The sequence below is a fragment of the Neiella litorisoli genome, from assembly GCF_014773395.1.
Lineage (GTDB): Bacteria > Pseudomonadota > Gammaproteobacteria > Enterobacterales > Neiellaceae > Neiella > Neiella litorisoli.
This window is the reverse complement of sequence record NZ_JACXAF010000023.1, coordinates 1-57,671: the sequence shown is the minus strand read 5'-3', so window position 1 is coordinate 57,671 and position 57,671 is coordinate 1. Positions and strand designations below refer to the sequence as shown.

Below are 57,671 nucleotides of genomic sequence, written 5' to 3'. Positions count from 1 at the left end.
TTCAGCATTTCTTCCGCCAGTACATCCACCACTACATGCCAACGCACTTATCCAAAGAGGAAGTCGCAGCGGTCGACTGGCAAGGCATGTGCCAGGGTTTATTTAGTATTCAGGACGTCTTTGAAAAGCCATTTGTGACCAAAGCTATGATGGCTCAATTCAATCTCGCTTCGCTTTGCCGCTACCTGAAAAGCGCAGTCATTATTCACTGTCACCGGTCCGTGAAGCACAATATGCAGTCGATTCTGCTGGCCCGCGAGCAATATCATGGCTGCCGAGAGCAATGGTGGTCCGTCAAACCCAAACAATATCAACAGCTAGCCACCATGGATTACTTCCATCAAGTCGCTGGCCAAGTGTTTTACACCAATCGATCGATTCGCGCACAGCTGGGCCAACTCTCTCACGCGCTAGACATTGATTACGATGAATTTTGTCAGGCGCCAGAGTCGCTCTATCAACAATTGCGACAAACTCTAGCCAGCCTCGACTATCAAATTCCCGAACAGTACAGCGGCGTCAAGCAGTTTCATGCCAAACAAAAGCAAGTGCTGAGCGATACCGATATGAGTCGCTTGTTAAACGCCTACCAATTTCACTGCCGAGCCAACGACTGCAACCCAGTCGTTGGCTCCAACGTGCTTTAGAAGGAAAGCAACTGTGTCCGAAATATTTTTAATGTGCTCCGAGCGAAGCGGAAGCAATTTAATCACCAAAATCTTTGATGCTCACCCTGATGTTTGCGGCCCGAGCCCGAGTCACCTTGCTCAGATCATGGTTCCTAATCTATGGAAATACGGCAATCTCAAACAATCATGGCAACAGTTGACCCAAGACACGCTAGAGCTTTTTCAACTCAAAAATTCAGCGTGGCGCTTAACCTTAGATAACAAGATGATCGCGGACTTTGCTGAACCGGGCGACTTTCCAAGTCTGCTCAGTGCGATCTACAAACAAGAGCGTGAACTGCATGGCAAACAGCATATCCTGCTCAAAGAAAATCAAATTTACAGCTATGCCAGCTATATCCGACGTTACTTTCCCGATGCGAAGTACCTCTACATGATGCGCGATCCACGCGACATGGCCTCGTCTTGGAAGCAAGGTTTTGCTATTCGCGGCGGCGTTGTCCGAGCGGCACGAACCTGGAAGCAAGACCAACATGGCTACACCGCCATGCGCCATGAAATCGGCGCCGATAAAGTCCCCTGTTTCAGCTACGAGTCACTATTGCAGCAACCGCAACAAACCTTGCAACACGCCTGCGCGCTGTTGGGCATCGACTTTCATCCGGATATGCTGAATTTTCACCAAAAGCAGGAAACCCAATCCAGCTCTAGTGTTGCCATTGACTGGCGCAATATTGGTAACCCGCTGATGCAAAACAACTTCAATACCTTTGAAAAGCGGCTCACCCAAGATGAAATCAAATTCATCGAATACCTATGCTGGGATGAAATGGCCTCATTGGGTTACAACCCAATATATGACCGTTTAAACGACAGTGACTTTATCGAGTTAGAAGCACAATTGAGCGCCGTTGAACCCTACGAGAAGCCAGAGTTTATGACAATCCCGCAAGCAGAGCGCGAGCGCCGAGGCAAACTGCATCGGAAAATCACCGAGATCAGAAATAAGCCACATTTCATTGAAGACAAAAAGTAACGCTGAAAAAACAGGTTAACGACATCGTGAAAAAAGCACTCGATCGTTTTATTGAGCAATATGACCAATACCCCAATTTTTCCTATACCAAGATCAATCATGGTTATTGGGAAAAGCTGGCTGAATCGTTATCCGGTGTTGATTGGCCCGAAACGATAGAACAAAAGATTCAGGCAGATATCCGATACCAGCAAAGCAACGGCAATAGCCCGCGACGCTACTGGGAAGATGGCTTGGTCGATGAACTCGATGTGCTATTAAAACAAGCGCTGGCGGCGCAAGATCCGAGCTTAAGCTTAAATTTCGGCTTAAGTGCGTGGCCCAATGACAACGCCATTCTCGGTACCCCACATTCGCCAGAAAAATCGGTTCCTTTTCTAGAGTCTATGGTGGGAAAAGAGGCGATCAATAATGACGGTGGCCTCGTACTGAAACTGGCGATCCATGACTTCTCATTTGATCAACTGATTGACCGTCTGCAACAAGAAAACGTATTGCTGGTAGGGCCTGGCTACCTCAAAGAGCTGGGCAGTTTGTTCAAACTACCGCGCTTTGAACACATTCAAATTCACCCATCCAATACCTGCTGTATGCGTCACATGTTTGAAGACGAGATTGTTGCTGCGCTTGAACGGTTTGACAATCATGGGGTGGTTTTGCTGCAAGCCGCAACGATTGGCACCTACTGGATGCTCAAATTACGGCAGCAATTCCCCAACGTCCGCTGGATTGATGGTGGCTTGAGCCTGAGTATCAGCAACATGGACGATTTGTTACGTCGTCCTTGGGGGCAAGTGTATCGTAAAGAGCTTGTTGCCTATTACAACCACTTAGCTGGCAAGCGCGTCTACGACGAGCAATTACTTGAACCTGAACTAGCAACCTTACTCAAGGGCTACCAGAAAAAATCATCGAAGCAGCAATTGCAGCTGCTTTGCCAAGCATATCGTTATCTGGGTCAGATCGACGATGACAATGCCCTGCAACTGTTGCCAAATACAGCATCGTTGCGTCCTTTACTGGGTCAACAATCGGCGCATCAGCGCTGGGCCTGTCCCGATTACTTGATCGATACATTGGCTGCTGCCGAACTTGGCGAGCTTGTTTCCTGTCCGGTAAATGATGCCGGTCAACTGGACTTACAAAGCCCACAAGTCGCAGCTTGCGATGGCCTCATCTGGGTCGATCTTAATCATCAGCCGTTAACGCCCGAAACTGCCGCCGCGCTGAATGCTTGTGGTCAAAAAGTCGTATTGTTTCACTTGGCTGGGATACCAGCTAAACCGTTTGCGGTAGCGGCTTTGTTGCGAATTTACAACTTGTCGGAGCTGACTTTGCTTGGCGCCGACAATCTAATACTGGTTGAGCACCCAAGCAAAGCGAAGCCGCCGAAACAGGATGACCTCAGCGTTGCGCAGCGACAGACCCTAGTCGCTCACCTGCTTGATTTACCACGCCGCCAAATATTAGCGCTGATGCAAAAGCGACGATTGGAAAATCTCCTACAGCGCGCGGCCAAAGTCGTAACCACATCCTCTGATAGTGCCTTGGTCATTGAGCACAGCTCCACGGAGTCGGCTGAGATCCCTGCAATGGCAACATTTACCAGTCAGCAGGCAAGGTCATATACGGTGCTCGCAACGGCGCCAAGCATGGCTAATTATTCCGAGCAACAACTGCTCAATGATTGGCAACAACCAGCGCAACCGAGCAATACCTCAGCACCTGTTGCAACCACCCACATTGCGCCTATCGATTCGCTCGGCGTTGGCAGCCAGTTGCCGACCAAACCTGCAGTGAAAACCCCAAAGCGGCTCAACCAATCTCATCCGCTACTGAATTTTGTCATTATCGGCGCACAAAAGTGCGGCACCACCGCGCTGGACTATTTCCTCCGACAACACGCTGAGGTGTGTATGCCCGCGGACAAAAAAGAACTGCATTACTTTTATGATGAGCAACAAAATCACGACTACAGTTTGCTCGAACAGCAGTTTCAGCCGTCGGAACAAACCCTTGCTTGTGGCGAGGCCACACCGGCTTACCTGCGTTACGAACATGCGATGGCTGCCATTGCCCGTTACAACCCCGACATGAAACTCATTTGTTTACTCAGGGATCCAATCGCTCGGGCCAATTCTCATTGGAATATGTTGTTCCGAAACAATGTGCTTCAAGGCGACGTCGATTTCTTAGATTTTGCGATTGATGATTATCGTAGCTTGCAGCCGGTTAAACCTGGGTTGCTCGAGCGGGGCCTATACGCACAACAACTACAAAATGTGCTGAAGTACTTTTCTGCTGACCAATTGTTATTGCTCAAGCACGACGATCTGCTTTATCGGCACCAAGACACCTTGAATCGCGTATTCGATTTCATCGGCGTCGAGCATCAGCAAATTCCGGGCAAACCGGTCAACAAAAAGCCACATAAAACACAGTTATCAATTGAACAAAGACAGTTCTTACGCGGCTTTTACTTTCAGGACACCGACCAATTAGGGCGGCAGTTTGACATTGATGTCGAAGATTGGCTGCAGGTTTAGAGAGGACAACAACCAAGGCTGCCACCACTGCGGCCTTGGTTGTCATTAAAAGCTGTGACTACTCGCTTCGCTCGTATCCAAATTTGATGAAATCCTCGGCATAGAACACATCGAGCATGGCTTTGACGTTATCATTCAATTCGACATCCGATGACGAAAAGCCGTGCTGTTTCTCTCGCGTCATTTCTCGAACATCTTCATTGCTAAACTGAATGCCATACATGGCCGACAAGTCGGCTTTCATTTTTTCAAACCCTTCTTCCAGTTTATAAACCGATGCGCCAGGCAGATAAAATTCATGTTGGGGGCGGATATGATTATCAAGAATGTGGGGATTAGCAGCGTACACGCTCATTACTTTGCGGGTCCAAGCTTCTACCGCAGCTGCTGACGTATCCAGTTTGTTCTGATTAGCAAAACAATATTCAGAGCGGAAACGCGCGTACGGGTGGCGCACAATCATAAAAATGCCGGAAAACTGATGCAGTACAAACTGCTGCTGCAACATTTCGGCATGCATGTGTTGCGGCGAGCAAGGCCGTAAATGGTTGAGGGTGCCCTGCAAACCATAGTCAACATAACCAACGCCCCAACCACTTTTTTGAAACAGAATTTCCATTGATGTGCCAGCGGTTTTGGGCACATGGATAAATAGTAAATGTTGCTTGCCATTGACGAGCACAGGCATAGTTATTGTTCTCCAGAAAATGATTCAGTAGAGCGCTGCAAAATGCGGTGTAATTTGCCAACTGCGCCAAAAAATGGGTTCGCCGGAGCGGGAGCTGGATTGGCGCCGGATACTGGCTCAATAGGCAGATGATGTTCTTCAACAAACGCATCTGCCACTTGCTGGACCGTCCGCAAGCGCCCACGACAACAGTTAATCACGCCATCATCCTGCCCCACGAGCGTTATCCGTGCAATCATATCGGCCAACATTGAGACCTCGATAAAATCGTGCGACGCATTCGGTGTGCGAAGTATGAATTGTTCATCTCCTCGCTCAGACGCAGTTTTAATGGCGTTAAACAATGTTGGTCTTGCAGTGTTCAAACCATAGACATAAAACGGCCGCAGCCAACACAATGAAAATGCCATTTGCTGTTGTAGTTGTTGCAACGATTGCAGTAATTGCAACTTACCGAGAGGGTAGTTTTGCAACGGCAGGCAAGCATGCTCTTCACCGACTTCGCCGCTAACGTCACCGTATTCAAAACAGGTACCAACGCCAACAACACGCGGCAAACCTTGGCGAACTAAGTTCTCCACCAATGCCTGATGTAACTGCGGCTGTTCGGCCAGATGAGATTGGTGATCATAGTCATCAAGGTGCTGCCAGCCCAAATCCAACAACACATCCGGCTGGTGAAGCCGAGCAAAAGCAAGGGGAGATTGGGCTAATTGCGCCAGTGATAGATTGACAGTTGATAAGCGTGGGTGACCAACCGCAATCGGCCTTTCATGGACAATCGCCACCACTTCATGGCCCTGCTGCAATAGTGTTTGCAAGACATGTTGGCCGATAAATCCTGACGCACCGGTTATTGCTATTTTCATAGATTTAAGCCACGACTCAGCTAATCATGCTCAGCTAACACAATGCCGCCAAATTGGTTATCAATGAATGCTCGTTCGGCATCCTTCTGCGACAAACCAATGACAGGCAACGGCCACTCGATGGCAAGCGTTGGGTCTTGGGGATGCAGCCCGCCTTCGAGCTCTGGGCTGTAGTCGGTGCTGTTCAAATACATCATCAAAACATTATCGGTCAGTGCTTGGAAGCCATGAGCAAAGCCTTTAGGGATAATGAGGCTGGTGTGGGAGTCGGCCGTTAAGCGCTCTCCATACCAGTGTAAAAAGGTGTCAGAATCAGGACGCAAATCGACCAACACATCAAACAGCGCGCCATTGAAGCAATTGACAATTTTTACTTCGGCAGCGGGCGGCAACTGAAAATGCATTCCCCTGACCGTTCCCTGTTGCGGGGTCATCGAACAATTCACCTGACGCGGTTGCGCATCCACGCCAGCCTCAAGTAAGGCTTGATGACAGCCAATACGTTTGAACATCCCACGCGAATCGGCAAACACTTTATGGCGAATACGAAATGCCCCCGCCAACGGCAGGGGTTCAAGCGAAAATTCTTGCTTCACGAGCGTGTTGCATCCTTCATGAATTGTTCAATTTGGCAGTTGGTCAAATCGTTGACATCAAGACCATCAGCCCATAACTGATACCAACGAGTGGTCTGTTCGAGGGCTTGTGACAAGCCCCATACCGGACGCCAGCCCGTTGCTTGAGTAATTGCATCACTATTAAGCAACAAGCTGGGGTTTTCGTGATACTCCATTGCTTCGATTTTCATGCCTTTTGCCCCATTCCATAAGGTTTGCATGTACTCAACGATCTCCGCAACAGGCCACATATCGGTTGCCGCTGGGCCAATATTCCAGGCTCGGTCCAAGCCCTGTTGTTGCCACAAACCATGGGCCAACAACAAGTAGCCATGCAGCGCATCAAGTACATGCTGCCAGGGTCGAATCGCAGCGGGCTGGCGGATCACAACTGGGCGATCCGACGCCCACGCCCGACAAATATCTGGCACTAACCGGTTCTCTGCAAAATCGCCGCCACCTATGACATTTCCAGCGCGAACGGTGGCAATTTGAGCAGCATGATCACTCGCAAAAAAAGACGATCGAAAACTATCCACTAACAATTCGGTGCAGGCTTTGCTGGCACTGTAGGGGTCATGCCCTCCCAAGTGATCGCTCTCGACATGGCGCGCGCCATTCGGCACCGGCCGATACACCTTATCCGTGGTGATGATCACCGCGGCTCGAAGCGCCGGACAGTGGCGAGCTGCGTCGAGCACATGAGCTGTGCCCATGACATTGGTTGCCATCGTCTGCACGGGCTGCTGGTAGCTATCAATCACTAGGGGTTGCGCTGCGAGGTGGAATAATACTTCAGGGTTTGCCGCGGTGAGCGCTTGCTGAACCTTGTCAGCATCACGAATGTCAATCAGCTGATGATCAACCTTGGCAGCCATACTGAGCAAGTCAAACAGTGCCGGACAAGTGTTTGGCGGCAATGAGAGCCCCGTCACCTTGGCCCCCAGCTTGGTCAACCAAGCGACCAGCCAGCTACCTTTGAAACCGGTATGGCCGGTGACAACAACCCGTTTTCCTCGCCAGAAATCTGCCGTTACGGCCAAACTTTCCATGGTGCTTTACCCGATTTCCATAGGCCATCTAGATGGTTTTTGTCGCGCAGGGTATCCATCGCATGCCAGAAGCCGTCATGCCGGTAAGCCTGCAATTGGCCATCAGCTGCCAAGTTGTTTAACGGTGCCTGCTCCCATGACGTCGTATCATCGGCAATGTAATCGACGACTGCCGGATTCAAAATAAAGAAGCCACCGTTGATCATGCCACCATCGCCGCGCGGCTTCTCACGAAAACCGTTGACCTTATCGCCATCGCATTCAAGTGCACCATAACGCCCCGGAGGCAGCACCGCACTCACGGTGGCCAATTTGCCATGGGATTGATGAAATGCCACCAACTGCTCGATATTAATATCGGCAACACCATCACCATAGGTAAATAAAAAAGGTTGATCACCAAGGTAATCGCGAACTCGCCGCAGTCGGCCGCCCGTATCCGAATCATCCCCTGTATCAACTAAAGTGACTTTCCATGGCTCAGCGTGCTTATTGTGGACGTCCATGCTGTTGGATTGAAAGTCGAAGGTGACATCCGAGTTATACAAAAAGTAATTGCTGAAATACTCTTTGATTTTATAGCCCTTGTAACCAAGGCAAATGACGAAATCATTGATGCCATAGTGGGAGCATATTTTCATGATATGCCACAGAATAGGTCTGCCGCCGACATCAATCATGGGTTTTGGCTTCAAGTGCGATTCTTCGCTAATGCGGGTTCCTAGGCCACCGGCCAAGATCACCGCTTTCATTTGCTTATCAATGACTGTCATCAGCGGATTTCTCCTTCAACATAGCCACATAGGCATCTTCTACAGCACGGGCAAAATCTGGCCCATCACATAACTCAGAATCAAGAAATTGCTGCCGCAGGCCGCTGCGAATTTGGTGCAATTGGTCACGATCCGAAGCAAGCTGCGAGACGATTTCAATGTACTGTTCGGCGGTATCGGCAATCCACTCATCTCGGCCGATACCATGGAGCACCATAGCGCCCAAACGACCCACTGACGGTCGGTCTTTGAGCGACACCACGGGCGTCCCACACCAAAGGAATTCAAATAAGGTGGTGCCTGAATTTTGCGGAAAACCATCCAAGGCAATATCAATATCAACAATGGATTGCCAATAATCAGAGGTAAAACCGACCCACAAACGGTCATTGTCAATACCGTGCTCAGCAAAGCGTTGCCGCATCATTTGCTGGCTTTCTTGATCTTTGAAGTTGGGATTGTCGATTTTAATGATGCTATTTGGCACCGCATCTAACACTCGCTTCCACAACTTCAATACCGGCGTATTAAAACGAATAGCTCGGCCCAGATTACCTAATACCAGCGGCTCTTTGTCTGGCCGACGCGAAATTGTCGGGACAAAATCACGAAAACGCACATTGGGTGTAAAACAATACGAAGCGCGCGGCAGGCGATAGGGTTTCTCAGCGAAATAACGATCGCAAGATGGCGGCGTCAATTGCTCATCACCAAGGAAGTAGTCCATTTGCCGCATCCCTGTAGTGTGGGCAAACCCGAGCCAGCTCACTTGCACCGCACAAGGTTTCAACGCAAACAGGCTCAATCGGTTGCCATCGGTATGGCCACTGAGATCCATCAACACATCAATGCCATCTTCAATGATCATTTCGGCCAATTCTTGGTCGGGCGTCTTGCCGATGTATTTCCAATGGTCGACGTGCTTGCGAAGCATATCGGAATAATGATCTTCCATACCGACACCCGAGTAGGCAAAGATCTCAAATCGGCTGCGATCATGATGTTCAAATAGCGCTTCGACAAAAAACGCCACCGGATGCATCTTTAAGTCCGCAGACACATAACCGATCCGAATACGCCGGCCCTGATAATCTTGCACCTTGGGAAAATACTGTTGTCGCGGCATATGACCCGTTACCGCGCGATAAATGTTATAGAGCTGAGCCTCAGATTTATTGGGATCATAGTTGCCGCAAAACAACATATTGGATAACGCATTCTGGCGCACCATATCCGGCGCCGAACTACTCATGAGAACTTTCTGATTAGCGGCGAATGCCTCTGAAATATTGCCGCAAGCCATCTCAATAAGGCTTAAATTGGTCAATGGACCACTGCCGTTTGGCTTTAATTTCAGCGCCTGCTCAATGTAAGTGCGGGAATCTGCAATCTGGCTGAGCTTGAGTGCTGCGGTCGCCAAATGCCCCCATATTTGGGCGTCATCTTCATGCTCGGACAAATAATAGCGAGCCACATCGTAGGCCATTTGCCAGGTGCCAGAGCTGACCAGTAAATGACAGAGCTGCTTCCAACTTGGCCATTGCTGCGGATCAACCGCGATCGCTCGCTTAAAGTAGTCAAATGCCTGGCGATTATCGCCTTCGGCCTGCAATGTCACTGCGAGGTTGTAACAGGTATAAAAGCTTTCTTCTTGCTCATTGTTAATGGCTTTGAAGAAGCACTGAATCGCCTCGGCACTATTGCCGGTGTGGAGCAATGCATCGCCCAAGTCATTGAGAATATTGGCATCATTATTGGCCTTGCCATAGGCCAGCTGAAGCAGCTCTAAGCGAGTGCTCAAATGCTCCCGCTGCCCTTCCAGTGCAGCGGCAAAAAATCGGAGTTCATTGGCTGTCAGATTTTCGGCTTGCTGTAGCCAGGGTTCGAGTTTGTCGGCTTGGCCATTTTGCAACCAATAACTCACCGCATAGCGAAATAGCACGGGTGGCTTGGTCATGGTTTGCATGGCCAAATCCACACACTGGCCAAATTCCTTCCAATCATTGTTGAGAGCTAACAAAACAGCCACTACGTCGACATGACTTGGATGATGACGATCAACGATCGATTGCAGCAACGGCTTGCTGGCTACTAAGCTACTTTGGCGATTGCGGTTCAACATCCACTCAAGGTAAAACCGGATCAGATGCGGGAACTGGCCACAACCGCTCAAAGCCAACACGAACCGCCCCATCCATTGGTCATTGTCAGTTTGCTCGAGACTTTGACATAACTGAATGAGCAACTCTTGCTCTAACGGCAGACGTTTACTCAGCGCGACGGTCACATCAATGATTGCCTGATGATCCTGAAGATTGATCGCCGCCTGCAAAATTGACTGGCCGTGGGTTTCAAAATCTTGATCCGACATCCCTGCGGCAACATCGCTGACTAACACGTCTTTGATCAGTTGACGCAATTCCAGTTGCTGTTGCTGCCGAGAGCGAATATCAGCCTGTTGCTGAGTAAACTCAGGCGCTTGGTGAAATTGCTGTGGAACTTGCTCAAGGGTAGCAAGTGCTTGACTGAACTGGCCTTGCGCAGCTTGAACACTAGCAAGGTGAAGTAAGTAATCGGCTTGTTGCGGAGAACGTTCGATGAGTTTGCCAAGGGCAAATTCGGCAAGTTGAGGACGGCTGGTTTTAAGTCCGGCTTCAGCTAAGTGGATCAGGTGTTGGTCATCACAATGGCCGTGCTTTAATAAACACTCGACCGTTGCGCGTAAGCGAGTGACGCTGCCCTGCTTGTAGGCAGTTTCAGCTAATTCCGACAATAAACGAATACAAGAATCGGCCAGTTGGCCAAACTCCTGTTGCCATCCCGGTTTGAGCATTCAATACTCCAAAATAAAAAGGCAGCCATCCCAGCTGCCTTTTTACCTGATTTAACTTAACCTTGCAGCAAACTCAGTGCCGCTTGTGGCAATTGTTGCGCTTGCGCCAAAATTGAGGTGCCAGCCTGCTGCAAAATTTGATTTTTTGTCAGCTCTGTGGTCTCAGCAGCAAAGTCAGTATCGCGAATTCGACTGCGAGCAGAACTCTGGTTCTCGATAATGTTATCGAGGTTCGAAATCGTCGACGTTAAGCGGTTTTGTACCGCACCGAGCTGCGCTCGCGAGCTGTCAATATAGTTCAACGCGCCGTCGATAACGGCCAAGGCATCTTGCGCCCCTTTTGCTGTTCCGACGTCGATATCAGAAACTTGGGCTAAACCAGATACGTTGGATGCAATCGCCGCGCCATACAAGCCTGTTGCATCTGACGAACCAACCAGCGTATTACCCGTTGCATCGACCGTATATGAAGTTGACGAATCAAGTCTGACGGTACCGGCAATGGTGACACTACCTGCGCCCCCTGCGACAGTCTGTGCGGCCCCGGCAAAGGTGGTGCCATCGTATTCATATGCCTGCACATCGAGATCGGTTGCGTTTTTACTTCGATAATCGACCATGGCAATATCATCGCCGCGTTCACTGGTTAATTCGATATTACCATCGGAGTTAACCCTTGCCGTGACCCCTGTATCACCAGAAACCTTATTGATTTCATTAGCCAAACCACTTAATTCACCGTTTGGTCCGGTAACCGCAATAATGGTTTTAGCGTCGAGAATATCGTCATCGTTGTCGCCAATCAGCTTAAACGAAATGGTGTCGTTAGCGGAGAAGCCACTGAGCAGCACTTTGGTCCGAGCATCGGCCGTTACCCCAGTCTCACCGGCAACATCGTTGATGGAATCTTCAATGTCTTTGGCGGAATCATTGGCCGTAATGGTCGCTGCGACCTGATTACCATTACTGGTGATAGTGACATCACCAACACCAACGCCATTATCAAGCACAGTGTTGGTCGGCGCTGCAGTATTTGATGCAGCTGTCGCAATGACCATACCACCCAAACCAGCGGTAACAACTTGGCCGGCGTTCGAGGCGACACTCAATTGCTGCTGATAAGAGCCCATGTCAGAGGCGCGGAATGCTGCCAGCGCAACTTCGATGGTTTCATTGGCATTGGCACCCACTTGGAAGGATTCAGTACCAAAGGTACCGTCAAGCAGGTTACGGTCACCAAAAGTGGTGGTTTCTGCGATTCGAGTTAGCTCTTTTTGCAGCTGGGCGATCTCTTCTTGAATCGCTTTTCGATCGCTCGCACTATTTGAGCCGTTTGCCGCCTGAATTGCCAGGTCGCGCATCCGTTGCAGTACCGAAGTCGATTCCTGCAATGCGCCTTCTGCAGTTTGCGACATCGAAATACCATCGTTGGCATTTCGGATTGCCACTCCCAGACCATTAATCTGAGAAGTCAGACGGTTTGAAATTTGTAGACCTGCAGCATCATCTCGTGCGCTGTTAATACGAAGACCAGAAGACAGCCGAGTCAAAGACGTGTTCAGATCTTCAGAGGTGCGGTTCAGATTTCTCTGCGAATTCAGAGCCGACACGTTGGTTTGTACGGTAAGAGCCATTTCTAGCCTCCAACTTCAGTGTTTTATGGCCTTAAGCAGAAGGCCGCTAATCGAGTCAATAAATTGCCGTTTTTTTCGGCGACACATTGAATTAAGCATTGACTGTGCCAAGAGTAAAAAACTCTTAATTTACAAACAAATAGATCAAATATAATTAAAAAGTGTCAAACTCTGGACTTGGGCAAAAGACTGTTGTGCCGCCTGAAGGGCAACTGTTTGCCGGCTAAATGTCGTTGACGCTTCCGCTATATCCAGATCTTCAAGGTTGGATTGCGCGGTTTGAACGGTGATCTTGTAGTCTTCATTGATCATGTCTTGTGAGGTGATCACCTGCAGACGTGAACCAACGTTGGAACGGGTCGAAGTGATATGCAGCATCGACTGGTTAAGATCGGAAATGATATGGCCCATCTCCACCTGCCGTAGCGCTTTTTCCTGGTCGGTGTCGCGCGAGCGGCGCATCCAGTCAATCGCATCTTGTACAGATGAGAAAATATCTTTGGTTCGCTGCTCGGTCAGATCAATGGTATCGCCCACATCCGGCTCGCCAGTAATGACAATCTCAAAACCGTTGTAACTAATCGGCTGGCCCGGTTGATAGAGATTTGAATCTGGCGGCCCTGGCAATGGCGGCAGCCGATTGCCGGCACCATCGAACAATTGGTACTCAATAACCTCATCGCCATCGAGATCGACAAAGGTAATTTGGTAATCGCCGAGGGTGGCATCGTAATTGGCCGGATCGACAATGTTTGCCGATTCAACAAATGCTTTGCCGCTATTAGTTCCGCCATAGGCGGGGCGAAAATCACCAACGCTATTAGGCACATCGATAAATACAGCTTGTCCCGGATCGTTGGTTTCTACCGTAACGCTTGAGCCAATAGTTGTTTCGCGAACTCCCATGTCACCGTTGTACTGCACAGTTTTATCTGGCTGCTGGGAGAATGGGATCTGCTCGGTTTGATAGCCACTGAAAATGTAACTTCCAGACTCATCACGGGTGTTGGCAATACTAAGCAATTCTTCGAGACGGTTTTCCATCTCCTGAGCAATCGCTTCCTTGGCATCTTGGCCAAGCGAGCCGTTGTTTCCTTGCAAGGCTAGATCCTTGATCCGCAACATCAGATCTTCGATCGACGCCAGTGCCGTTTCTTCGGTTTTCAGCCGTGCTTCGGCGAATTCGATATTGCGCTGGTATTGATCGGTAACCCGCACTTCTTGTTTGAAGTTCAAAATGGAATTGGCGGCAACAGAGTCATCGGAAGCGGTGATCACCCGTTTGCCTTCGCTCATTTTGATAATGCTGTCGTTTACCTTGCTTTGCTTATCAAGGATGTTGTTGGTGTTGAGCTGGTAGTACTGAAACGTGGAAACGCGCATGCATCACCCCTTAAAAGCTATTCAGCAAGGTATCGGTTATTTCTTTGGCAACCGTCACGATGCGAGCTGCAGCTTGGTAAGACTGCTGAAATTTCAACAAATTAGAAGCTTCTTCATCGAGATTGACACCACCTGCAGCAAGGTAAGTGCTGGTAGCGGAGTCAAATGTGGTTTTGTTGGTCAAATGAAGAATTTCGGCAGTTTCGGTATGAACACCGATCTGAGTAACAACACTCTGATAAGCGCCCTGAATAGTGAGCGAATCACCTTTAATCATCTTGGCGGTTTGAAATGCCGTCATCGCAACCGCATTGGAGTTATTACCCGGACCAAAGGCATACTTCACTGAGTAAACCTCTGGAGCGTTAGGCGCCTGACCAATCGGATTGCCGGTGACGTCAAGCGTAATACCGCCATAAGAAATTTGAGTTGGCGTTGGTCCCAAAGCGGCTGGACCACCGATTAGGCTCGCTCCAGTGGAGTCGAGCACGTCGTAGAAAATAGTGCCGGAGCCAGCTGGGTTTTCGATAAAGGTAAAATCGAGATCATTGTTTGAGAACAGCGGATCAGTTGGGTCAACATCGACAATAGTGACGTTGGCAGGGCTCACGTTCAGATCCGATGGGTAAACTTCGAACACTGACGAAGCTGCGATCTGTTTCGGATCGGACAGCTCTACCTGCATGTCACCAGCAAAACCGCGTGTTGGTGTCACCAGCCACTTATCGCCATCGAGCGGCGGGCCAACAACGAAGTCAACCAAATCAAAACCGAGATCCGATACGCCATCACCATCGGCATCAGGCATCGTAATAGCGCCCGGACCACCTAGGTTGTACTTGGTCCCAGACTCAATGTTGGTGAGCAGGTAAGCGCCCCCCTCAAACAGCAATTCATAGTCATCGCCGTCGAGGTTGCTGACTTCGGTGATGTTCACCTGCAGCTGCGCAGCACCGGTATTATCCGTATCCGTCCTTACTCGCTGTTGAGCTAATGATGTTTGGTTGATGTCGGTAAACATGTTGTTGCCGTACATCTCGTTCAAATCAAGCCCTTGGGCCTGCTGCGAGTTAAATGCGTCGGCCAGCGCAATTGCCGATAAGCCCAACTCGTTGAGCGCCAACTTGAGTTCTTGCTCACGATATTCAAACAAAGCGGCAACCTGACCACCAAGGTTCTCGCCAGATAGCGGCACAACATTGCCGCTCTGAGTCAGGACAATTTCGATATCACGAACATCTGGCGAGCCGGCGATGGTATCAACGCCAAACGCAGTGTTATCTGCCACCAGCGTTTGACCATTGCCAATAATCACGGTCATGGTGCCACTGGCTTGCTCGACCGTGGAGACATTGGTGTATTCAGCTAATTCATTAATTAACTGGTCGCGGCGATCGAGCAGGTCATTTGGTGTCGCGCCATTACCGTTGCCCGATGCAGTGACGATCTCGCGGTTAAGAGTGGCGACTTGATCGGCAATTTCGTTCATTCTGCTGGCAACAGTTTGAATATCGGTATTAACCGCTTCGTATTGTGATTCGATGGATGAATTGAGCGAATTGAACACCGATACCATGGCTTCGGCTTTATCCAACATCACCTGACGAATACCAACATCGGTTGGCTGATCCACCACGGAGTTCAGCGCATCATAAAATTCCGCCACAGAATCAAGCATGTTGCCGCCCACCTTGGACATGGTGTCATCAAGGCCCTGCAAACGGTTGGCGAGTGTTTCAGAATAGGAGAAGCGGCTTTGGTGATAGATGACTTCGTTATAAGCAAACTGGTCATAAATGCGGCGGACTTCCTGGCTGTAAACGCCGGTGCCGTAATAGTTGCCACCTTCCCAAAGTGCTCCTTGGGTGCCTTGGATCACCTGCTGGCGGGTATACCCTTCTGTATCAACATTGGCAATGTTGTGGCTGGTGGTGGTGAGCTGCTGCTGAGCAGTCATCAGGCCACCAACGCCCAGATTGTACATATCTACCGGCATGGCAGTTTCCTATGGCTTAAGGTTCAATCATGCCGGTGATTTTATTGAGTACAGATACGGCCTTTTCAGCGTAACGAGGATCTGTCGCATAACCGGCTTTTTGTAACTCTTGCAAAAATCCTGCCGAGTCATCTTTTTTACTTAATGACTCTTCGTAACGCGATGAATTAGATAGAAAATTTTCGTAATCATTAAAGCTATCCTGAAGGCTTTGATAGCTTCTGAACGCCGCCACTTTTTTGACGGGCAAATCGTTCTCAAATTCCAGAGTGGAGACACTTGCCTTCGCGCCTTGCCAAGATGAATTGGCTTTAATATTAAACAAGTTGAAGCTGTTGCTGCCATCCAGATTACGGATGATTTTCTGACCCCAGCCGGTTTCCAATGCTGCTTGCGCCAAGATCGCAGTGGGATTCACTCCCAGTGCTTGCGCTGTCTTACGCGCCATTGGCAAAAGCTTTTCAACAAAATCTTCTGGCCCGGAAAAACTCACATCATTTGGTGTCGATTCACTCGCGGTATCGGCGGCTTTATTGGTCGGGTGAACGGTTGCTTTAGAAAACTCAGCTCGGTCAATGACCGCACGGGCATCCAAGCTAGTTTTCGTATCAGATGGTGTGCTGCCGCCTCGCAGCACAGTGGCTGGAGTAAAGTTTCCTTCTGGACTAAGCTGCTGCACCATCACATCGGCCAGCCCCAGAGCACCTTGCTGTGCCATATTCAACGACATCTGCTGATCGGCCATGTCGCGATAAAACTTGGTGTAGTTGGAGTTAGTTAAATCCGATTCGAATGCCGCATTGGCTTGCCGCATCCCTTTGAGCACCATCTGCATAAAGATCGACTCAAACTGCTGCGCCACCTCACGCAGCGCGCTCTTCTCATCTTTTTGCGCCGCCGAACGGAGCTTATCGAGTGAGGCCAGATCGTTATAGTTGCTGGCCTGACCGAAAGCTTGAGCATGATTAGATGATGATGAGATCGCCACGTAATGCTCCTGCTTCTTTCAGCGCTTCGAGAATTGCCATGACGTCACTCGGACCAACCCCAATGGCATTAATCGCCCGAACCAAATCATCCAAGGTAGTTCCCGGATCAAACATAAACATCCGCGAATCTTCTTGATTGACATCGATCACCGACTGATTGGTGACAACCGTATCGCCGCCTGGCGCAAACGGGTTGGCCTGCGACACCTGCTGTGTTTCAGCAATTGTCACCGTCAAACCGCCATGGGTGATGGCCGCAGGCAATAGCGTCACGTTTTTACCAATGACAATGGTGCCAGTACGAGCATTCACTACCACACGAGCTGAGGTATCCGCCGGCTCCACTTGAATATCTTCCAGCAATGCTAAAAATGCCACGCGCTGCGACACATCTCGCGGCGCTAACACCTTGATTGATGCTGCATCAAGCGGCATGGCCGTGCGTGGCCCAACTAATTCGTTGATTGCTTCGGAAACTCGCATCGCCGTTGAAAAATCAGGCTGATCAAGATTGAAGGTTAAATGATCGCCCTGACTGAACGGCGACTCAATGGCTCGCTCAACGATAGCACCGCCAGGAATGCGCCCTGCGGTTGGAGTATCCTGAACAACATTCGAACCATCTAAACCTGTAGCGGAAAAGCCACTGACCGATAAGTTCCCCTGAGCAATGGCGTACACTTTACCGTCGACCCCTTTGAGGAAGGTTTGCAGCAGCGTTCCGCCGCGCAAGCTTTCCGCACTACCCACCGACGATACCGTGACATCCAATGTTTGGCCGGGCTTTACAAAAGCCGGCATGGTGGCATGAACGGCAACCGCGGCGACGTTTTTAATCTTGGGTCGGCTGCTTGAAGGTAACGTAATGCCGAAATTGCTCAGCATGGTACGAAAGCTCTGCTCGGTGAAATTACTCTGCTCACCCGTGCCCGGCAAACCAACAACCAAGCCGTAACCGACGATCTGGTTGTCACGAACCCCTTGTACCTTGGTGATATCTTTGATGCGCTCGGCGTTCGCTGCTGGCAGCGACGATAACGCCACAGCAAGCAACAAAATGAATGAGCGCAATCCTGTCAACTGTTTCATTACAATGGCCCCCATTAAAATGGCATCAGTGGGCTATTAAAGAAGGCCGACAACCAACCTTGCTCTTGTGCATCGGCGAACGCGCCAGTACCGGCGTACTGAATTCGAGCATTGGCAACGCGAGTCGATGGAATCGAGTTGTCAGTCGAAATATCCTCAGGCCGAATGATGCCGGATAGCCGAATAAACTCGTCACCTTGATTCAGCGTCATCCACTTTTCACCACGGACTACTAAATTGCCGTTGGCCATCACTTGCACCACATGCACCGAGATCTTGCCGTTTAGGCTATTACTCTGATCGGCATCGGATTCGCCGGAAAACGAGTTTTGCATAGCGATCGAAGCATTGACCTCGTTGCCATTAACCGTCAGCGGGCTGCCCATCATGATTGGAGTTTGCAGCCCCACTTCAGAATCCTTATCGATTTCATTTTTGGCGCTTTTCTTGGCGGAGGTGGACTCACTTAGTTCCACGGTAATGATGTCGCCGACGCGATGGGCTTTAATATCCGAATACAAATTTTGCGCATAACCATCTTGAAACAGTGAGCCACTTCGGATCACCGGATTAGGCTGCATCTCCGGTAGTACCGGCGCATAGTAAGGATCGTCGGGGATGGGCTTTTGCGTTGTCGCACCGCATCCTGCCAACGCAACCACACTAATCAGAAGTAACTGTTTCATGACGTGCTCCAACTTAAAGCTGCTGATTCAAGAACGACAGCATCTGATCGACAGCAGAAATAACTTTGGAATTCATTTCATAGGCTCGCTGGCTTTCAATCAGGTTGACCAGCTCTTCGGTAACATTGACATTGGATGTTTCCAACATGCCCTGACCGATACTGCCCAAACCATCGAGCGACGGGTTACCTTGAATAGGAGCGCCGCTAGCGCCAGTTTCGGCATAGAGGTTTTCACCCATTGGCTCTAACCCAGACGGGTTGATGAAATCGGAAATGGTCAGCTGGCCAATAACGGTTTCTTCCGCTTCTCCCTCAATTTGCACGGAGACCTGGCCATCGCCAGAAATGGTAATCGAGCGCGCATCCTCAGGAACCTGCATTGCCGGTTGCAACTCGTAACCTGCGCCATTGGTGACAATGGTGCCTTCATCGTTCAGGGTGAACTGACCGTTGCGGGTATACGCCAAATTGCCATCTGGCAGCAGGATCTCGAAGAAACCTTTACCGTTAATGGTCCAATCGAGCGAATTATCAGTGGTAATGATATTGCCCTGAGAGTGGATTTTTTGGGTCGCCACAACCTTAGAGCCAGCACCAATCATCAAACCAGATGGCATTTCGGTATTGGCCGAAGAGCTGCCGCCGGGCTGGTTGATATTCTGATAAAGCAGATCTTCAAATATCGCTCTGCTTTTCTTGAAACCAACCGTACTGACGTTGGCAATGTTGTTGGATATCACCGAAATATCTGTTTGCTGTGAATCCAGACCGGTTTTACTAATCCATAAAGCGGGATGCATAGTCAGTACCTCTTATTAGCCGCGAAGGCTCAGCAGTGATGAGCTGGACGAGTCCATCTCTTCCACGGTTTTCATCATTTTGATCTGCATTTCGAACTGTCGCTGCAGACTAATCAGATTTGTCATTTCATTGACGGCGTTAACGTTACTGCCTTCGAGCACGCCTGATGCGAGCTTAACGTCAATGCTCTCTTCGGCTTCGCCACCTTCACGGAGACGAAATAGGCCATCGGTGCCTTTCACCAACTCGCGAATATCTGGGTTAACCATTTTGATTCGGCCAACAACTTCAATGGCGTTTGGCGGTGCACCTTGGGGTAATACGGAGATGGTGCCATCAATACCAATGTCGATTTTCTCCATTGGTAACGGCACGACAATGGGACCATTCTCGCCCATCAACATTTCACCGCGGTTGTTTTCCAGCACGCCACCTTCGGAGATCTGCAAAGCCCCCGTACGGGTGTATGCTTCATTACCGTCTGCCGCTTGGACCGCAAACCAGCCCTGACCTTTAATCGCCACGTCGAGCGGTCGGTCAGTGGTCATGAATGCACCGGCGTCAAAGTCTTGTGATGGTCGCTCGGTCATCGCGAACACTCGCGTTGGCAAACCGCCACCGTAGGCTTGCATCGCTCGGGCTTGCTCCATATCGGCTTTAAAACCTGTGGTTTGGGCATTGGCTAGGTTATTACTGCGAACCGCAATACCATTCATATTTTGATTGGCACCTTGGGCGGCAATGTATAACGCGCGATCCATAGTCAAACCTTTGTCAGTTGAAACTTATACCGGACAAAAGCAATATCAACGCCAACTATTTTTAACTTTTTCTAATCAACAAGTTAAATGAATAAGCGTCAAAATTCCGTGGCGATTTAGCAGGGGTTAGGAGATGAATTTGAAACAGCGTTAGGGGACTAATTTTGAATGCCTCATCGAGCATGTCTCTGATGAGGATGGGCCTCATAAAAAAGGCTGCCCGAAGGCAGCCTGTGTAAGCAATTGTTCATTAACGAATCTGCAGGATGTTCTGGGTAATCGTATTATTCACTTCCAATGCTCGGCTGTTGGCCTGGAAGTTACGCTGGGCAGTAATTAAGTCGACCAGCTCGGTTGTCAGGTTGACGTTTGACTGCTCAATGGTACCGGAACGAATCTTACCAAAAGAGCCAGCATCAGGCTCACCCGCCAAAGGCTCACCAGAAGCCTGAGTCGTTTGCCACGAGGTGTTGCCGATTTGCGCCAAACCTTGTGAATTCGCCACAGTGACCAAGGCAATTTTACCTAGCGGTTCGGTAAAGCCGTTACTATAGGTAGCTTGAACTAAGCCATTGGTCGCAATATCAATACCCGTCAAACGACCTACAGTAATACCATCTTGGGTCAAGCTGTTGACCTGAAACGCTGAAGCATACTGAGTTGGATTGGACTGATTGATGGTGATTTGCTGAGTTACATCAGCACCGCCCATATCTAAGCCGGCACCAGGACTCGTACCTGGCGGTGGCGCAGCAATCGCACCAATAGGAATGGTGGTAACATTGTTGTTGTTGTTGATGTTGTTGAGCGTACCATCAGAATTAAACTCAATGTAATGACCAGCGGTATCACCCGGACCAGGCGTCACCGCACCAGTTTGCTCTAAACCACTACCATCCGGATAGACATCACCTGCACCATTGGCCGTGTGATCGATCGACAGAGGCACAGTATCAGTACCATTAGAGATGGTGTAATACACTTCCCAACGGTTTGGATTGGTGGCCTCATCAAAGTCTTTGCGGTAATAAGTGGTCTGGACGTAACTTTGGCCTAATGAGTCATACACGGTGACCGATGTTGCCGCGTTATAGGAATCTGGATCATTCCAGTCAAATGGCACTGGGCCTGGAGGTGCAGCACCATCGTTTGGCGCTGCGGCGCTACTTGGCAAGTTAACACTAATATCCACATTTTCGGTCGCTGTTGGGTCACCCGCAGAACTTGGGATTTGCAGTGGCTGGGTTGACGCCAATGAAATTGACGACACCGTACCATCAGGGTTAACTGGGAATGTTCTTAAATATTCACCCGCTGAGTTCACCACATAGTTTTCGGCATCCAGCTTCCAAGCACCTGCGCGTGTCAGGTTGACGATCTGATCGCCCAACTCGGGACTGGTCGCAAAAAAGCCCTCGCCATCAACTGCCATATCCAACGAGTTGTTAGTAAACAGAAAGCTGCCCTGATTAAACTGCTGAGCAACCGCCGCAGTGGTGACACCTTCACCAACTTTAGTCTGGCTATTGGTGAAGATACTGCTGGAATATACATCGGCAAATTCCGCACGAGATTCTTTGAACCCGTAGGTGTTCACATTGGCGATGTTGTTTGCGGTGACGTCGAGGTCTTTCTGCGACGCATTCAAACCGCTCAATGCAATGTTAAATGACATAACTGCTCTCCTATATACGGAATTCGTTTAACCTTCAGCGACTTCTAATACGTCGCTTAATTTGATGCCGCCCAAGCCACTCAAATTAAGTGTGGCGCCATCCAAAGAATTACTTAGGCTGACACTTTGTACATTGGCGTAAACAGCGGTTGGTGGCTCTGTCGCCTTACCGTCTTGTAAGCCGTTTGCTCTGATAATGTAATTGCCAGGCTCTACTGGATTACCAGCAAGGTCTGTGCCATCCCACTCAAACTTGACGTTGCCCGCCGATTGGTCACCCATTTCAATGGTGCTAATCACTTGCCCTGTCTCATCTTCAATGCGAATAGTGAGGTTGTTCGTCGGCAACTCAAGCGCGACAATGCCATCAATACCATCACCGCTATGGTGGCCAGTATTTGCCGGTACCAGCACATTTTGGCCGACCAGCGTCGAGGCTTGCAGGGCCTGCGATGAGCTCATCAGCGCATTCATATCACCGATTTGATCATTGAGCTGAGTAATACCCTCTGCCGTGCTGAACGATGTCATTTGCGAAATCATCTCGGCATTTTCCACCGGTTTGAACGGATCTTGATACGCTAGCTGCTGGGTCAATAGCGCAAAGAAGTCTTCCTGTGTGAGTTCACTACGTTCTTCTTCCGTTTCGTATTTGGCCCCGTCCGATGTTTCCAGTCGCATGGAGTCCAAGTAGGGGTTGCTAACTGTTGTGTTAATACTCATTGAATCCCCTCGCTTTACTGGCCAAGAGTCAGGGTACGTTGCAACATCATTTTCGCCGCATCGGCCACTTGCACGCTGGTTTGGTAAGAGCGCGATGCTGAAATCATGTTGGACATTTCTTCGACCACATTCACGTTAGGTTTAAAGATGTAACCATCTTCATTTGCCATGGGGTGATTGGGCGCATACTCAATATTCAATGGCCGATCACTCTCAACCACACCGAGTACTTGCACTGGCACGCTGTGATCGCCGTTAACCGCTTTATTCAGCTCTGCGGCAAATACCGGCTGCCGCGCACGGTAGGTCTCATTGGCACTACTCGACACACTATTGGCATTGGCTAAATTACTCGCGGTGGTGTTAATTCGAACCGACTGCGCTGACATGGCGGAGCCGGACACATCCAGCACGTTAAATAAGCTCATGGCTATTCTCCTTTCAGCGCTTTGGTTAAGCCTTTAAATTTACTATCCAAAAAGCGGACACTGGCTTGGTATTCCAATGCGTTTTGCAGATAGCTATTGCGTTCGGATTGCATATCAACCGTGTTGCCGTCGCCGGTATCGGGCTGGTTAGGCACCCGAAACTTTAATTCAGGGGAAAACTGGCTGGAACCGGCAAGGTGTTTGCCGTCGGTCTTGGCAAGATGTTGCCGGCTAACGGCATTACCTTGAGCTTGGGCAAGGGCTGCTTTGAAATCGACATCACGAGCTTTGTAGCCAGGGGTATCGGCATTTGCCATGTTGGAAGCAAGCACTTCGGCCCGCTCGGAACGAATCCCGAGCGTGTGCTGGTGCACCCCCAACGCTCTATCAAAACTAATTGCCATTGCAAATCCTCCGTAAGTGGAGAACTCAAAGCAACGTTTGTGCCAGACTGATTTTTGACGCTTTAGGAGTGCCATAGAGCTCGGTTAGTTGACCGGCCCTATGACTTAAAAAGAGGGTTATTTTTTAACTTTGTAGACGATGCCTGGGTTGCATCGAATCATCTCAAATTTATCGGTTAAGCCCGAAATCGATTCGGATGCGCCAAGCATCAGATAGCCGCCAGGATTTAATGCTGAAGCGAACTGAGAAATAATTTTTGCTTTGACATCAGATGAGAAGTAAATCAATACGTTACGGCAGAAAATAATATCGAAACGGCCGAGAAGCGCATAGCTTTCAAGCAGATTGGCATAGCGGAACGACACCTGTTGGCGGACTTTTGCATTCAGCCGCCAGCGACCAGTGCCATTAGTGTTCTGCTCGAAAAACTGGCGCCGACGTTCTGGTGACAAACCTCGCGACAAGGCCAACTCGTCGTATTCAGCCGTTTTACATTGATCCAGCATGGTTGCTGAAATATCGGTCGCCAAAATTTCGACACCCCGAGCCAAGGCACCAGGTTTCGACATTTGGTATTCCAATGATGTCATCGATAACGAGTAAGGTTCTTGCCCAGAAGAACAAGCCGCAGACCAGATCCGGACTGGCCGGCTCATGCCATGAAAATCAGCAAATAATTGCTTTTTGAGTAACTCAAATGGATAGCCATCACGAAACCAGAGGGTTTCGTTGGTCGTCATGGCGTCGATTACGGTGGCGCGCAATTCACGTTGGCTCGGCACCTGTAGCGCCTTGAGAACTTCAGTCAGATTCTTGTAATTGAAGTTCGTCAATACCGGCGCCAAACGGCTCCGAACCAGATATTGCTTGTTGTCGCCCAAGACAATGCCAGAGTGCTTCTCTAAGTACTCTCTAAACGCATTGTACTCCACATCGGTCAAATTTTTTGGCACTGATTACCTCGAATACCGCCTACAACAGCCAACCTAAAGTGCTGCTTCCACTGCTTGCTGCACAGCTTCGGCCAACTCATCTGGATTGAACTTAGGGATAAAGTTATTGGCCCCGACTTTACTCACCATGGCTTCGTTAAAGACACCGCTGAGTGATGTATGCAAGATGATGTGCAACTTATTCAGCGCCGGATCATTTCGCAACTCTGCCGTTAAGGTGTAGCCGTCCATCTCTGGCATTTCAATGTCAGAGATCAGTACTGGCATCCACTCATGTAATGGACTGTGTTGTGTCGCCAACTCGCGCAGTTGTTCCAACGCTTCTTTGCCGTCGCGGGCTAGGTGTATTTCCATCCCTAGCGGTGACAGCGCTCGCTTGATTTGATTTCGCGCAACACTGGAGTCGTCGGCAATCATAATAGCGCGACCGGTGTTTGCCTGGGCGACGTTTTCATCGATGACATTTTCACTGACTTCAGTAGAGACGGGATTAATCTCATCGAGAATTTTCTCAACATCGAGAATCTCAACCAGTTCTTTCTCAATTTCAGTGACCGCAGTTAAATAGCTCGCGCGACCAGATCCTGATGGAGGTGGCTGAATTGATTCCCAATTGACATTGACGATACGTTCAACACTGGATACCAAAAAACCTTGGGTTGAGCGGTTGTATTCAGCAATGACGATAAAGCAATTTTCAATGTCCTGAATCGCTCGACCACCCGTCGCAAGGCTCATATCAATGACGGAGATAGTATTACCGCGGATGTGCGCGATACCGCGGATAAACGGGTGTCGTTTTGGCATTGCCGTCAAGGTCGGGCATTGCAGCACTTCCTTTACTTTGAACACATTAATGCCATATCGCTGACGGGTACCGAGTTTGAAGAGCAGCAGCTCCAACCGGTTCTGGCCAACAAGTTGAGTTCTTTGGTTTACGGAATCAAGTATCCCAGCCATGAATGCAACCTCACTTCTGGTGCAACTAGGTGGCACAGCCTTTGCGTGACACCCTAAAAGTTATTGCTAGTGTCAGTGTCTCGACACTCGCGGGTTTATACATCATAGCTGAATCTATGGGAAATCAGATGAAAAATCCAAACGGATTTAGCACCTTAATTGCAGTGCTTATCCTGACTGTCGGTTCCGTCACATCATTTGCATCACATGCAGCATTTTCACTTGATGATTTGCGAACACAAGTTCTCTCCTTCATCGAGGGCCAGGTCGAAGCCAGCGACAACACCCGCTGGGAAATTGACATTCGTGGCCTCGATCCAAGAATCAAGCTATCCGAATGCCCAACCGAACTTAGTTTTCGTATCAGTGGCAATAAAAAGTCATTGGCTCGAAACAGCACCATTCAAACTCAGTGCGTTACCGAATCCGGCGATGTGGTCTGGTCGTTATACGTTCCCACCCAAATCAAAAAGCTACAAGCAGCAGTGATCACCAAGGCTAACATCCCCAGTGGCCACGTTCTTGAGGCTGACGATGTCGCTATCGAGTTCCGCGATACCTTTTCACTGCGCGGCGGTCACTTTAGCGATATTTCAGAAGTCGTCGGCTCAAAATCCCGTCAATCGGTCAGTGCCAATCAGGTCATACGAAAGCGCTCGTTGTGTCAGGTCTGTAAAGGCGAGGATGTTGTTATCGAAGCGGCAGGTAATGGCCTGCGTATCAAAACAGCGGGGCTCGCGCTGAACAACGGAACTCAAGGTGATACCATTCGCGTGCAAAACAAGCGTTCCGGCCGGAAAATTAATGCCGTTGTCGTTGCCACCGGCAAGGTCCAAATAAAAATTTGATAAATTAGCTAAAGATTTTTTTAACTGCTCCGATATACTAGGCAGAGAAACGATCTTTCGAGTTGGAAACAATTATGGCTATCGACACAAACCGTCTGCATGGAAATCCTGGCAATCAGGTTAAAAGCTCGACTGCCGGAAAATCTGACGCTCAGGTTCAACAAAACCGCCAAACAACTCAATCGCAAAGCCAATCCAGCCAGCAGGCAGCACCTGCCACGCCAAAGGATTCGGTGTCCCTTACTCAACAAGCACAATCATTAGGTAGCATGCAACGAGCAATGGCCAATGCCCCTTCGTTTAGTCAAGAGCGCGTTGCTAATATCAAGAAAGCTATCGCTGAAGGTCAATACAAAGTTGACCCTGAAAAATTGGCCCAAAAACTGCAGGCTTTCGAGAAAGAACTCGGAAATCTGACAGGCGCCTAATGAATCAGCAACACGCAGCGACAGCCCTATTAGAAAAACAGCTTGAACGACTAAAACTACTACAGCAGCTCTTAATTGAAGAGCAGCGTGTATTGGTTGAACGCCAATTAGATTCCCTCGCCAGCATTCCTCCGCAGAAAACTGCCCTGCTCAAAGAACTGCAAATCGGTGACCAAGCGCTATCCAAGCATCAGCTCGACACCGAAGATCTCAAACTACAAGCCACCAAAGCGAAGTCGCTACTGAAGCTCTGCAAAGAGTTGAATGAAAGCAATGGCCGGATGATTGCGCTGGCAATGACCAGTATTGGCCGCCTGCAAAACGTATTGGCAAAAGCCAGTAAGCGATCTGGGGTTACCTATAACGCCCAAGGCGGTACCAGTAACCTCGGCCGTTCTGGAAACGTTGTGTCAGTGTAACGAGATAGAACTCACATAAATCTCACAATGTTCGCCAAATTCTTGACAGCAAAAGCGACTTGGCCTTTCAATAGCTCATCTTTTAACCATTAAAGACTAAAGTGACTGATTCGATGACGATTTATATGGTGCTTGGATTGTTGGCAATAGTGTGTGCTTTAGAGTTTATGTTTGGTCTTGGCTTGCGCGGCAATAAGAAGAACTAATCGCACCACGAGCATCCGCTGCGGATAACACCATTCGTCTCATTCAAGCGGCTGAAGTTATTAACCCAATGTAACTAAGTCGTTGCAAACTTCCATCCCTTTATCGTTGTTATTGCAGCCCTTCTCACAAATAATCTGGGAACTTTTTCGTGCCGCCACGAAGTTGATTTGCATCACATTATTCTCGCTCTGAGTTCGTATTCTGAATTTGAGGCAAGCAAAAAAGGAGCCCACGATGAATATCGAAATCACCTGTAAAACAATGCCTGTTACCCCTTCCATCCGCGAGCACATTAGCTATGCATTCAGTAAACTGGAACGTCTTGACGTACAGCTGATTAACCCTCGCGTTATTATCGAAAAAGATGGCAACGACATTATGGTCGAAGCCCGTATCCTCACTCCAGGTAATGAAATCTTCGCCAAAGCAAACCATGAGAACTTTCAAACGGCCACGAATCGTTTGGTCGACAAACTGAAGCAGCAGGTGATCCGTCATCGGGGCAAACAAACCACAGCGAGAACTCAAGCCGCATAAAACTTCAAGTCTAAACGAGCACGTCAAGCGCGTGCTCGCGTCAATTTTGGTTGACAGCAGGCAACCTATTCCTTAGATTGTCAGCCATGAAACGACTCCAACAACACCTAATTTTTTCGTTTTTTACCACCTCATAGCGGGTGGTTGTGTTGTATCGAGCGTATAGCAAACACAGGCCTCCCAAACAACGGGAGGCCTTTTTGTTTTTGATGTAAAAGCTGCAAGGACACACCATGTCTTCACCTGATTTAAATGAGGTTCGACAACAAATCTCGCAAACGGATAGCCAACTGCTCGAACTATTGGCACAACGTCGCGCATTGAGCATTGAGGTTGCCAAAAGCAAGCTTGCCAGCAGCAAGCCGATTCGGGATACCAGCCGAGAACAACAACTGTTGGTCGAACTCATCGACCAAGGCAAGGCACTAGAGCTCGACTCGCACTATGTCACACAAGTGTTTCATAGCGTGATTGAAGATTCGGTATTACTGCAGCAAGCCTACTTACAGCAGCACATCAACCCCGAAACCATTGCCAACAAAGTACGCGTCGCTTTTCTCGGCCAACAAGGTTCATACAGCCACCTCGCCGCGCACAAGTATTTTGCCCGTCGAGCTGAAGAAGTAATTGAACATGGCTGTAAAAGCTTTAAAGAAATCATCGCCAAAGTTGAAAATGGTTTGGCCGATTACGCGCTATTGCCGATTGAAAACACCTCGTCTGGCGGCATTAATGAAGTCTACGATGTACTGCAACATACCAGCTTGCATATTGTCGGCGAGCTGTCGGTACCCGTTGAGCATTGCCTGCTGGTTGCCACCGATACCAGCGAAGAAAACATTCGTACTATCTACTCTCACTTTCAACCCATCGCCCAATGCAGTGATTACCTTGGCATGTTGTCGGATGTGACTGTTGAGCGCACCGATGCCACATCACAAGCCTTTGAGGTCGTGGCAAACTTGAAACGAGATGACGTAGCGGCGATTGGTAATGCCGAGGGCGGTAAATTATATGGCCTGACGCCGATCCGCACCGGCTTAGCCAATCAATCCCAAAATTTCAGTCGCTTTATCGTAATTGCCCGCAAGCCGGTCGACGTTGCAGAACAAATTCCAGCAAAAACAACCTTTATTATGTCGGTCAAGCAGCGCCCCGGCGCACTGGTAGATGCCTTGCTGATCTTGAAGCAAAACAACATCAACATGTGCAAGCTGGAGTCTCGACCAATTCCTGGTAACCCGTGGGAAGAAATGTTCTACGTCGATGTCGAGTGTAATGTAAAAAGCAGCAATATGACTGCGGCGATGGAGCAACTGCAGGACATCACCACCTTTATCAAAGTGCTCGGCTGCTACCCAAGCGATGACATCAAACCAACAGAGCCACAGCTCGATTAACAGCCGTTAGCAGACATCGCCGCTTCTGCGCATCCGTGCGCCCACGGCATACAGTCCATCTCTGGGCATAAAAAAACGGCGCTGAATAGGCGCCGTTTTTATTATCAAAGAGATTAGCTTTAGCCAACGAACACTCGAGCATTGCGGAATAAACGCATCCATGGGCTATCTTCTTGCCAGTCATCTGGCACCCACGAGTTGCTTACGGCGCGGAACACGCGCTCTGGGTGCGGCATCATAATGGTGGCACGACCATCAGCAGAAGTGACTGCAGTAATACCCTCTGGCGAGCCATTTGGGTTCAGCGGATATTGCTCGGTGAACTGGCCGTTGTTATCCACGTAGTTCATTGCCACTGTGCCTGATTTCTGCAGTGCAGCCAGAGCGTCAGCATTAGCAAACTCAGTACGGCCTTCGCCGTGAGAGACCGCAATTGGCATCCGCGAACCGGCCATCCCCTTGAGCAGTACAGAGGGGCTTTCTGCAATCTTCACCGTGCTAAAGCGCGCTTCAAAGCGCTCCGAGTTATTGCGCACGAAACGAGGCCAAAGCTCAGCACCTGGGATTAGATCTTTCAGGTTCGACATCATCTGACAGCCGTTACACACGCCTAAGCTAAAGGTGTCATCACGATGGAAGAAGCCTTGGAAGGCATCACGTGCTTGGCTGTTGAACAAGATTGATTTTGCCCAACCTTCACCAGCGCCCAATACGTCACCGTATGAGAAACCACCGCAAGCTACTAAACCTTTGAATTGGTCAAAGTCGATGTCTCCAGCTAAAACATCACTCATGTGGACGTCAACCGCAGCAAAACCTGCGCGGTCAAATGCGGCCGCCATTTCCACGTGAGAGTTGACGCCTTGCTCGCGCAAGATCGCAATCTTAGGTGCCGCGCCAGTGCCAATGTATGGGGCCGCCACGTCTTCGTTTAGATCGTAGCCGAGCTCAACTTGGATCCCCGGATCGGCCGCATTCGCTTTCGCGTCAAACTCTTGCTTGGCGCACTCAGGGTTATCACGTAATGCTTGCATGTTGTGAGTGGTTTCAGCCCACGCCATACGGAAGTGAGTACGGGTGTTGCTGAGCACCGTGGCGTCACCTCGAACAAAGTCGATGGTGTCGGTATCGTTCAAACGACCAATCACGTGCACGCAATCAGCCAAGCCGTTGTCAGCAAACACTTGCAGTACTGCGTCACGCTCAGCCACAGAGACTTGCACCACGGCACCTAGCTCTTCGCTGTACAGCGCAGCTAGGTCGTTGTCGCCAAGGTTGGCAATATCAACGGTCACACCGGTGTGACCAGCAAAGGCCATTTCCGCCACCGTGGTGAACAAGCCACCGTCAGAGCGGTCATGGTACGCAAGTAATTTCTCGTCTTGCACCAAGGCTTGGATTGCGTTGAAGAATTGCAGCAGCAGTTGGTTGTCATCCAAATCTGGCGCAACATCACCCAATTGCTTGTAAACCTGCGCCAAACAAGAGGCGCCTAAGCGGTTTTGACCCTTACCTAAGTCAACCAGCAGCAACTCAGTGTCGCCCTTGTCAGTGCGAAGTTGTGGCGTTACCGACTGACGAACATCCAGCACTCGGCTAAACGCAGTGATCACCAATGACATTGGCGCCGTTACTGACTTGTCTTCTCCGTTCTCTTCCCAGCGGGTCTTCATCGACATCGAGTCTTTACCCACAGGAATAGTCAAACCAACTTCCGCACACAACTCTTCACCCACAGCCTTTACCGCTTCGTAAAGGCCAGCGTCTTCACCTGGGTGACCCGCGGCTGACATCCAGTTGGCTGACAGCTTAATACGCTTGAGTTCACCAATTGAATTGGCTGCGATGTTGGTAATTGATTCAGCAACCGCCAAACGGGCAGAAGCGCCAAAGTCCAGCAACGCAACAGGCGTGCGCTCACCCATCGACATGGCTTCACCAGCATAGGTATCGAACGAGGCAGTGGTCACCGCGCAGTTGGCTACTGGCACCTGCCACGGGCCAACCATCTGATCTTGTGCCACCATGCCGGTTACCGTACGGTCGCCAATGGTGACCAAGAAAGTCTTCTCGGCAATGGTTGGCAAGCGCAGCAAGCGCTCTGCCGCATCAGCCGGAGTGACGTCATCCAACTTCAGTGCTTCCCCAGAAGCCTTCGCTGTTTTAACGTCACGGTGCATCTTAGGTGGCTTGCCAAGCAACACATCGAGTGGCAAGTCGATTGGGGTATTTTCAAAGTGGCTGTCGTGCAGTTTCAGTGATTGTTCAGCAGTTGCATCTCCAATCACAGCAAACGGTGCGCGCTCACGCTTACAGATGGCTTCGAAGACATCTAAGCGATCTGGATTAATTGCCAGCACATAGCGCTCTTGCGATTCATTACACCAGATCTCCAGCGGGCTCATGCCCGGCTCATCGTTTGGTACATTGCGCAAGTGGAATTTACCACCGCAGCCGCCATCGTGAACCAGCTCAGGGAATGCATTTGATAGACCACCAGCACCGACATCATGGATAAAGGCGATTGGGTTGTCATCACCCAACTGCCAGCAGCGGTCGATGGCTTCCTGACAACGACGCTCCATTTCTGGGTTGTCTCGCTGTACTGAAGCAAAATCTAAATCTTCACTTGATTGGCCTGATGCCATGGACGAAGCAGCACCGCCGCCCAAACCAATGTTCATCGCTGGGCCACCCAACACAACTAGCTTAGAGCCAGCTTCGAATGGGGTTTTAATGACGTGCTCGTCGCGAATATTACCAATACCGCCAGCGAGCATAATGGGCTTATGGTAACCGCGAACTTCTTCGCCAGCGTGGCTGTTGACTTGCTCTTCGTAGGTACGGAAGTAACCGAGCAGTGCCGGGCGACCAAATTCATTATTGAACGCTGCGCCACCCAGTGGGCCATCCATCATGATGTCGAAGGCGGACACGATACGGGCAGGCTTACCAAAGTCAGTTTCCCACGGCTGTTCAGCACCAGGAATGCGTAGGTTTGATACCGAAAAACCGACTAAACCAGCTTTTGGCTTAGCGCCTTTACCGGTAGCGCCTTCGTCACGGATCTCACCACCAGAGCCGGTTGCTGCGCCCGGCCAAGGAGAAATAGCGGTTGGGTGGTTGTGGGTTTCAACCTTCATCAAGATTTGAATATCTTCTTGATGATAACCGTACTCGCGCGTTTCTGGGTCAGCGAAGAAGCGACCCGCAGCAGAACCTTCCATCACCGCGGCATTATCTGAATAGGCAGACAACACATAATCTGGCGTTTGTTCGTAGGTGTTCTTGATCATCTTAAACAGCGATTTCGGCTGCTCAACACCATCGATAGTCCAGTCGGCATTAAAAATCTTGTGGCGACAGTGCTCTGAGTTTGCTTGGGCAAACATGTAGAGTTCGATGTCGTTCGGGTTTCGCTCAAGCTTAATGAAGCTCCCGACCAAATAATCGATTTCATCTTCGGCCAGTGCCAAACCCAGATCAACGTTGGCTTTAGCTAATGCCTCGCGGCCCCCGCCTAGCACATCAACAGAGCTGTGTGGCGCCGGCGTATGATGTTGGAACAAAGCTTCAGCTTGGTTCATATCGGCAAACACCACTTCCATCATCCGGTCATGCAGTAAAGATTTCAGCACAACGGTTTGTTCAGCAGTGAGTTCACCTTCGACCTTAAGGTAATAGGCAGTGCCTCGCTCAAGGCGTACGATGGCATCTAAGCCACAGTTATGAGCGATGTCTGTTGCCTTGGTCGACCAAGGAGAGATAGTGCCCGGGCGAGGGGTCACCAGCATGAGTAAGCCTTCTGGCTCATGTTCAGCAATTGTTGGGCCGTAGGTCAGGATCTGAGCCAACTCAGCCTGTTGCTCAGGACTCAATTGCCCGTTAAGCTCAACGAAGTGCATGAATTCAGCATAAACCTCAACTACAGGGAGCTGATTTTTAGCACAAGCAGCCAGTAATTTCTGGATACGAAAGTCGGATAAGGCAGGCGCGCCGCGTAGAATTTCCATAGACGGTATTGGACTCGATATCTGATGGGGTGGACGATATTAAGGGGCGCTATTATAGGCAAAAAATCGCTCAAATGCAGCGATTACCAACAATCGAGTGCAAGATCTTTTATTGAAGCTAAAATGTGGCGTAGATAAATAGCTCAGCTATATGATTAATAAATAAAAATTTATGAGAAGTTGGCATCCAAAGCAGTATGTTGTTTGGCTTATTCTGGCGTTATCTACCCTGCTGGCGGGCTGTTTGCCGCAAACTCCACAGGCCGATTCTCACCTTCAGCTCATTCAGCAGCGTGGCGTTCTGCGCGTTGGCACCTTGTTTGGAGCGACCACCTACATGCAAGCTCAGTCGGGCGAAACTGGGCTGGAGTATGATCTCGCCCATTCATTTGCCCGATACCTTGGCGTTGAGTTACAGATGGTGCCGGTTCATCACATCGACATGCTATTCAACAAACTCGAAGCCAATGAAATTGACTTAGCGGCCGCCGGATTAACCCCCACATCAAAGCGCCGTAGCCAGTTCCGGTTCGGTCCCAGCTATTATCAGGTCACTCAAAAAGTCGTATTCAAAAAAGGCAATCGATGGCCGTTGAGCTTAAATCAGGTGCCCGGTGAATTAGTCGTGATGGCCAACAGTGCCCACGCTGAAAAATTGATGGAAGAGCAACAGCAGCACCCCGACTTGCAATGGCGCGAGAGCGCCAACGACAACAGCGATTCATTGCTGATGAAAGTGCTCTCTGGCGACATTGACTACACCCTAGTCGACTCGACTCAACTGGATTCAATGCGTCGCTTTCATCCTGAATTGTCGGTGGCCTTTTCCCTTGAAGGCGAACAACACATTGCCTGGGCATTTGCCGACTCTGATGACGACAGCCTGTTTGGAATTGCCATTGAATATTTCAGCTGGATCAACGATCAGGGCCTGCTCGCCGAAATTGAGCACAAGTATTTCAGTCACATCAATGAGTTTGACTACGTCGATACCAGAGCTTTTATCCGCGCGACAAAACGTAAATTGCCGCGCTATCGCAAACTATTTGAGCGTTATGCTCAAACCATTGATTGGGAGCTGCTGGCCGCGATTAGTTATCAGGAATCGCACTGGAATCCCAAGGCAACTTCTTTTACCGGCGTTCGGGGCATGATGATGCTTACACAGGCCACCGCCAGCGGTGTTGGCGTCACTGACCGCCTCGATCCAGAGCAAAGCATCATGGGCGGTGCCAAGTACTTAGAGAAGATGTTAGCGCGCATTCCTGACAAAGTGCCGGAAAATGAACGTATGTGGTTTGCGCTAGCAGCCTATAATGTAGGTTACGGACATTTGATCGATGCAATGGATATCACCGAGCTTCGTGATAGAAATCGCTACTCTTGGTTAGATGTGCAAGAGAGCTTGCCGTTGCTACGCAAGCGCCAATGGTACAAGCAAACCAAATTTGGCTACGCCCGCGGCGATGAGCCAGTCCGTTATGTTCGCAATATTCGCCGCTATTACGAAACGTTATTGTGGTTAGAGCGCCAGGCATCTCGGCAAAAAGAGCTGGAGCGCCAGCAAGACCGCTTCTCCAACATTACCGAATTGATCGAGAAATTTGAGGAGCCGGAAGATCAACAAAGCGCGTTGGAGGAAGCTGCAGAGGCTGAATCAGCCGAACAGCCATAACGCGTTTTGGTGATTCGATTCATCGAATTGTAATAATTGGCAAGTGTAATGGCGGAGAACTGAAAATGAGGTTGAAACCAATGCGTAAAACTCGCACCAGAAGTCAAAACTTACGACGCTTCATGCAAGTGAAACGAACTAAACGCAATATTTATGCGCGCTTGAGAAAGCAGCACACCATGTTTTTGGCAGACAACTAGTCTGCCAACAGATCATTCTGACGCGCTTTTTTCTGTGCCTTTTGTTGTGCCCGTTTGTTCCGAAAAAAGCGCTTGAGCTGCTCAGCGCAGCGTTCTTGCTCAACCCCTCCGAGCACCTCTACCTGATGATTTAATTGCGCAGATTGAAGTAATTGAAATACCGTTCCTGCGGAGCCCGTACGCGGATCTGCGGCACCATAAACAAGACGGCCGACCCGAGCATGAACCATTGCACCAGCACACATAGGGCAAGGCTCTAAGGTGACATACAAGGTAGTATTAGTAAGGCGGTAATTGCTAACCCGCTCGCCAGCTTGCCGCAATGCCATGATTTCAGCGTGAGCTGTTGGATCATGCTGACAAATGCTCTGATTGAACCCTTCAGCGATTACCTCGCCATTATCGCCAACCAGCACCGCACCAACAGGCACCTCACCAAGCTCTTCAGCTTGCGCCGCTAACTCGATGGCGCGCCGCATCCACTTTTGATCCACAACTATCTCCCGAACACCCAAGATCGGCTATTGAACCACAGTTTGGCGCGTCCCCCTAGAGCCTGCTGATCGTTGGTGTCTGTTTTACGGCTGTTGCTTACTGATTTATTTGTGACTTTTTTAACAGTGCCGGCCTTCCCTACAGCCGAAATCGCAAATAGCGATTATAGTTTTTTCAAGGATTAGCCACGACTCGTGCACTTGCAATGAAGCAACTTTCCATCGCAACCAAGCTTTACCTGACCATGGCATTGGTCGGCCTTGTGTTGCTCCTCATTACACTGTCGTTCAGCTACCAGCACGAGCGCGATCTGGTTCGACAAATGGCGTCGAAACAAGCAACGGCTCTGGCCAATGGTTATTTTGAATCGGTCAATACCTTAATGCTTTCCGGGGCGATGACTCAACAACCAGTGCTTCACCGAAAAATGCTATCGCAGGCCAACGTTGAGCGCCTCGATATTATTCGTGGCGAAGCGTTAGTTGCCATGTTTGGTCTCGGTACTCAAGGTTCAACTCACCTTGATGCTCTCGAACGCCGAGCACTAACCGGTGAGCATATTGAGCATTTCAGCAGCGCATCGGGGACGCCCCTAGTGACGGTGTTGACGCCAATTGTCATGACAGCAAACCATGATGGTATTAATTGCTTAATGTGCCATGCAACCAGCAAGGAAGGGGAAATCGCCGGCGCGGTTCGCATCGATTACTCATTGGCGGACGCGGAGCAACAAATTTATCAGGCGTTATGGCAACAATCAGGCTTGCTCACGCTCATCTTCGCCATTGGCGTTGCCGCGTTGGCTCTGGTATTTAAGCGCACCGTAGTCGCGCGATTAAACGATCTGCGCGGTAAACTGGCGACCATCTCCGAGCATTCCGATTTGTCAGTACAGCTAGGAGGCCAGCGCGGAGATGAAATTGGTCAAGTGTATCGCTCCATCGATCAATTACTGGCGCAATTTCGTCACAGCGTGAAGCAACTGGCTTCAAACACCCACCTTCTCCATGACACCGCCGAACAAGTCCATCACATTGCCGCCTCGACCGAGAAGTCGGTCGTCGAACTCAAAGAGGGGACGGACTCGGTCGCAACAAGTATGACCGAGATGGAATCATCGGCAGCGGAAGTGTTGCAAAACGCCAAATACACCGCTGAGCGCTCAGAATCGGCCAATCAGCAGGCGCGCAGTGGCGCCATCGAGTCTCAGCGCGTACAAGCACAAATTGAACAGCTCGCAACACTAGTGAGCTCTGCCAGCCAAAGCTTGGAGCAGCTCGAAGAGCGCAGCGACAAAGTCAGTACCGTGGTGGAAGTGATATCGGCAATAGCCGAGCAAACGAATTTGTTGGCGTTAAACGCCGCGATCGAAGCAGCCCGCGCAGGCGAGCAAGGCCGAGGCTTCTCTGTGGTCGCCGACGAGGTGCGTTCTCTGGCCAACCGAACCCATGATTCAACGGACGAAATTAAATCGATCAATGAAGAGTTGCGGCGCCAGAAAGATCAGGTCGTCGGGATTATCGAGCAGGTCATTCAATCTGCACAGAATTCGTCGGGCAGTATTCAGCAGCTCGCGGAGCAGCTAACGGCAATTGAGGCCCAGAGCGACGAAATATCGCAACTCAACGCCCAAGTTGCCCAAGCCGCCAACGAACAAACCAAAGCCATGGAGCAGATTAATGGCCATTTAGCCGCGATCCGGCAAATCGCCGAAAAATCGGCTCAAGATGCTGCCACCGACAATGTGATTAGTGACAAAGTGGTGGCACTTTCGGAAAAACTTGAGGCAATCGTCGATGCTTACAAAATCTAGGGGCTGTTTGCCGCTTCTGGGGCTGCTGGCGTAACAACCGCCGCCACTTGGCCTTGCTGCAAATAGTTCAACAACTCATCACATTGCTGCGCTCTGCCCGGTTCATCAAGCTGCCCCCAGTTTTGCTCAACCATGTGAAGGAAGACGTTCACCACCGAATCCATGGTTCTGCCCTGCTCCAACGCCATCGTGGTGATCGCTTGTCGGCCCAGTTCAATATCACTTTGATGCTGCCCTAACCACTGTTGATAGGCGGCTTTAATGGGAGATAGTGGGTTCTGTTGCAAGCACATGTCACTGAGCGACTGGTACATCACTGAACGGGCAAATAGCTGGTGGTTGGGGTCAACTGATTCGGGCTCTTGGCTCAACGCGGGGCTCGTCAGGGCTAATCCAATGGCACCAATTACTATAGATTTCAATCGCTCAGTCATCATTTACTCGCTATCCTTCGAGAGTTTTATTGCAGCAAGACTATTTGAAAAAAGTTCAAAAGCATAGCGCCAAAGCTCGCTGACTTGAGCTGTGCAGCATTTGCTGCTGTAGAACAAGGCCCGCATTTCCCTTTGCGAAGGGCAAAAAGCCATCCATACTCCCAACAGCAAACAAAATCATATAACAGGTAGTCGCAAGCAAATGATGGAATGGATGAGTTCACCGGAGGCGTGGGTCGCTCTGGGCACTTTAACTGTGCTGGAGGTCGTGCTGGGTATCGACAACATTATCTTTATCTCGATTCTATGTGGCCGATTGCCTAAAGCCGTTCGCGCCAAGGCTCGCTACATAGGCCTTTCAGTCGCATTGTTCGCCCGTATCGCCCTGCTGTTGTCGATCACTTGGGTGATGGGACTCACCGCTCCCTTGGTTGAAATCATGGGAAATGCCATCAGTGGGCGGGATTTGATATTGATTGGCGGCGGACTCTTCCTGCTCGCTAAAAGCACCCATGAAATCCACAATTCTCTCGAAGGTGACGAAGACCATCAAACTTCAGCGGTGCAGGCCACCTTTGGTGCCGTCATTATTCAAATCGTGCTGATTGATATTGTCTTTAGTTTTGATTCGGTGATCACGGCTGTCGGGATTGCCAAACACGTACCTGTCATGATTATCGCCATGGTCATTGCTGTGGTTGTGATGATGCTGGCGGCTTCGAGTATTGCTGAATTTGTTGAGCGCCACCCAACGGTTAAAATGCTGGCGCTGAGCTTTTTGGTGCTGCTCGGTTTCACTCTCATTGCTGAAGGCTTTGAGCTACACATTCCAAAAGGCTACATCTACTTTGCCATGGCGTTCTCGTTCGGGGTTGAAATGCTCAACTTGCGAATGAAAAAGAAACGACAAAAAGCAGTGCGCCTACACAATCCTCGCAAAGCCAAGCTCGAAGCGCCGGAATAATTGCCACAAAAAAGCCAGCTTGCGCTGGCTTTTGGAGCAATTCAACAGGGCGGTTATTCCCATTCAATGGTTGCAGGCGGCTTGCCGGAAACGTCGTAAACCACTCGAGAAATGCCGTCGATCTCGTTGATGATACGGTTTGACACTTTACCTAAAAATTCATACGGCAAGTGTGCCCAGTGCGCGGTCATAAAGTCGATGGTTTCCACCGCACGCAATGACACCACCCAATCGTATTTGCGACCATCGCCCATGACACCAACCGAGCGGACTGGCAGGAATACGGTAAAGGCTTGGCTCACTTTGTGGTAGAGATCAGCCGCATGTAGCTCCTCGATGAAGATCGCATCGGCACGACGCAGCAGATCGCAGTATTCTTTTTTCACTTCACCCAGTACCCGTACACCGAGACCTGGGCCAGGGAATGGGTGGCGATACAGCATGTCATACGGCAAGCCCAGTTCTAGGCCGATCTTGCGGACTTCGTCCTTGAACAGCTCTTTCAGCGGCTCGACCAAACCGAGTTCCATGTCTTCAGGCAAACCACCAACATTGTGGTGCGACTTAATCACATGGGCTTTACCGGTTTTCGAAGCAGCAGATTCAATCACGTCAGGGTAAATGGTGCCTTGGGCCAACCATTTGACGTCGGTTTGTTTGCCAGCCTCTTCATCAAACACTTCAATAAAAGTGTGGCCAATCTTTTTACGCTTGGCTTCAGGGTCAGCTTCTCCGGCAAGTGCATTTAAGAAACGCTCTTCGGCTTTAACATGGACGATGTTGAGACCGAAGTGATCACCAAACATTTCCATCACCTGCTCGCCCTCATTCAATCGCAGCAGGCCATTATCGACGAACACACAGGTCAAGTTGGGACCGATCGCGCGGTGCAACAACATGGCAACCACCGAACTATCAACACCGCCAGACAAGCCAAGAATGACCTTGTCATCACCGACTTGCTTTTTAATGGTTTCGATGGCGTTTTCAATGATTGAGGCGGAAGTCCACAACTTCTCACACTGGCAAATTTGAACAACAAAGTGCTCTAAAATACGCATACCTTGACGGGTATGGGTTACTTCAGGGTGGAATTGAACACCGTAGAAATGGCGTGACTCGTCGGCCATTGCCGCGTACGGGCAAGATGAAGTCTGAGCAATGGTGGTGAAACCTTCTGGAATACTGGCAACTTTATCGCCGTGGCTCATCCAGACATCGAGTAACGCATTGCCATTGTCACCAACATGATCTTCAATGGCATCGAATAATGCGCTCTTTGCAATGAGCTCAACCTGAGCATAACCGAATTCGCGATGCTCCGAGCCTTGCACCGAGCCACCGAGTTGATGAGCCATGGTTTGCATGCCATAGCAAACACCCAACACCGGAACGCCGGCATTAAAGACATACTCGGGTGCCCGTGGTGAGCCCGCTTCGGTGACACTCTCTGGGCCGCCTGACAAGATGATGCCTTGTGGGTTGAAATCACGAATATCCTGCTCGGTCACATCCCACGCCCAAAGCTCACAATAAACACCCAATTCACGAATGCGGCGGGCAATAAGCTGGGTGTACTGGGAACCAAAGTCCAGAATTAGAATTTTATGGTCGTGGATGTCTTTGCTCATGATGTTGCAATTCTCACTTTGCGAAATAACAAAACGAGGACGGCAACTGTCTCCAAACAGCGGTCGTCCTCGAGCATAGCCAGCGAGGTTGCAATCAGCGTCGCTGGCAGTCAGTCATTAATTTAGCCCAAACGGTAGTTTGGTGCTTCTTTGGTAATCGTCACGTCGTGAACGTGAGATTCGCCCATTCCGGCGCTGGTCACTTTGACAAATTCAGCCTTGGTGCGCAGCTCATCGATCGTGGCACAACCGGTCAGACCCATGCATGAACGCAGACCGCCCATTTGCTGGTGAATGATACCGTTCAATGTACCTTTGTACGGGATACGTCCTTCGATGCCTTCTGGCACCAACTTGTCTGCCGCATTATCACTTTGGAAATAGCGATCTGACGAGCCTTTTGACATCGCACCGAGCGAGCCCATACCACGATAGCTCTTAAAGGCTCGGCCTTGGTACAACTCGATCTCACCTGGCGCTTCATCAGTACCAGCAAACATAGAGCCGACCATGACGCATGAGGCGCCAGCGGCAATGGCCTTGGCTAAATCACCTGAATAACGAATGCCGCCATCAGCAATCACCGGAATATCGCGCTCTTTCAGTGCTTCAACAGCATCGGACACAGCGGTAATTTGTGGCACACCAACACCCGTCACAATCCGGGTGGTACAAATAGAGCCAGGACCAATACCAACTTTGACCGCATCACAACCGGCATCGGCAAGCGCCACTGCACCAGCTCCAGTGGCAACATTACCACCGATAATCTGCACCTGCGGGTAAGCGTCTTTAGTGGCGCGAATACGATTCAAAACGCCTTGCGAATGACCGTGGCTTGAATCAACCAGCAGCACATCGACACCAGCAGCAACCAAAGCAGCAACCCGCTCTTCATTGCCCTCACCGGCACCCACTGCGGCACCTACGCGCAAACGGCCTTGTGAATCTTTACAAGCGTTCGGTTTGCGTTCCGCTTTTTTGAAGTCTTTGACGGTGATCATGCCGGCTAGTTTGAAGTCATCATGAACAACCAGAATCTTTTCAATTCGGTGTTCGTGCATCAGATGCTGGACATCTTCACGGTTGGCGCTGGTGTGCACCGTCACCAACTTTTCTTTTGGCGTCATGATGTGTTTGACTTGCTTGGACAAGTCACGTTCAAAACGAACATCACGACTGGTGACAATACCAATTAAGTCATTGTCGTCATTGACCACAGGGAAGCCTGAGAAACCGAGCTTCTGCTGTAAGTGAATCAACTCACCGATCGATAGTTCTGGCCCAACTGTAGTTGGCTCATCAACCATGCCACTTTCGTATTTTTTAACGATACGAACTTGTTCAGCTTGCGCTTCAATCGACATGTTTTTGTGAATAAAGCCAATCCCGCCCTCCTGGGCAAGCGCAATCGCAAGACGCGCTTCGGTCACCGTATCCATGGCGGCAGACAGCATCGGAATATTGAGGTCAATGGTCTTGGTCAGACGGGTGCGAAGGTTCGCCGTGTTGGGCAAAACTTCTGAGTGGGCTGGAACAAGCAAAACGTCATCAAACGTTAATGCTTCTTTAGCAATTCTTAGCATGATGCAACTCTCAACCTAGCAAGTGACGGTCATTTGGTTGCGGCCGTATTCTACCGATAAGGAAGAGTTGAAACAAATAAATATTTGATGAATATCACGCCTTGGCCATTGTTTTTAACAATTGCCTGTAAAGGCAACACTACGAATCAGCAGATTATCAGCAACCAAGAGTCACCCGCGTCGGCCCTTCATGTGCCTACAACCTACTAGGCTCAATAAGCAGCGCCCCCAAAATGCGCGCTGTTGCCAGATACTCAAGCTGATTTTGCGACAACTATTTGGTCAAGTTAAGGCATAATGCCCAGTTAAAACACCTGCCGTAACCATAGAGCCTATCCGATGATTTCTGCTGACAATATCTTTAGTGTTTCGCAACTCAACCAACATGTCAGTCAGCTGTTAAGCCAACAGGTCGGCACCATCTGGTTGGAGGCTGAAATTGGCCAGCTCACTCGAGCCGCTTCCGGCCACTGGTACCTAACCCTAAAAGATGCCTCATCACAAGTCCGCTGCGCCATGTTTCGTACGCGCAACCGCCAGCTAAGCTGGCAGCCCAATGTCGGCGATGCGGTATTGGTTAAAGCCCAAGTTGGCTTGTACGCGCCGCGCGGAGAATACCAACTGGTCATCGATGCCATGCAGCCAGCCGGGATCGGGCGCTTACAGCAAGCTTTTGAGCAAATGAAGCGCACCTTGCATCAGCGCGGCTGGTTTGACCATGAACGCAAGCGGGCGCTGCCGCAGTCGATTCGCAAAGTCGGCGTCGTGACCTCATCATCAGGCGCCGCTATTCATGACATTTTGACTGTGATGGCACGTCGCGATGCCAGCGTTGAAGTCGTGATTTACCCGACAGCGGTGCAAGGCGAAGGCGCCGCCGAACAAATTGCCGTGCAAATAGCCATGGCCAACCGACGCAATGAAGTGGATCTGCTGATTATTGGTCGCGGTGGCGGTAGCTTGGAAGATTTATGGTGTTTTAACACCGAAGTGGTCGCCGCAGCGATCGTCAATAGTCGTTTACCGGTGATCAGTGCGGTTGGTCATGAAGTGGATGTTAGTATTGCTGATCTGGTTGCCGATCTGAGAGCTGCGACGCCATCAGCTGCCGCAGAGTTAGTGACTTCAGATGCCGAACATCGATTGCAAGCTTTTAATAACATGGTTAGCCGGCTCAATCACGGCTGGCGCCAACAACAGCAAACTCGCCAGTTGGTGTTGTCGCAACTCGCTCAGCGACTGGAACGACAACATCCAAGCTTACAAATTCAACAACACAATCAACGGGCAGACGAGCTTCATTTTAGACTTCAGCGAGCCATTCAAAAACGCCTAGAGCAAGGTAAAAATAAGCAGCTAACAATGCAGCACCGCCTATCTGAACAACGGCCATCGCTAACCCTCAGCCGTAAACGCAGTGAGCTTCAGAACTTCGATCAGCGCTTAGCAACAACAATCAGCCGTACTCTGCAACAACAACAGAATAAGCTGGCGGTAATGGCAGCAAAACTCGATATTGTCAGCCCACTGGCAACCCTAAGCCGTGGCTATAGCATCAGCCGCAATGAGCAACAGCAAGTGATCCGTAGTGTCAGTCAAGTGACTCAAGGGCAAAAATTAATCACCCTAGTTGAAGATGGCCAAATAGAAAGTGAGGTGATCGGCAGCGACAAAACAGCCGATTGATTCTGAAGTGACTTGCAGTGCCGCTCCTATGCAGCTGGAGCGGCCAAGTTAGAAAAAGCGAGTAAAACTAAAAACCAGCTCGCACGGGTTCAAAAGATACTTCTAGGTATCGGTGTCGAACCACCGACTTTGACTTCAGTTCATTGCAGTGATTACAGAAGTAATCAACTGCACCACAGGCTTTTAAAATGCTAAGTGGGTCGCCACAGACATCACATACTGCTTGCGCCTCATATTGCGAACTGCACTCCTCGCAACGATGATGGCCGTCGTCGGCTATTAAGTAGCCCTGGCACTTCGGGCATTTCGGTCGTAGGGTCATAGGTCACCTCAGAGGTAGTTTTGTTTTATTATTTTTGTCTACCCTTGATGTACTTCATTAAACGACGTCTTTTTCTGATTTGACTCAAAGTTAGTGTATTTTTTTTGTCCTTATACGGGTTATCACCTTCTTTAAATTCGATTTTGATAGGTGTACCCATAATTTGTAGCGAACGTCGGAAATAGTTAGTCAGGTAACGCTTATACGAGCCGGGCAATGACGTCACCATATTGCCATGGACCACAATCACCGGCGGATTGTAACCACCGGCGTGGGCATAACGCAGTTTACTGCGGCGGCCCCGAACCATCGGTGGGTTATGATCTTCCGCCGCACCATGCAGGATCCGAGTCAGCATCGATGTCGAAACCCGACGTGTCGCCGATTGATACGCCTCTTGGACCGATTCAAACAAGTGACCAACGCCACTGCCATGTAATGCAGAGATAAAGTGAACTCGGGCAAAATCAACAAACCCTAAGCGGCGATCGAGCTCATCTTTAATTCGATCACGAGCATGGGTATCGAGACCGTCCCACTTATTGACCGCCACCACAAGCGAGCGGCCAGCATTGAGCACAAAGCCCAATAGGCTCATATCCTGATCACTAATACCAGCGTGGGCATCCAACACCAATAACACCACATTGGCATCTTCAATAGCCTGCAGCGTTTTGATCACGGAAAACTTTTCGATGGCTTCATTGACTCTAGCGCGCCGGCGAATACCTGCGGTATCAATCAAAATGTAATCTTGCTCGTCCCGCTCCATGGGAATGTATACCGAATCACGAGTGGTACCAGGCATGTCATACACCACCACTCGATCTTCGCCCAAGATGCGGTTGGTCAGAGTCGATTTACCGACATTAGGACGACCGACAATTGCCAACTTGATCGGCAGATCTTCAAATGGCTGGGCGTCTTCGTCTTGCTCTTCTAACTCTGCTAGCTCTTGCTCTGACAGCTCATCATCAAAGTCTTCAAGCTCTTCATCCGCAATCAGATCATCGGCTAAATCGTCAAAATTCGGCTCTGCCTCAAGTTCTTTTAACAAAGGAACTAACGATTCATCCAACACCTGACTGACGCCACGGCCCTGCGCAGCAGCGATGCCGAACATTTCACTGATGCCAAGCTGATAGAAATCAGCCATCACTTGGTTGGCATCAACGCCATCAATTTTGTTAACCAGCAACACCACATTTTTTTCGCCACGGCGCAAATGCTCAGCGATTTCAATGTCGGTTGGCGTCAAGCCGTCGCGGCCATCAACCATAAAGAAGATGATATTGGCCTCTTCAATCGCCTGTTGCGATTGCTCCACCATTAATGCGTCGATACCTTCTTCATCACCGTAGATACCTGCGGTGTCGATAACGATGTACTCACGCTCCTGAAACCGAGCTCGACCATACTGACGATCGCGCGTCAGACCAGGAAAATCGGCAACCAGCGCATCTCTGGTTCGGGTCAGACGATTAAACAGGGTCGATTTGCCGACATTCGGTCGTCCAACCAACGCAATCACTGGGGTCATTCGTTCTTTCTCCAACAAAAAGCCCCGAGGCCGGGGCTTTAAAAAATCTAGCGAGCTACCGGGGCAACACTAAGGTGTCTGAATTGCGTACACATCGCCGTCTCGGGATTGCAGATAAGCAACATTGCCTTCCACAACCGGCGTCGAGTAGAGGCCATCAGAATCAATATACATTCGCGCAACAAATTGTCCGGTATTGCCATCCAGCCAATGCAGATAACCTTCAAAGTCACCAACAATGACGTAGCGAGAAACAAATGCTGGCGTCGTGATTTGGCGGTTTTCCAACTCGCGGTTGGCCCATAGTTCAGTGGCATCACGGCGATCAATCGCAAACACATAGCTCGATGAACTGCTTAGATAAATCTCAAAGCCGTCCATCACCATGCCTTGATAAGACGAGTATGGGCGTTTCCACTTCTCACGACCGGAGCGCATTTCTGCTGCAACTAAGTCACCATTGTAGGCTACTGCGTAGACAGTGTCCCCGCCGGTCAGCACATCAGCATCAATATCAACCATCCGCTCAAGATCATTGGTGCCGCCAGGTAGCGTCACTTGTTCTTCCCAAATCTGGAAGCCGCGCTCAAGGAAAATAGCGGTTAACTTGCCATCAGCCGTGCCAGCGAACACGGCGCCGTTGTCAATAGCTGGGGTACCAGAGCCACGCAGCGTCAACGGCGGGACTGCGCCTTCAAAGTTCCACAGCTCTTCACCGGTTTCGGCATCAAGACCATAAATCTTACCCGATAGCGTGCTGGCCACCACGATGCCATCAGATACCGCAGGCGGCGCTAAAACTTCACCAGCGACAGTGGCTCGCCAAACTTCTTCACCGGTTTCAGCATCTAAGCCCAACACAAAGCCGCGCTCAGTACCCAGAAAGACTTTCTTGTAAGCAACCGTCACCGCACCTGAAACCATGGCCGAGCGATAACCGCCAAACCAGCGGTCGGTATCGCGCTCACCAACGTGGACTTCCCAAAGGGTATCGCCAGTTTCTTGGTCAAGCGCTTTCACGACACCATCGCGACTGGCTGCAAACACTTTGTCGTAGCCAACTGCGGGGCGCAAGCGTGACGCATGGTCACCCACACCACTGCCGACAGAAGCCGACCATAGCTGCTTGCCTTCGAACTGAGGTTCGAATTCGACAAGCTCAGCAACAATGATTTGGTCTTCGTCATCACTAAACAGTGAGCACGCTGACAATGTAAACGTCGCCAGAGCCGCTACGGCCAATGGGCGGAACCAGTTCGTCACAAGCTTACTCCTTGCTAGCCGTCTCTACCGGCGGAAGCTGCGCTACGGGCGCAGCAATGTCATCTAAGCGAATTTGAATTGACGCCGCTTGTTGTGGCGAAACATTCATTAGCGCGGTTTGGAACGCGTCGCGTGCTGCTTCGGTATCGCCTGCTGCGATGTGTGCTTCACCTTTAACGACTTCAACCTCACCCAGCAATGACTGCGGCCAGTCGCCAGCCAACGTGGCCAGTGCGGCATCGAGCTGATTCAAGGCAACTTGAATACGGGCTAAGCGAATTTTAGCAACCTGTTGCAACGCCACTTCATCAGCGCCAGCAATCACTTGCTTTAACGTCGCTGCGGCGGCTTCTAACTCGCCTGCTTCGACTTGCGTTTTCGCCAACTTCAATTCAGCTACTGCAACATAGCCTGACTTACTGTAATCACTGGCAAAGCCTTGCAATTGCTCGGCAGTCAATGCTTTTGAAAAAGCATCTGCCGCTTCGGCACTTTCAAGCACTTGCTGCTCTTGAAAATAACGGAAGCCGTAAATGCCGCCTAGGCCGATAATAATGCCTAATAAAATTTGATTGCCGTTTTTACGCCAAAACGCCTTAATGGCTTCAACCTGTTGTTCTTCGGTCTGGTAACCTTCCACACCTTACTCCGTTTCGTTCATTACCGCCGCGAGGCGTGTTGCTACTTCAGCCAAAGGAACTTGCTCCTGTGGCAGATCATGATTTCGTAAATGTTTAAGGCCGACAACGCCATCAGCCAACTCTTGCTGGCCGAGGATCAAGGCACAACGAGCGCCGCTCTTATCCGCGCGCTTAAACTGTTTTTTCAAATTGCCGCCACCAAGGTGCTGCATAATGCGAACGCCGGCCAGCTCAGTCCGCAACTGTTGCGCAAGCTTCATGCTGGCAGCAACGCATTCGTCGCCACTCGCCATGCAATAGACATCGACTGGCGCAGGCAAATTGTCTAACTTGCCCAAGGTTTCGAGCAACAGCAATAAACGCTCCATGCCCATGGCAAAACCAACCGCTGTGGTTGCTTTGCCGCCAAGTTGCTCGACCAAGCCATCATAGCGGCCACCGGCACAAACCGTACCTTGAGCACCAAGCGCATCGGTGACCCATTCAAACACGGTTTTGTTGTAATAATCCAGCCCGCGTACCAAGCGTTCGTTAATCTGATAAGCAATGCCCAGTGCGTCCAATAGTTGACACAGTTTGGTCATGTGCTGCTTGCTGTCTTCGTCTAGATACTCGGACAGCTTGGGCGCATTAACCAGCAATGCTTGAGTTTGCGGATTTTTGCTATCCAATACACGCAGCGGATTACTGTGTAAGCGGCGCTTGCTATCTTCATCAAGCTGCGCTTCATGGGCGGTCAGAAATTCGACCAAAGCATCTTTGTAGTCCGCTCGGGCCTGATTAGAGCCAAGTGAGTTGAGCTGCAAAGTAACCTGATCAGAAATACCAAAGTCTTGCCACATTTTGGCCGTCAGCTGAATCACTTCAGCATCAGCATCAGCACCGGCTAGGCCATACAACTCAACACCAAACTGATGGAACTGGCGATAGCGACCTTTTTGCGGGCGCTCGTGACGGAACATTGGGCCGATATACCACAAGCGTTGTTCCTGATTGTACAGCAAACCGCCTTGGTTGCCGGCGCGAACACAGCTGGCGGTGCCTTCTGGGCGCAAGGTCAGGCTGTCACCATTGCGATCGTCGAAGGTATACATTTCCTTCTCGACGATGTCGGTCACTTCACCAATTGAACGCTTGAACAGGTCTGTGCTTTCTACCACTGGCGTGCGGATCTCAGCATAGCCATAACCGGCAACCAGATCGCGCAACCCTTGTTCAATAAACTGCCAAGCAGGAGACTGATCAGGAAGACAGTCGTTCATACCGCGAACGGCTTGAATTTGTTTCGCCACAGTGATGTTTTACCAAAGAAAGATAATTAAAGACCCGGCATTATAAGGAAGCCGGGCCGCATTACAAAATGTCGTTGGGAACTGAGTACCGAGATTTTTTACGAATCACCGATCTCGGTCACATCGATCCGGTGTTCTGGCAGCTCGCGATTCAATCGTGCGCGAATTCGGCTTTCGAGTTGATCAACCAAGTGATCATTATCGAAACGCTCTTTTTGACGCTCACCATCTTCATAAAAACCACTGCGTTTATGGCCACCAGCAACACCGATATCAGACACTTGCGCCTCTCCCGGCCCGTTGACCACACAGCCAATCACCGAGACATCCATCGGCGTCACCACATCTTCGAGACGCTGCTCAAGTTCATTGACGGTGCCAATGACATCAAACTCTTGTCGCGAACAAGATGGACAAGCAATGAAATTGATACCACGGGAGCGAATGCGAAGGGACTTGAGGATATCGAAACCAACTTTGATTTCTTCTACCGGATCGGCGGCGAGAGAAACCCGCAAGGTATCGCCGATCCCTTCGGCCAATAACATGCCAAGGCCAATTGCTGATTTCACTGCACCAGCACGCGCGCCACCGGCTTCGGTGATCCCCAAGTGCAGCGGTTGATCGATTTTTTTAGCCAACAAGCGATACGCATCAACGGCTAAAAAAACATCAGACGCTTTCACGCTGACCTTAAACTGGTCGAAATTAAGCTTGTCGAGATAATCGACATGACGCATCGCTGACTCAACCAACGCCTCAGGCGTTGGCTCGCCATATTTTTCTTGTAAATCGCGCTCCAAAGAGCCGCCATTTACGCCAATTCGAATGGGAATATTGCGCTCACGAGCGGCATCAACCACGGCTCTCACCCGATCTTCGCGGCCAATATTGCCAGGGTTAATTCGTAAGCAATCGACGCCATACTCAGCCACTTTTAAGGCAATGCGATAATCAAAATGAATGTCAGCAACCAGTGGAATATTGGTTTGCTGCTTAATCAGTTTAAAGGCTTCCGCAGCATCCATAGTTGGCACCGAGACCCGAACGATATCGGCACCGACACTTTCCAACGCTTTAATTTGGGCAACTGTCGCTTCGACGTCCGTGGTCAGGGTATTGGTCATTGACTGGACCGAGATCGGCGCACCGTCGCCGATTGGCACATTGCCAACCATAATGCGAGTCGATTGCCGACGTTTTATAGGATTCTCAATCATCTGATTACTCTGCTGGGAATGTTAAACGCAATGTTTTAAGTGGATTATCCACTTCAAATGGATAAGTTTCGCCTTGGTATTCTATCGTCACGGCATCAGGCACGCCAAATATCGCATGAAATGGTGGTACACCAGAAAACTCAACGACTCGAGATGGCGTCTTGACCCCCTCGACTACCACCTCTCCGGTGGCATCTTCAACCCGCATCCAGCAGTCTTTCGACAGCATAAAGCGAACTTGCGCGACATCAGCAGGCTCACTCGCGGGCAACTGTTCCTCAGTCATCTGCTCAGTAACGTCTGCTGAGAACTGCTCGTCAAGTGAGCGCTCTACTTCATCAAGTACTTCTGCTGCAGCAGAACTATCAGCGTCTTCAACAGGCTCGATTTCAGCTTGTGGCTCAGCCAAATCAGCGTCACCAGCGACAACCGCAAGTTCAGATGCGTCGCTCTCTTGGCTGGCTTCATCGCCATCAACGGCCGAACTCGGCCATGATGAAACCGACTCATCTTCAGCAGTTTGTTGCATTACGTCAGCAGCCTGTTCGACTTCGTTTGCTGGTATCGCATTGTTATTGAGTTGGCCGTTTTGCTGTTTTTGCCACCACCAAACCACCAGAAATCCAATCAGCACCAGCACGATGAGATAAGTCAGCCACATCACTCGGTTGTCTGAGCGCTCCGTCGACGTTCGGTTAGAAAAACTCTGCATTTGCGCTTGCTCAGTCTGGCCCTGATAAGCTTCGAGTACGTTGCTTTCGGGGATACCAAGTAATCGCGCATAACTGCCTAAATAGCCTCGAACAAAAGTACTCGACGGCAGGTTGTCATTATCATCGGCTTCCAGCGCCTCAATCACCACGGGCCGCAAATTCAATCGCGCCGCCACATCAGCAACAGAGAGCTGCGCCTGCTCGCGCGCTTGTTGCAATAGTTGGCCAGCTGTTGTGGTTTCAGGCGCTGTGTGATTATCGTCTGCCATAGGTGAAAGATCCGGTGCTTTAAATTAATACTTGGTATAAACAATTTGTCCGTTGGTCAAACCAACGATAAATGCCTGCTTTGGCTTAACGAGCTTTTTAGCTTTTTCTGCGGCTTCAACACTGGCATAGCTTCCGGCTAAATATTTGAACCAGCCATCATCCTCAACTTCAACAATGTCTAGGCTTTGATCCTTCAGCCGCCCGCTCAGATAAGCCGCCGATAACCGCTCAACACTTGCTGCGACTTGTATTTTGTAAACAATGTCAGTCACGCTTGTTGGAGCGTCATTGTTTGCACTGTTTGCACTATTTGTACTTAGGCTCGGCGACTGAGCGCTATTTGCTTGAGCACTCATTGTTTGCGCATCGGTTGTTTGAGCAACTGTTGCTTGAACACTGGTGCCGCTTGGCGCCGCTGACGCCCTATTTAACGCGGCGTAAGCTTGCGGATAACGCGATTGCAGTATCAACCGGTACTTTTGAATATCTTGTCGATTATTTTGCTTTACCGCTAACCGATAGCCTAGGACGGCACTATCAGCACTTAATGAATGACGCGCCAAATAGCGCTGAAAATAAAAGTCCGCAGAATCGGTCAAACCCAATTGCAGATATGCATCGGACAGCCCCAGCAAAGTTCTGGGCCGAGCTGCGTCGTAGCTCAATACTTTGTCAAAATAGTCGTGCGCATGCTGCGGCTGTGAGTGGCTTAACGCACAAAGGCCAGCATTCTCATATGCATCGGCCACACGGATGTAAGTCGGTTCTTGTACGGCCGCCATAAATTGCTTAATGGCTTTGGTGTACTGATCTTGCTGACAAAGAAACACGCCATAGTTGTTCATCACCGAGCCATCGTTAGCACCGTAGCGCAGCGCATCTTGATAGGCTTTTTCAGCCAGTTCAGGTTCATCGACACGTTGGTAGTAATATGCCAACGCCGAATGGACTTCCGGCAGCTGTGGTGCGTGTTGCTTCGCTTTGGTGAGATTGTACTTGGCTTGCGCGGGGTCGCCGTTTTGCAGATAACGAAGGCCAAGAGCAACTCGGGTTCGAGCCGCTTCAACTGGATCTGACTGTTGTTCGACGACCTGCTTATTGGTGCCAGCGACGCGTGTCTCGGTAACACAACCGACAATGGCTAAAGCAGTGAACAACAGCAGAAAATAGCGCATGAAAAATAACGTAGGTTATTGGCAATTACGCCATTTTGACCGAAATAGATTCACCTTGCATCCGTTTTTTCAGCGTACGCTTGGTGCGGTCAACAACATCACCGGCCAATTGGCCACAAGCGGCATCAATATCGTCGCCTCGGGTCTTACGAACAATGACGGTAAAGCCGTGTTCCATTAACACTTTTGCGAAGCGGTCAATGCGTGAGTTAGACGAGCGACCATAAGGAGCCTGCGGGAACGGGTTCCATGGAATCAAGTTGATTTTGCAAGGCGTGTTCTTCATCACCTTAGCTAGCTCGTGAGCCTGCTCCATGCTGTCATTGACATGATCGAGCATGACGTATTCAACCGTCACCTTACCTTGATTAGCATTGGACTTGCTCAAATAGTTGCGCACTGACGCTAAAAAGGTATCGATGTTGTACTTCTTGTTGATCGGCACAATCTCGTCACGCAGCTCGTCATTTGGGGCATGTAGTGAAATGGCAAGTGCCACATCAATTTGGTCGGCTAATTTATCCAACGCTGGAACCACGCCAGAGGTGCTCAAGGTGACACGGCGTTTGGATAAACCAAAGCCAAAGTCATCCATCATCAAATCCATTGCTGGCACCACGTTCTTCACGTTCAGCAGCGGCTCACCCATGCCCATCATCACCACATTGGTGATCGGACGATCATCATTCAGTGCTGCTGGGCCAATAATTTTAGCCGCTCGCCAGACTTGGCCGATGATTTCAGCAACAGACAGGTTGCGGTTGAATCCTTGTTGCGCCGTCGAACAAAAAGTACATTCCAGCGCGCACCCCACTTGCGACGAAACGCAGAGAGTCGCGCGTCCTTCTTCGGGAATGTAGACGGTTTCGACTTCCTGACCACCCGCTACGGTAAGCGCCCACTTGATGGTGCCATCGGAGCTGCGCTGTTCAGTCGCCACCTCCGGCGCTTTGATTTCAGCTCGTTCAATCAACTTTTGCCGCAACACCTTGTTAATGTTGGTCATCTGCTCAAAGTCGTCGTAACCAAAGTGATAAATCCACTTCATTACCTGATCAGCACGAAAAGGCTTCTCGCCCATTTCGACGAAAAACTCTCGCATCTGCTGACGACTGAGATCCAGTAAGTTGATTTTTTCTGCCACGCGCTTGCCCTTCTACAACCACCCCGAATTTTGGGGCGCGGAATTGTACAAATTTTAGCAGGCTAAAGCTAGAGCCCGATGATTTCTCTGCTATCGCGCCAAATCGTTAGCTCAAAAACTCGGCTCGGGTTTTCGAACTGCTTTTAAATACGCCTCCCAAAGCAGTTGTTTCTGTTGACGAATTTGCATCCATGACGCCTCTAGATTTGACGCAATAATGGGTTGCCCGAATGCTTACCGCAACGTCTTGCGTGTTCAGTAATGTTTGCAATGCGATGAGTATTTGCCGCGTGAGGCGCTCTTGTACCTGCGGACGCTGAGCGAAAAACCGCACAATACGGTTGATTTTCGACAGCCCAATAACGCTGGTTCGTGGGATATATGCAACCGTCGCGCTGCCATCAATGGTGATAAAGTGATGCTCACAGGTGGACGTCACCGCAATATCTCGGACTTTGACCATCTCATCGCAACCCATCTTGTTGTCGATTTGAGTGATCTTCGGAAAATTCTCATAATCCAAGCCACAAAAGATTTCATCGACATACATTTTCGCGATTCGGTGCGGCGTTTCGGCGAGGCTATCATCATTCAAATCAAGACCAAGCGTGCTGACCACTTGCATCATACTGGCCTTGATTTGCTGGTACTTTTGGTCGCGGCTGAGGCCGTTGTCATGCAAGGGTGTTTCTAACCCAGCAGCAACGAGCGCTTGTTTGACCGCTTCGGCTTGTGGCGACATCATCATCCTTTGTTCTCTATTTTGTTTTATGTTTGGATGTACGCAAATGGCAGTAGTTAAGATTGATCAATAGGGCAATTTCAATCGTTAACTGATTGAATTGAACAATCAAACTCATTTTAAGTGTATAGCATGTGGCGCAAAGCGCTTATCGGAAGGACCAGCAATCGATGAACTCAGGCTCTAGTGATCAACAGCAATTGACTAATGCGGTCATTATTACCGGCGGCGCGCAACGAGTCGGCAAGGCGTTAGCCATTGCCCTTGCTCAACAAGGCTTCGACGTTGTCATTAGTTACCGGACCATGAAGCCGGCAGTGACCGAACTGCGGGAATTGGGCATTCACTGCCAACAGGCCGATTTTTCGTCACAAACAGGTATCGATGATTTCATTGGTTGGATTAACCAAAAGTGCGGCTCGATTCGGGCGCTGATCCACAACGCCTCCGATTGGTTAGCGGAATCTGCCGACGTGTCGCCACAGCAAACCATGAATCAGATGATGCAAATCCACGCCATGGTGCCCTATCAATTGAACTTAGCCTTAGCCGAGCTACTACAAACATCAACCCAAGGGGATATCATTCACCTGACCGATTACGTCGTCAAAACCGGCAGTAAAAAGCACATTGCTTATGCCGCCAGTAAATCGGCTTTGGAAAACATGACCAAGTCGTTTGCAGCGCTGCTTGCACCAAAAGTAAAGGTCAACGCCATCGCGCCTGGCTTAATCATGTTCAATGAACATGATGATGAGCGCTATCGCGAAAAAGCCAAACGCAAGTCATTGATGGCGATTGAGCCCGGCCCTCAGGTCGTGATTGACACCATCAATTACATCATCAACAACCCGTATCTGACCGGTAGTTGCGTTGACTTAGACGGCGGCCGAGCATTGGCCAGTAAGCAATAGTTAGGCTTGCTCCGCAAATAGCTTGTCGCGCACATTCATCAACACTTGGCCATATTGGTTTTCACCTCGCTTGTCCCGGCCACATCCCCAAAAGTAATCGTAGGCATCGTTTTCAATCAGGGTTTGACCGCGGGACTCGAGGAGCGCTTGGGCTAGTTCGGGGTAACACTTGGCAGAAACATAAATCGCCCGAGTCATCACCACGGTTTGGATTTTCTTCCAGTCTCGGCGCGGCCGCCGGTACCACTTCGAACCAATTTTGCTGGCTTGTTCCGGCGTCGGCGCTTGGTTGATCCGCTGACGCAGGGCTTCATCGGTGAATTTCATTGCCTGAAAGTAATGTTCAATGGTCGGCCAAGTCATACCATCTAATTCGAAAGGGCGTTCAACGTGACTCGACATCGGGTGAGCAGTGTCGTAACGCGAAAAAAATGTTTTGTCATCCGTATCTTCACGAGCAAACATCAATAGCATCCTGTTGTAGCAAAAAAGGGCGAACTCATCGCTTGTTTAAGTAGCTCGGGTCTGGTTACCAACCCGGCACTTCCGCGAACATGGCTTGCACGTAGGTGTTGGTCGATTCGATTTTCTGCTCAACAGTTGCACGGCGCACACGCTTTTTGCCAATACTTCGGAAAACCACTCGATTCTCCGTCGGATCAACCAAGTCGATTAGTAATTGCCCCTCGGTAAATTGCTCAACATCAATATCATTGCCCCAACCGGCGCCCCAGTAGCGTCGGTGGTAGCGGCCGTAGTAGTTAAAATTATTGTGATAAGAGCGAATTCGAGTGCGATCTTTGCTGGTCAGGTGGTAGGCCACTAAGATCTCAGCTTGGTCTTTTGCTACTGGCGTCATGCCGCGCATTTGCAAAGCGTCATTAATCGCCTGCTCAACCCGCTGTTCATCAAGGTTGGTACCGGCCTGTCCTTCGTAGGATTGAGCGTTAGCAGGGATCAGATAATAAGTTTTGAGAAAGGCAAAGTGGAATTCGTCGGTATAGTCCGACTCGACATTCGGCGTGCTGGCACAACCACTCAACACTAGTACTAAAGAACACAACCATGTTGATAATCGCCAATTCATTTCTCTACCTCGCTGGTTTTACTACTATCACATTGAAGACTAAACGTTTCTATCAGCCCTGACCAGACAAAGATTGACCTGAGCGGGGCGGCCAACGACGATGGCCATTGGCGACCAGCCCGTTGCCCTTCCATGATTTACCCCAAGCTTATCGGAACCTCGCCGTATCGGCTAACTGCCCGATTAATAACGAGTTGTCACACAAGCCCGTCATTGCGACTAATAACAACAACCATTATCATTTGCAAGCGCATGAAAAATAAAAGGTTTTTTATTGTTCTATGTCAATTTTTGAACTAAGCTCTGGCTTATAAATTGAAGCAACCCAAAGCAATACCAAAAGCTATTGGAGGCAACATGTTAAGCGATAAAGAAGTCATTCAAGCACTCAACCGAGTCCTTACCAGTGAATTGACCTCAATTAATCAGTTTTTTCTTCACGCGCGAATGTTTAAAAATTGGGGCTTTTCCAAGCTCAATGACAAAGCCTACAAAAAGTCGATTAAAGACATGAAACAGGCCGATGAACTGATCGAACGTATTTTGTTTTTAGAAGGTCTGCCCAACTTGCAGCAACTCGGGCATCTGCGCATTGGCGAGCACCCAGAGGAAATGTTGACTTGCGACATGGCATTTGAGGTAGAGCAATTGCCAATCCTGCGTGATGCAATCGCGTTGTGTGAACAAAAAGCAGATTATGTCTCTCGACAGCTGCTCGAAGAGATTTTGGAAGACGAAGAAGAATACGTTGATTGGATCGAAACCCAGCAACACCAATTAAAAGAACTTGGCACTGAAAACTATTTACAGGCGCAACTATAAACTGCAGCCAGAGGAGCATTCCCATGAAAGGTAATCAACAAGTTATCGACTCTCTGAATCGACTATTGGCAGCAGAGCTAGCAGCAATGGATCAGTATTTCATCCATTCTGAAATGTATGCTGATTGGGGTCTGACTAAGTTATATGAGCGCATCTCACACGAATTTGATGATGAGAAAGGCCACGCCAAACTGCTGATTGAGCGCATTTTGTTTCTTGAAGGCACGCCGTGCATGACCAAGCGCGATGACCTGCGCATTGGTTCCGATGTTGAATCCATGCTGCAAGGCGATTTAGATCTGGAATACGATGTAGCCGAAGCCCTGCGTGACGTCATTGCAATCTGCGAACAAGAACGTGACTACCAAACTCGTAATATCTTGCAAACCTTGCTCGAAGATACCGAGCAAGACCATGCCTACTGGTTAGAGCAACAGCTTGGCCTCATCAAGCGTATTGGTCTGGCTAACTATCAGCAATCCATGATGTAACCAGTCACTTGTTAATGCCGAGTGCTTTGGCACATTCAAAATACTCCGGCACGATCAAAAAAGCCCCGCATCGCGCTGTCTTTCATACACAAATCCCTCGATGCAGATCGGGGGATTTTTTTTGAACTCATATTGCTTTTGCTGATCACAATAATTCACTCTATGCCAAGG

52 protein-coding genes (1 of these 52 running past the window's edge) are annotated in these 57,671 nt (G+C 49.8%); 15 read left to right on the top strand and 37 right to left on the bottom strand.

From position 1 onward, the window contains the following. The 3 genes in view from IC617_RS15555 to IC617_RS19120 are tightly spaced (at most 26 nt apart) and all read left to right on the top strand, a layout consistent with a single transcriptional unit that may run on beyond the window. Window positions 1-647 carry the 3' portion of a sulfotransferase gene (locus tag IC617_RS15555; RefSeq protein ID WP_191145907.1) on the top strand. It extends 364 nt beyond the left edge of the window, so only the last 647 of its 1,011 coding nucleotides appear in the window; its start codon lies off the left edge, out of view; its stop codon occupies window positions 645-647. Window positions 648-660: 13 nt separating this feature from the next. After that, window positions 661-1,665, top strand: a complete 1,005-nt coding sequence (locus tag IC617_RS15550; RefSeq protein ID WP_191145906.1) for a sulfotransferase family protein — start codon at window positions 661-663, stop codon at window positions 1,663-1,665. Window positions 1,666-1,691: 26 nt separating this feature from the next. Continuing rightward, window positions 1,692-4,211, top strand: a complete 2,520-nt coding sequence (locus tag IC617_RS19120; protein ID WP_191145905.1) for a sulfotransferase domain-containing protein — start codon at window positions 1,692-1,694, stop codon at window positions 4,209-4,211. A gap of 58 nt (window positions 4,212-4,269) precedes the next feature. On the opposite strand, the gene IC617_RS15540 is transcribed toward IC617_RS19120, so the two are convergent. The 20 genes from IC617_RS15540 to IC617_RS15445 all read right to left on the bottom strand — a co-directional run bounded on the left by IC617_RS15540 (window position 4,270) and on the right by IC617_RS15445 (window position 25,528). Further along, window positions 4,270-4,899: a sulfotransferase family 2 domain-containing protein gene (locus IC617_RS15540; protein WP_191145904.1), complete on the bottom strand. Its 630-nt coding sequence runs from the start codon at window positions 4,897-4,899 to the stop codon at window positions 4,270-4,272. A gap of 2 nt (window positions 4,900-4,901) precedes the next feature. After that, window positions 4,902-5,768, bottom strand: a complete 867-nt coding sequence (locus tag IC617_RS15535) for an NAD-dependent epimerase/dehydratase family protein (protein WP_191145903.1) — start codon at window positions 5,766-5,768, stop codon at window positions 4,902-4,904. 20 nt (window positions 5,769-5,788) lie between these two features. Then, window positions 5,789-6,364, bottom strand: coding sequence for a dTDP-4-dehydrorhamnose 3,5-epimerase family protein (locus IC617_RS15530; protein ID WP_191145902.1), 576 nt, complete (start codon window positions 6,362-6,364; stop codon window positions 5,789-5,791). Further along, window positions 6,361-7,437: a CDP-glucose 4,6-dehydratase gene (gene rfbG, locus IC617_RS15525; RefSeq protein WP_191145901.1), complete on the bottom strand. Its 1,077-nt coding sequence runs from the start codon at window positions 7,435-7,437 to the stop codon at window positions 6,361-6,363. The genes IC617_RS15530 and rfbG overlap by 4 nt, the downstream gene beginning before the upstream one ends. After that, the gene (rfbF, locus tag IC617_RS15520) at window positions 7,419-8,210 is read right to left on the bottom strand and encodes a glucose-1-phosphate cytidylyltransferase (protein ID WP_305080177.1); all 792 of its coding nucleotides are present in this window, start codon (window positions 8,208-8,210) and stop codon (window positions 7,419-7,421) included. The genes rfbG and rfbF overlap by 19 nt, the downstream gene beginning before the upstream one ends. Further along, entirely contained in the window at window positions 8,197-11,043 is a 2,847-nt protein-coding gene (locus IC617_RS15515; protein ID WP_191145900.1) for an O-linked N-acetylglucosamine transferase family protein, read from the bottom strand. Before IC617_RS15515 ends, rfbF begins: the two co-directional genes overlap by 14 nt. A gap of 56 nt (window positions 11,044-11,099) precedes the next feature. Next, window positions 11,100-12,677, bottom strand: coding sequence for a flagellin N-terminal helical domain-containing protein (locus tag IC617_RS15510; RefSeq protein ID WP_191145899.1), 1,578 nt, complete (start codon window positions 12,675-12,677; stop codon window positions 11,100-11,102). A gap of 144 nt (window positions 12,678-12,821) precedes the next feature. After that, on the bottom strand, window positions 12,822-14,060 hold the full coding sequence (flgL, locus tag IC617_RS15505; protein WP_191145898.1) for a flagellar hook-associated protein FlgL: 1,239 nt from the start codon (window positions 14,058-14,060) through the stop codon (window positions 12,822-12,824). 10 nt (window positions 14,061-14,070) lie between these two features. Beyond that, window positions 14,071-16,056 carry a flagellar hook-associated protein FlgK gene (gene flgK / locus IC617_RS15500; protein WP_191145897.1) on the bottom strand — a complete coding sequence of 662 codons (1,986 nt, stop codon included), beginning with the start codon at window positions 16,054-16,056 and terminating at the stop codon, window positions 14,071-14,073. 16 nt (window positions 16,057-16,072) lie between these two features. Next, on the bottom strand, window positions 16,073-17,044 hold the full coding sequence (gene flgJ, locus IC617_RS15495) for a flagellar assembly peptidoglycan hydrolase FlgJ (RefSeq protein WP_369410419.1): 972 nt from the start codon (window positions 17,042-17,044) through the stop codon (window positions 16,073-16,075). Next, complete coding sequence (locus IC617_RS15490; protein WP_191145896.1) at window positions 17,022-18,134, bottom strand: flagellar basal body P-ring protein FlgI; 1,113 nt, start codon at window positions 18,132-18,134, stop codon at window positions 17,022-17,024. The genes flgJ and IC617_RS15490 overlap by 23 nt, the downstream gene beginning before the upstream one ends. Window positions 18,135-18,148: 14 nt before the next feature. Next, on the bottom strand, window positions 18,149-18,820 hold the full coding sequence (gene flgH / locus IC617_RS15485) for a flagellar basal body L-ring protein FlgH (RefSeq protein ID WP_191145895.1): 672 nt from the start codon (window positions 18,818-18,820) through the stop codon (window positions 18,149-18,151). A gap of 13 nt (window positions 18,821-18,833) precedes the next feature. Then, the gene (gene flgG, locus IC617_RS15480; protein WP_087507597.1) at window positions 18,834-19,622 is read right to left on the bottom strand and encodes a flagellar basal-body rod protein FlgG; all 789 of its coding nucleotides are present in this window, start codon (window positions 19,620-19,622) and stop codon (window positions 18,834-18,836) included. Window positions 19,623-19,637: 15 nt separating this feature from the next. Further along, window positions 19,638-20,384 (bottom strand): flagellar basal-body rod protein FlgF, encoded by a 747-nt coding sequence (flgF, locus tag IC617_RS15475; RefSeq protein WP_191145894.1) that lies wholly within the window; start codon window positions 20,382-20,384, stop codon window positions 19,638-19,640. Window positions 20,385-20,634: 250 nt separating this feature from the next. Beyond that, on the bottom strand, window positions 20,635-22,059 hold the full coding sequence (gene flgE, locus IC617_RS15470) for a flagellar hook protein FlgE (protein ID WP_191145893.1): 1,425 nt from the start codon (window positions 22,057-22,059) through the stop codon (window positions 20,635-20,637). A gap of 27 nt (window positions 22,060-22,086) precedes the next feature. After that, window positions 22,087-22,782, bottom strand: a complete 696-nt coding sequence (locus tag IC617_RS15465) for a flagellar hook assembly protein FlgD (RefSeq protein WP_191145892.1) — start codon at window positions 22,780-22,782, stop codon at window positions 22,087-22,089. A gap of 14 nt (window positions 22,783-22,796) precedes the next feature. Then, entirely contained in the window at window positions 22,797-23,210 is a 414-nt protein-coding gene (gene flgC, locus IC617_RS15460) for a flagellar basal body rod protein FlgC (protein WP_191145891.1), read from the bottom strand. Between the two features lie 2 nt (window positions 23,211-23,212). After that, the gene (gene flgB / locus IC617_RS15455) at window positions 23,213-23,614 is read right to left on the bottom strand and encodes a flagellar basal body rod protein FlgB (protein WP_191145890.1); all 402 of its coding nucleotides are present in this window, start codon (window positions 23,612-23,614) and stop codon (window positions 23,213-23,215) included. A 117-nt stretch (window positions 23,615-23,731) separates the two neighbouring features. Next, window positions 23,732-24,568 carry a CheR family methyltransferase gene (locus IC617_RS15450; RefSeq protein WP_191145889.1) on the bottom strand — a complete coding sequence of 279 codons (837 nt, stop codon included), beginning with the start codon at window positions 24,566-24,568 and terminating at the stop codon, window positions 23,732-23,734. Between the two features lie 33 nt (window positions 24,569-24,601). Next, complete coding sequence (locus tag IC617_RS15445; RefSeq protein WP_191145888.1) at window positions 24,602-25,528, bottom strand: chemotaxis protein CheV; 927 nt, start codon at window positions 25,526-25,528, stop codon at window positions 24,602-24,604. 128 nt (window positions 25,529-25,656) lie between these two features. Between IC617_RS15445 and flgA the strand changes: the two genes are divergently transcribed. From flgA to IC617_RS15420, 5 genes are all read left to right on the top strand, one after another. Beyond that, window positions 25,657-26,376: a flagellar basal body P-ring formation chaperone FlgA gene (flgA, locus tag IC617_RS15440; RefSeq protein ID WP_191145887.1), complete on the top strand. Its 720-nt coding sequence runs from the start codon at window positions 25,657-25,659 to the stop codon at window positions 26,374-26,376. Window positions 26,377-26,450: 74 nt separating this feature from the next. After that, window positions 26,451-26,804 carry a flagellar biosynthesis anti-sigma factor FlgM gene (flgM, locus tag IC617_RS15435; RefSeq protein ID WP_191145886.1) on the top strand — a complete coding sequence of 118 codons (354 nt, stop codon included), beginning with the start codon at window positions 26,451-26,453 and terminating at the stop codon, window positions 26,802-26,804. Then, window positions 26,804-27,223 carry a flagellar protein FlgN gene (gene flgN / locus IC617_RS15430; protein WP_191145885.1) on the top strand — a complete coding sequence of 140 codons (420 nt, stop codon included), beginning with the start codon at window positions 26,804-26,806 and terminating at the stop codon, window positions 27,221-27,223. Before flgM ends, flgN begins: the two co-directional genes overlap by 1 nt. Before the next feature lie 441 nt (window positions 27,224-27,664). Next, window positions 27,665-27,967, top strand: coding sequence for a ribosome hibernation-promoting factor, HPF/YfiA family (gene hpf, locus IC617_RS15425; protein WP_191145884.1), 303 nt, complete (start codon window positions 27,665-27,667; stop codon window positions 27,965-27,967). Between the two features lie 233 nt (window positions 27,968-28,200). Next, on the top strand, window positions 28,201-29,367 hold the full coding sequence (locus IC617_RS15420) for a chorismate mutase (RefSeq protein ID WP_191145883.1): 1,167 nt from the start codon (window positions 28,201-28,203) through the stop codon (window positions 29,365-29,367). Window positions 29,368-29,486: 119 nt separating this feature from the next. Here IC617_RS15420 and purL read toward each other — a convergent pair whose 3' ends face one another. Further along, complete coding sequence (purL, locus tag IC617_RS15415) at window positions 29,487-33,380, bottom strand: phosphoribosylformylglycinamidine synthase (RefSeq protein WP_191145882.1); 3,894 nt, start codon at window positions 33,378-33,380, stop codon at window positions 29,487-29,489. A gap of 172 nt (window positions 33,381-33,552) precedes the next feature. On the opposite strand from purL, the gene mltF reads away from it, so the two are divergent. Further along, window positions 33,553-35,055, top strand: coding sequence for a membrane-bound lytic murein transglycosylase MltF (gene mltF, locus IC617_RS15410; RefSeq protein ID WP_191145881.1), 1,503 nt, complete (start codon window positions 33,553-33,555; stop codon window positions 35,053-35,055). A 196-nt stretch (window positions 35,056-35,251) separates the two neighbouring features. Here the strand turns inward: mltF and tadA are convergent, their stop codons facing one another. Next, on the bottom strand, window positions 35,252-35,749 hold the full coding sequence (tadA, locus tag IC617_RS15405; protein WP_369410418.1) for a tRNA adenosine(34) deaminase TadA: 498 nt from the start codon (window positions 35,747-35,749) through the stop codon (window positions 35,252-35,254). 206 nt (window positions 35,750-35,955) lie between these two features. On the opposite strand from tadA, the gene IC617_RS15400 reads away from it, so the two are divergent. Next, window positions 35,956-37,563, top strand: a complete 1,608-nt coding sequence (locus tag IC617_RS15400; RefSeq protein WP_191145880.1) for a methyl-accepting chemotaxis protein — start codon at window positions 35,956-35,958, stop codon at window positions 37,561-37,563. Here the strand turns inward: IC617_RS15400 and IC617_RS15395 are convergent. Continuing rightward, on the bottom strand, window positions 37,560-37,985 hold the full coding sequence (locus IC617_RS15395) for a hypothetical protein (protein WP_191145879.1): 426 nt from the start codon (window positions 37,983-37,985) through the stop codon (window positions 37,560-37,562). The two genes, IC617_RS15400 and IC617_RS15395, sit on opposite strands and share 4 nt — an antisense overlap. 226 nt (window positions 37,986-38,211) lie before the next feature. On the opposite strand from IC617_RS15395, the gene IC617_RS15390 reads away from it, so the two are divergent. After that, entirely contained in the window at window positions 38,212-38,961 is a 750-nt protein-coding gene (locus IC617_RS15390) for a TerC family protein (RefSeq protein WP_439651277.1), read from the top strand. A gap of 53 nt (window positions 38,962-39,014) precedes the next feature. Here the strand turns inward: IC617_RS15390 and guaA are convergent, their stop codons facing one another. After that, a complete protein-coding gene (guaA, locus tag IC617_RS15385; protein WP_191145877.1) occupies window positions 39,015-40,592 on the bottom strand; it encodes a glutamine-hydrolyzing GMP synthase in 1,578 nt (525 codons plus the stop codon). A gap of 122 nt (window positions 40,593-40,714) precedes the next feature. Next, window positions 40,715-42,178 (bottom strand): IMP dehydrogenase, encoded by a 1,464-nt coding sequence (gene guaB / locus IC617_RS15380; protein WP_191145876.1) that lies wholly within the window; start codon window positions 42,176-42,178, stop codon window positions 40,715-40,717. A 339-nt stretch (window positions 42,179-42,517) separates the two neighbouring features. On the opposite strand from guaB, the gene xseA reads away from it, so the two are divergent. Next, entirely contained in the window at window positions 42,518-43,864 is a 1,347-nt protein-coding gene (gene xseA, locus IC617_RS15375; RefSeq protein ID WP_191145875.1) for an exodeoxyribonuclease VII large subunit, read from the top strand. A 67-nt stretch (window positions 43,865-43,931) separates the two neighbouring features. On the opposite strand, the gene IC617_RS15370 is transcribed toward xseA, so the two are convergent. From IC617_RS15370 to folE, 10 genes are all read right to left on the bottom strand, one after another. Beyond that, the gene (locus IC617_RS15370; protein WP_191145874.1) at window positions 43,932-44,186 is read right to left on the bottom strand and encodes a zinc ribbon domain-containing protein; all 255 of its coding nucleotides are present in this window, start codon (window positions 44,184-44,186) and stop codon (window positions 43,932-43,934) included. Between the two features lie 28 nt (window positions 44,187-44,214). Next, the gene (gene der / locus IC617_RS15365; protein ID WP_191145873.1) at window positions 44,215-45,726 is read right to left on the bottom strand and encodes a ribosome biogenesis GTPase Der; all 1,512 of its coding nucleotides are present in this window, start codon (window positions 45,724-45,726) and stop codon (window positions 44,215-44,217) included. Window positions 45,727-45,795: 69 nt separating this feature from the next. Then, window positions 45,796-46,989 carry an outer membrane protein assembly factor BamB gene (bamB, locus tag IC617_RS15360; RefSeq protein WP_191145872.1) on the bottom strand — a complete coding sequence of 398 codons (1,194 nt, stop codon included), beginning with the start codon at window positions 46,987-46,989 and terminating at the stop codon, window positions 45,796-45,798. 4 nt (window positions 46,990-46,993) lie between these two features. Next, a complete protein-coding gene (locus tag IC617_RS15355) occupies window positions 46,994-47,629 on the bottom strand; it encodes a YfgM family protein (protein ID WP_191145871.1) in 636 nt (211 codons plus the stop codon). 3 nt (window positions 47,630-47,632) lie between these two features. After that, window positions 47,633-48,922 (bottom strand): histidine--tRNA ligase, encoded by a 1,290-nt coding sequence (gene hisS, locus IC617_RS15350; RefSeq protein WP_191145870.1) that lies wholly within the window; start codon window positions 48,920-48,922, stop codon window positions 47,633-47,635. Between the two features lie 98 nt (window positions 48,923-49,020). After that, on the bottom strand, window positions 49,021-50,142 hold the full coding sequence (gene ispG / locus IC617_RS15345; RefSeq protein ID WP_191145869.1) for a flavodoxin-dependent (E)-4-hydroxy-3-methylbut-2-enyl-diphosphate synthase: 1,122 nt from the start codon (window positions 50,140-50,142) through the stop codon (window positions 49,021-49,023). 4 nt (window positions 50,143-50,146) lie between these two features. Beyond that, window positions 50,147-51,124, bottom strand: coding sequence for a RodZ domain-containing protein (locus tag IC617_RS15340; RefSeq protein WP_191145868.1), 978 nt, complete (start codon window positions 51,122-51,124; stop codon window positions 50,147-50,149). A gap of 24 nt (window positions 51,125-51,148) precedes the next feature. Beyond that, entirely contained in the window at window positions 51,149-52,300 is a 1,152-nt protein-coding gene (gene pilW / locus IC617_RS15335) for a type IV pilus biogenesis/stability protein PilW (RefSeq protein WP_191145867.1), read from the bottom strand. Between the two features lie 25 nt (window positions 52,301-52,325). Continuing rightward, complete coding sequence (gene rlmN / locus IC617_RS15330) at window positions 52,326-53,444, bottom strand: dual-specificity RNA methyltransferase RlmN (protein WP_191145866.1); 1,119 nt, start codon at window positions 53,442-53,444, stop codon at window positions 52,326-52,328. 106 nt (window positions 53,445-53,550) lie between these two features. Next, on the bottom strand, window positions 53,551-54,192 hold the full coding sequence (folE, locus tag IC617_RS15325; protein WP_255522925.1) for a GTP cyclohydrolase I FolE: 642 nt from the start codon (window positions 54,190-54,192) through the stop codon (window positions 53,551-53,553). Window positions 54,193-54,386: 194 nt separating this feature from the next. Here folE and folM point away from each other — a divergent pair, with 194 nt between their 5' ends. Further along, entirely contained in the window at window positions 54,387-55,100 is a 714-nt protein-coding gene (folM, locus tag IC617_RS15320; RefSeq protein WP_224746053.1) for a dihydromonapterin reductase, read from the top strand. Here folM and ybiA read toward each other — a convergent pair whose 3' ends face one another. Beyond that, window positions 55,101-55,565 carry a riboflavin biosynthesis intermediates N-glycosidase gene (ybiA, locus tag IC617_RS15315; RefSeq protein WP_224746050.1) on the bottom strand — a complete coding sequence of 155 codons (465 nt, stop codon included), beginning with the start codon at window positions 55,563-55,565 and terminating at the stop codon, window positions 55,101-55,103. It abuts the gene before it with no gap. 64 nt (window positions 55,566-55,629) lie between these two features. Then, on the bottom strand, window positions 55,630-56,187 hold the full coding sequence (locus tag IC617_RS15310; protein ID WP_191145863.1) for a DUF4136 domain-containing protein: 558 nt from the start codon (window positions 56,185-56,187) through the stop codon (window positions 55,630-55,632). Between the two features lie 357 nt (window positions 56,188-56,544). Between IC617_RS15310 and bfr (IC617_RS15305) the strand changes: the two genes are divergently transcribed. Together bfr (IC617_RS15305) and bfr (IC617_RS15300) are read left to right on the top strand one after the other, a co-directional pair. Continuing rightward, window positions 56,545-57,009: a bacterioferritin gene (gene bfr / locus IC617_RS15305; protein WP_191145862.1), complete on the top strand. Its 465-nt coding sequence runs from the start codon at window positions 56,545-56,547 to the stop codon at window positions 57,007-57,009. A 23-nt stretch (window positions 57,010-57,032) separates the two neighbouring features. Then, window positions 57,033-57,500, top strand: a complete 468-nt coding sequence (gene bfr, locus IC617_RS15300) for a bacterioferritin (protein ID WP_191145861.1) — start codon at window positions 57,033-57,035, stop codon at window positions 57,498-57,500. The last annotated feature ends 171 nt before the right edge of the window (window positions 57,501-57,671 follow it).

Excerpts from the sequence above, each read along its gene's own strand:
- IC617_RS15540 (WP_191145904.1), bottom strand. The coding sequence starts at position 4,899 with ATGCCTGTGCTCGTCAATGGCAAGCAACATTTACTATTTATCCATGTG.
- IC617_RS15535 (WP_191145903.1), bottom strand. The coding sequence starts at position 5,768 with ATGAAAATAGCAATAACCGGTGCGTCAGGATTTATCGGCCAACATGTC.
- rfbG (WP_191145901.1), bottom strand. The coding sequence starts at position 7,437 with ATGGAAAGTTTGGCCGTAACGGCAGATTTCTGGCGAGGAAAACGGGTT.
- rfbF (WP_305080177.1), bottom strand. The coding sequence starts at position 8,210 with ATGACAGTCATTGATAAGCAAATGAAAGCGGTGATCTTGGCCGGTGGC.
- IC617_RS15515 (WP_191145900.1), bottom strand. The coding sequence starts at position 11,043 with ATGCTCAAACCGGGATGGCAACAGGAGTTTGGCCAACTGGCCGATTCT.
- IC617_RS15510 (WP_191145899.1), bottom strand. The coding sequence starts at position 12,677 with ATGGCTCTTACCGTACAAACCAACGTGTCGGCTCTGAATTCGCAGAGA.
- flgL (WP_191145898.1), bottom strand. The coding sequence starts at position 14,060 with ATGCGCGTTTCCACGTTTCAGTACTACCAGCTCAACACCAACAACATC.
- flgK (WP_191145897.1), bottom strand. The coding sequence starts at position 16,056 with ATGCCGGTAGATATGTACAATCTGGGCGTTGGTGGCCTGATGACTGCT.
- IC617_RS15490 (WP_191145896.1), bottom strand. The coding sequence starts at position 18,134 with ATGAAACAGTTGACAGGATTGCGCTCATTCATTTTGTTGCTTGCTGTG.
- flgH (WP_191145895.1), bottom strand. The coding sequence starts at position 18,820 with ATGAAACAGTTACTTCTGATTAGTGTGGTTGCGTTGGCAGGATGCGGT.
- flgG (WP_087507597.1), bottom strand. The coding sequence starts at position 19,622 with ATGCATCCCGCTTTATGGATTAGTAAAACCGGTCTGGATTCACAGCAA.
- flgF (WP_191145894.1), bottom strand. The coding sequence starts at position 20,384 with ATGGATCGCGCGTTATACATTGCCGCCCAAGGTGCCAATCAAAATATG.
- flgE (WP_191145893.1), bottom strand. The coding sequence starts at position 22,059 with ATGTCATTTAACATTGCATTGAGCGGTTTGAATGCGTCGCAGAAAGAC.
- IC617_RS15465 (WP_191145892.1), bottom strand. The coding sequence starts at position 22,782 with ATGAGTATTAACACAACAGTTAGCAACCCCTACTTGGACTCCATGCGA.
- flgC (WP_191145891.1), bottom strand. The coding sequence starts at position 23,210 with ATGAGCTTATTTAACGTGCTGGATGTGTCCGGCTCCGCCATGTCAGCG.
- flgB (WP_191145890.1), bottom strand. The coding sequence starts at position 23,614 with ATGGCAATTAGTTTTGATAGAGCGTTGGGGGTGCACCAGCACACGCTC.
- IC617_RS15445 (WP_191145888.1), bottom strand. The coding sequence starts at position 25,528 with ATGGCTGGGATACTTGATTCCGTAAACCAAAGAACTCAACTTGTTGGC.
- flgA (WP_191145887.1), top strand. The coding sequence starts at position 25,657 with ATGAAAAATCCAAACGGATTTAGCACCTTAATTGCAGTGCTTATCCTG.
- flgM (WP_191145886.1), top strand. The coding sequence starts at position 26,451 with ATGGCTATCGACACAAACCGTCTGCATGGAAATCCTGGCAATCAGGTT.
- flgN (WP_191145885.1), top strand. The coding sequence starts at position 26,804 with ATGAATCAGCAACACGCAGCGACAGCCCTATTAGAAAAACAGCTTGAA.
- hpf (WP_191145884.1), top strand. The coding sequence starts at position 27,665 with ATGAATATCGAAATCACCTGTAAAACAATGCCTGTTACCCCTTCCATC.
- IC617_RS15420 (WP_191145883.1), top strand. The coding sequence starts at position 28,201 with ATGTCTTCACCTGATTTAAATGAGGTTCGACAACAAATCTCGCAAACG.
- purL (WP_191145882.1), bottom strand. The coding sequence starts at position 33,380 with ATGGAAATTCTACGCGGCGCGCCTGCCTTATCCGACTTTCGTATCCAG.
- mltF (WP_191145881.1), top strand. The coding sequence starts at position 33,553 with ATGAGAAGTTGGCATCCAAAGCAGTATGTTGTTTGGCTTATTCTGGCG.
- IC617_RS15400 (WP_191145880.1), top strand. The coding sequence starts at position 35,956 with ATGAAGCAACTTTCCATCGCAACCAAGCTTTACCTGACCATGGCATTG.
- IC617_RS15390 (WP_439651277.1), top strand. The coding sequence starts at position 38,212 with ATGAGTTCACCGGAGGCGTGGGTCGCTCTGGGCACTTTAACTGTGCTG.
- guaA (WP_191145877.1), bottom strand. The coding sequence starts at position 40,592 with ATGAGCAAAGACATCCACGACCATAAAATTCTAATTCTGGACTTTGGT.
- guaB (WP_191145876.1), bottom strand. The coding sequence starts at position 42,178 with ATGCTAAGAATTGCTAAAGAAGCATTAACGTTTGATGACGTTTTGCTT.
- xseA (WP_191145875.1), top strand. The coding sequence starts at position 42,518 with ATGATTTCTGCTGACAATATCTTTAGTGTTTCGCAACTCAACCAACAT.
- IC617_RS15370 (WP_191145874.1), bottom strand. The coding sequence starts at position 44,186 with ATGACCCTACGACCGAAATGCCCGAAGTGCCAGGGCTACTTAATAGCC.
- der (WP_191145873.1), bottom strand. The coding sequence starts at position 45,726 with ATGACCCCAGTGATTGCGTTGGTTGGACGACCGAATGTCGGCAAATCG.
- ispG (WP_191145869.1), bottom strand. The coding sequence starts at position 50,142 with ATGATTGAGAATCCTATAAAACGTCGGCAATCGACTCGCATTATGGTT.
- IC617_RS15340 (WP_191145868.1), bottom strand. The coding sequence starts at position 51,124 with ATGGCAGACGATAATCACACAGCGCCTGAAACCACAACAGCTGGCCAA.
- pilW (WP_191145867.1), bottom strand. The coding sequence starts at position 52,300 with ATGCGCTATTTTCTGCTGTTGTTCACTGCTTTAGCCATTGTCGGTTGT.
- folE (WP_255522925.1), bottom strand. The coding sequence starts at position 54,192 with ATGATGATGTCGCCACAAGCCGAAGCGGTCAAACAAGCGCTCGTTGCT.
- ybiA (WP_224746050.1), bottom strand. The coding sequence starts at position 55,565 with ATGTTTGCTCGTGAAGATACGGATGACAAAACATTTTTTTCGCGTTAC.
- IC617_RS15310 (WP_191145863.1), bottom strand. The coding sequence starts at position 56,187 with ATGAATTGGCGATTATCAACATGGTTGTGTTCTTTAGTACTAGTGTTG.
- bfr (WP_191145862.1), top strand. The coding sequence starts at position 56,545 with ATGTTAAGCGATAAAGAAGTCATTCAAGCACTCAACCGAGTCCTTACC.
- bfr (WP_191145861.1), top strand. The coding sequence starts at position 57,033 with ATGAAAGGTAATCAACAAGTTATCGACTCTCTGAATCGACTATTGGCA.